This is a genomic window from Bacillus sp. MD-5 (assembly GCF_002201875.1).
Lineage (GTDB): Bacteria > Bacillota > Bacilli > Bacillales > Bacillaceae > Bacillus > Bacillus stercoris.
Genome location: NZ_CP021911.1, coordinates 1 through 57671 on the forward strand (window position 1 = coordinate 1; position 57671 = coordinate 57671).

Annotated in this window: 43 protein-coding genes, 5 tRNA genes, 6 rRNA genes and 2 pseudogenes (1 of these 56 running past the window's edge); 38 read left to right on the plus strand and 18 right to left on the minus strand. The window is 44.3% G+C overall.

The features are described 5' to 3' along the window. The first annotated feature begins 1 nt into the window (after position 1). From CDO84_RS00005 to rrf (CDO84_RS00030), 6 genes are all read left to right on the plus strand, one after another. Positions 2 to 1551, plus strand: a 16S ribosomal RNA gene (locus CDO84_RS00005). A 170-nt stretch (positions 1552 to 1721) separates the two neighbouring features. Next, positions 1722 to 4649 (plus strand): 23S ribosomal RNA (locus CDO84_RS00010). A 54-nt stretch (positions 4650 to 4703) separates the two neighbouring features. Continuing rightward, positions 4704 to 4819, plus strand: a 5S ribosomal RNA gene (rrf, locus tag CDO84_RS00015). 187 nt (positions 4820 to 5006) lie between these two features. Beyond that, positions 5007 to 6556 (plus strand): 16S ribosomal RNA (locus tag CDO84_RS00020). 170 nt (positions 6557 to 6726) lie between these two features. Continuing rightward, positions 6727 to 9654: ribosomal RNA gene (locus tag CDO84_RS00025) — 23S ribosomal RNA — on the plus strand. Positions 9655 to 9708: 54 nt separating this feature from the next. Then, positions 9709 to 9824, plus strand: a 5S ribosomal RNA gene (gene rrf, locus CDO84_RS00030). Together the 16S, 23S and 5S rRNA genes form the textbook arrangement of a ribosomal RNA operon. 37 nt (positions 9825 to 9861) lie before the next feature. Here rrf (CDO84_RS00030) and CDO84_RS00035 read toward each other — a convergent pair. Next, complete coding sequence (locus tag CDO84_RS00035) at positions 9862 to 11085, minus strand: MFS transporter (protein WP_014662549.1); 1224 nt, start codon at positions 11083 to 11085, stop codon at positions 9862 to 9864. A 268-nt stretch (positions 11086 to 11353) separates the two neighbouring features. Between CDO84_RS00035 and CDO84_RS00040 the strand changes: the two genes are divergently transcribed. The 5 genes from CDO84_RS00040 (at position 11354) to CDO84_RS00060 (ending at position 17334) form a co-directional block, all read left to right on the plus strand. Beyond that, the gene (locus CDO84_RS00040) at positions 11354 to 12622 is read left to right on the plus strand and encodes an aspartate aminotransferase family protein (protein ID WP_040084377.1); all 1269 of its coding nucleotides are present in this window, start codon (positions 11354 to 11356) and stop codon (positions 12620 to 12622) included. Then, entirely contained in the window at positions 12619 to 13569 is a 951-nt protein-coding gene (locus CDO84_RS00045) for an inositol monophosphatase family protein (RefSeq protein ID WP_040084376.1), read from the plus strand. The genes CDO84_RS00040 and CDO84_RS00045 overlap by 4 nt, the downstream gene beginning before the upstream one ends. Further along, complete coding sequence (locus CDO84_RS00050; RefSeq protein ID WP_040084375.1) at positions 13544 to 14590, plus strand: zinc-dependent alcohol dehydrogenase; 1047 nt, start codon at positions 13544 to 13546, stop codon at positions 14588 to 14590. Before CDO84_RS00045 ends, CDO84_RS00050 begins: the two co-directional genes overlap by 26 nt. A 241-nt stretch (positions 14591 to 14831) precedes the next feature. Continuing rightward, entirely contained in the window at positions 14832 to 16268 is a 1437-nt protein-coding gene (locus CDO84_RS00055) for a SulP family inorganic anion transporter (protein ID WP_040084374.1), read from the plus strand. Between the two features lie 145 nt (positions 16269 to 16413). Further along, a complete protein-coding gene (locus CDO84_RS00060; protein WP_082033078.1) occupies positions 16414 to 17334 on the plus strand; it encodes a bile acid:sodium symporter family protein in 921 nt (306 codons plus the stop codon). A 9-nt stretch (positions 17335 to 17343) separates the two neighbouring features. On the opposite strand, the gene CDO84_RS00065 is transcribed toward CDO84_RS00060, so the two are convergent. The 13 genes from CDO84_RS00065 to CDO84_RS00125 all read right to left on the minus strand — a co-directional run bounded on the left by CDO84_RS00065 (position 17344) and on the right by CDO84_RS00125 (position 31775). Continuing rightward, positions 17344 to 18096 (minus strand): alpha/beta hydrolase, encoded by a 753-nt coding sequence (locus CDO84_RS00065; protein WP_040084372.1) that lies wholly within the window; start codon positions 18094 to 18096, stop codon positions 17344 to 17346. Continuing rightward, complete coding sequence (gene feuC / locus CDO84_RS00070) at positions 18093 to 19103, minus strand: iron ABC transporter permease FeuC (protein ID WP_014662556.1); 1011 nt, start codon at positions 19101 to 19103, stop codon at positions 18093 to 18095. The genes CDO84_RS00065 and feuC overlap by 4 nt, the downstream gene beginning before the upstream one ends. Then, entirely contained in the window at positions 19096 to 20100 is a 1005-nt protein-coding gene (locus CDO84_RS00075) for a FecCD family ABC transporter permease (RefSeq protein WP_014662557.1), read from the minus strand. The genes feuC and CDO84_RS00075 overlap by 8 nt, the downstream gene beginning before the upstream one ends. Before the next feature lie 18 nt (positions 20101 to 20118). Then, the gene (feuA, locus tag CDO84_RS00080; protein ID WP_040084371.1) at positions 20119 to 21072 is read right to left on the minus strand and encodes an iron ABC transporter substrate-binding protein FeuA; all 954 of its coding nucleotides are present in this window, start codon (positions 21070 to 21072) and stop codon (positions 20119 to 20121) included. A gap of 89 nt (positions 21073 to 21161) precedes the next feature. After that, a complete protein-coding gene (btr, locus tag CDO84_RS00085) occupies positions 21162 to 22751 on the minus strand; it encodes a bacillibactin transport transcriptional regulator Btr (protein WP_040084369.1) in 1590 nt (529 codons plus the stop codon). Positions 22752 to 22941: 190 nt separating this feature from the next. Beyond that, on the minus strand, positions 22942 to 24186 hold the full coding sequence (locus tag CDO84_RS00090) for an exo-beta-N-acetylmuramidase NamZ family protein (RefSeq protein WP_040084368.1): 1245 nt from the start codon (positions 24184 to 24186) through the stop codon (positions 22942 to 22944). Positions 24187 to 24199: 13 nt separating this feature from the next. Beyond that, a complete protein-coding gene (nagZ, locus tag CDO84_RS00095; RefSeq protein WP_040084367.1) occupies positions 24200 to 26128 on the minus strand; it encodes a beta-N-acetylhexosaminidase in 1929 nt (642 codons plus the stop codon). 27 nt (positions 26129 to 26155) lie between these two features. Then, positions 26156 to 27481, minus strand: coding sequence for an N-acetylmuramoyl-L-alanine amidase (amiE, locus tag CDO84_RS00100; protein WP_040084366.1), 1326 nt, complete (start codon positions 27479 to 27481; stop codon positions 26156 to 26158). 56 nt (positions 27482 to 27537) lie between these two features. Continuing rightward, positions 27538 to 28905, minus strand: a complete 1368-nt coding sequence (locus tag CDO84_RS00105; protein WP_040084365.1) for a PTS transporter subunit EIIC — start codon at positions 28903 to 28905, stop codon at positions 27538 to 27540. A 26-nt stretch (positions 28906 to 28931) separates the two neighbouring features. After that, positions 28932 to 29783 carry a MurR/RpiR family transcriptional regulator gene (locus CDO84_RS00110; RefSeq protein ID WP_040084364.1) on the minus strand — a complete coding sequence of 284 codons (852 nt, stop codon included), beginning with the start codon at positions 29781 to 29783 and terminating at the stop codon, positions 28932 to 28934. 16 nt (positions 29784 to 29799) lie between these two features. Beyond that, complete coding sequence (gene murQ, locus CDO84_RS00115; RefSeq protein WP_040084362.1) at positions 29800 to 30714, minus strand: N-acetylmuramic acid 6-phosphate etherase; 915 nt, start codon at positions 30712 to 30714, stop codon at positions 29800 to 29802. Positions 30715 to 30824: 110 nt separating this feature from the next. Next, positions 30825 to 31307 (minus strand): GNAT family N-acetyltransferase, encoded by a 483-nt coding sequence (locus tag CDO84_RS00120; RefSeq protein WP_040084361.1) that lies wholly within the window; start codon positions 31305 to 31307, stop codon positions 30825 to 30827. A 12-nt stretch (positions 31308 to 31319) separates the two neighbouring features. Beyond that, positions 31320 to 31775: a 2-thiouracil desulfurase family protein gene (locus CDO84_RS00125; protein ID WP_040084359.1), complete on the minus strand. Its 456-nt coding sequence runs from the start codon at positions 31773 to 31775 to the stop codon at positions 31320 to 31322. 179 nt (positions 31776 to 31954) lie between these two features. Between CDO84_RS00125 and CDO84_RS00130 the strand changes: the two genes are divergently transcribed. From CDO84_RS00130 to CDO84_RS21290, 12 genes and pseudogenes are all read left to right on the plus strand, one after another. After that, positions 31955 to 32029, plus strand: a tRNA-Glu gene (locus CDO84_RS00130). Positions 32030 to 32032: 3 nt separating this feature from the next. After that, positions 32033 to 32108, plus strand: a tRNA-Val gene (locus CDO84_RS00135). A 4-nt stretch (positions 32109 to 32112) separates the two neighbouring features. After that, positions 32113 to 32185, plus strand: a tRNA-Thr gene (locus CDO84_RS00140). Positions 32186 to 32206: 21 nt separating this feature from the next. Further along, positions 32207 to 32291 (plus strand) — tRNA-Tyr (locus CDO84_RS00145). A 4-nt stretch (positions 32292 to 32295) separates the two neighbouring features. Beyond that, positions 32296 to 32367 (plus strand) — tRNA-Gln (locus CDO84_RS00150). Between the two features lie 229 nt (positions 32368 to 32596). After that, a complete protein-coding gene (gene sigW, locus CDO84_RS00155) occupies positions 32597 to 33160 on the plus strand; it encodes an RNA polymerase sigma factor SigW (RefSeq protein ID WP_003223646.1) in 564 nt (187 codons plus the stop codon). Between the two features lie 13 nt (positions 33161 to 33173). Then, positions 33174 to 33800, plus strand: coding sequence for an anti-sigma-W factor RsiW (gene rsiW, locus CDO84_RS00160; RefSeq protein WP_040084357.1), 627 nt, complete (start codon positions 33174 to 33176; stop codon positions 33798 to 33800). Positions 33801 to 33959: 159 nt separating this feature from the next. Further along, the gene (gene cdaA, locus CDO84_RS00165) at positions 33960 to 34781 is read left to right on the plus strand and encodes a diadenylate cyclase CdaA (protein ID WP_014662568.1); all 822 of its coding nucleotides are present in this window, start codon (positions 33960 to 33962) and stop codon (positions 34779 to 34781) included. Continuing rightward, the gene (gene cdaR, locus CDO84_RS00170) at positions 34774 to 36216 is read left to right on the plus strand and encodes a CdaA regulatory protein CdaR (RefSeq protein WP_040084356.1); all 1443 of its coding nucleotides are present in this window, start codon (positions 34774 to 34776) and stop codon (positions 36214 to 36216) included. The genes cdaA and cdaR overlap by 8 nt, the downstream gene beginning before the upstream one ends. Before the next feature lie 18 nt (positions 36217 to 36234). Then, the gene (gene glmM / locus CDO84_RS00175) at positions 36235 to 37581 is read left to right on the plus strand and encodes a phosphoglucosamine mutase (protein ID WP_014662570.1); all 1347 of its coding nucleotides are present in this window, start codon (positions 36235 to 36237) and stop codon (positions 37579 to 37581) included. A 433-nt stretch (positions 37582 to 38014) separates the two neighbouring features. Next, on the plus strand, positions 38015 to 39817 hold the full coding sequence (gene glmS, locus CDO84_RS00180) for a glutamine--fructose-6-phosphate transaminase (isomerizing) (protein WP_040084354.1): 1803 nt from the start codon (positions 38015 to 38017) through the stop codon (positions 39815 to 39817). Positions 39818 to 39888: 71 nt separating this feature from the next. Beyond that, a pseudogene (locus tag CDO84_RS21290) lies at positions 39889 to 40001 on the plus strand (hypothetical protein). A 140-nt stretch (positions 40002 to 40141) separates the two neighbouring features. On the opposite strand, the gene CDO84_RS00185 reads toward CDO84_RS21290, so the two are convergent. Further along, positions 40142 to 41053: a DNA glycosylase gene (locus CDO84_RS00185; protein ID WP_040084352.1), complete on the minus strand. Its 912-nt coding sequence runs from the start codon at positions 41051 to 41053 to the stop codon at positions 40142 to 40144. Between the two features lie 272 nt (positions 41054 to 41325). Between CDO84_RS00185 and CDO84_RS00190 the strand changes: the two genes are divergently transcribed. The 10 genes from CDO84_RS00190 (at position 41326) to CDO84_RS00235 (ending at position 51315) form a co-directional block, all read left to right on the plus strand. Next, positions 41326 to 41964, plus strand: a complete 639-nt coding sequence (locus CDO84_RS00190; RefSeq protein WP_040084351.1) for a bifunctional transcriptional activator/DNA repair enzyme AdaA — start codon at positions 41326 to 41328, stop codon at positions 41962 to 41964. After that, complete coding sequence (gene adaB, locus CDO84_RS00195) at positions 41948 to 42481, plus strand: methylated-DNA--[protein]-cysteine S-methyltransferase (RefSeq protein WP_040084350.1); 534 nt, start codon at positions 41948 to 41950, stop codon at positions 42479 to 42481. The genes CDO84_RS00190 and adaB overlap by 17 nt, the downstream gene beginning before the upstream one ends. Positions 42482 to 43137: 656 nt before the next feature. Beyond that, positions 43138 to 44655 carry an NADH dehydrogenase subunit 5 gene (locus tag CDO84_RS00200; RefSeq protein WP_040084349.1) on the plus strand — a complete coding sequence of 506 codons (1518 nt, stop codon included), beginning with the start codon at positions 43138 to 43140 and terminating at the stop codon, positions 44653 to 44655. A gap of 14 nt (positions 44656 to 44669) precedes the next feature. Further along, positions 44670 to 47282: a DUF2309 domain-containing protein gene (locus CDO84_RS00205; protein WP_040084348.1), complete on the plus strand. Its 2613-nt coding sequence runs from the start codon at positions 44670 to 44672 to the stop codon at positions 47280 to 47282. A gap of 68 nt (positions 47283 to 47350) precedes the next feature. Beyond that, positions 47351 to 47878, plus strand: coding sequence for a carbonic anhydrase (locus CDO84_RS00210; protein WP_040084347.1), 528 nt, complete (start codon positions 47351 to 47353; stop codon positions 47876 to 47878). Between the two features lie 58 nt (positions 47879 to 47936). After that, entirely contained in the window at positions 47937 to 48227 is a 291-nt protein-coding gene (locus CDO84_RS00215; protein ID WP_014662580.1) for a DUF6407 family protein, read from the plus strand. 57 nt (positions 48228 to 48284) lie between these two features. Further along, a complete protein-coding gene (locus CDO84_RS00220; protein ID WP_040084346.1) occupies positions 48285 to 48647 on the plus strand; it encodes a Na-translocating system protein MpsC family protein in 363 nt (120 codons plus the stop codon). Between the two features lie 519 nt (positions 48648 to 49166). After that, complete coding sequence (locus CDO84_RS00225) at positions 49167 to 49469, plus strand: ArsR/SmtB family transcription factor (protein WP_003234907.1); 303 nt, start codon at positions 49167 to 49169, stop codon at positions 49467 to 49469. A 126-nt stretch (positions 49470 to 49595) separates the two neighbouring features. Next, the gene (locus CDO84_RS00230; protein WP_040084344.1) at positions 49596 to 50768 is read left to right on the plus strand and encodes an MFS transporter; all 1173 of its coding nucleotides are present in this window, start codon (positions 49596 to 49598) and stop codon (positions 50766 to 50768) included. Between the two features lie 205 nt (positions 50769 to 50973). Continuing rightward, complete coding sequence (locus CDO84_RS00235; RefSeq protein WP_040084342.1) at positions 50974 to 51315, plus strand: hypothetical protein; 342 nt, start codon at positions 50974 to 50976, stop codon at positions 51313 to 51315. 149 nt (positions 51316 to 51464) lie between these two features. On the opposite strand, the pseudogene CDO84_RS21535 reads toward CDO84_RS00235, so the two are convergent. Beyond that, positions 51465 to 51581 (minus strand): annotated as a pseudogene (locus tag CDO84_RS21535) (MerR family DNA-binding transcriptional regulator); the annotation flags it as partial. 135 nt (positions 51582 to 51716) lie between these two features. On the opposite strand from CDO84_RS21535, the gene CDO84_RS00245 reads away from it, so the two are divergent. The 4 genes from CDO84_RS00245 to CDO84_RS00260 are packed head-to-tail and all read left to right on the plus strand — an operon-like array spanning position 51717 to position 54672. Next, positions 51717 to 52694: an alpha/beta fold hydrolase gene (locus tag CDO84_RS00245; RefSeq protein ID WP_040084339.1), complete on the plus strand. Its 978-nt coding sequence runs from the start codon at positions 51717 to 51719 to the stop codon at positions 52692 to 52694. 1 nt (position 52695) lies between these two features. Further along, positions 52696 to 53367: a two-component system response regulator YbdJ gene (ybdJ, locus tag CDO84_RS00250; RefSeq protein WP_040084337.1), complete on the plus strand. Its 672-nt coding sequence runs from the start codon at positions 52696 to 52698 to the stop codon at positions 53365 to 53367. Beyond that, positions 53364 to 54350, plus strand: coding sequence for a two-component system sensor histidine kinase YbdK (locus CDO84_RS00255; protein WP_040084336.1), 987 nt, complete (start codon positions 53364 to 53366; stop codon positions 54348 to 54350). The genes ybdJ and CDO84_RS00255 overlap by 4 nt, the downstream gene beginning before the upstream one ends. A 58-nt stretch (positions 54351 to 54408) precedes the next feature. After that, on the plus strand, positions 54409 to 54672 hold the full coding sequence (locus CDO84_RS00260) for a hypothetical protein (protein ID WP_082033072.1): 264 nt from the start codon (positions 54409 to 54411) through the stop codon (positions 54670 to 54672). Here the strand turns inward: CDO84_RS00260 and CDO84_RS00265 are convergent. Together CDO84_RS00265 and CDO84_RS00270 are read right to left on the minus strand one after the other, a co-directional pair. Then, positions 54657 to 55427, minus strand: a complete 771-nt coding sequence (locus tag CDO84_RS00265; RefSeq protein ID WP_040084335.1) for a serine/threonine-protein kinase — start codon at positions 55425 to 55427, stop codon at positions 54657 to 54659. The two genes, CDO84_RS00260 and CDO84_RS00265, sit on opposite strands and share 16 nt — an antisense overlap. Positions 55428 to 55512: 85 nt before the next feature. Then, a complete protein-coding gene (locus CDO84_RS00270; RefSeq protein ID WP_040084332.1) occupies positions 55513 to 56370 on the minus strand; it encodes a hypothetical protein in 858 nt (285 codons plus the stop codon). Positions 56371 to 56501: 131 nt separating this feature from the next. Between CDO84_RS00270 and CDO84_RS00275 the strand changes: the two genes are divergently transcribed. Further along, a protein-coding gene (locus CDO84_RS00275; protein WP_040084329.1) for a DUF4885 domain-containing protein crosses the window boundary here: on the plus strand, positions 56502 to 57671 show its 5' portion. 15 nt of this gene lie beyond the right edge of the window; only the first 1170 of its 1185 coding nucleotides appear in the window; its start codon is at positions 56502 to 56504; the stop codon falls past the right edge of the window.

Genomic DNA, 57671 nt, shown 5'->3' on the forward strand with positions numbered 1-57671 from the left:
TTTATCGGAGAGTTTGATCCTGGCTCAGGACGAACGCTGGCGGCGTGCCTAATACATGCAAGTCGAGCGGACAGATGGGAGCTTGCTCCCTGATGTTAGCGGCGGACGGGTGAGTAACACGTGGGTAACCTGCCTGTAAGACTGGGATAACTCCGGGAAACCGGGGCTAATACCGGATGCTTGTTTGAACCGCATGGTTCAAACATAAAAGGTGGCTTCGGCTACCACTTACAGATGGACCCGCGGCGCATTAGCTAGTTGGTGAGGTAATGGCTCACCAAGGCAACGATGCGTAGCCGACCTGAGAGGGTGATCGGCCACACTGGGACTGAGACACGGCCCAGACTCCTACGGGAGGCAGCAGTAGGGAATCTTCCGCAATGGACGAAAGTCTGACGGAGCAACGCCGCGTGAGTGATGAAGGTTTTCGGATCGTAAAGCTCTGTTGTTAGGGAAGAACAAGTACCGTTCGAATAGGGCGGTACCTTGACGGTACCTAACCAGAAAGCCACGGCTAACTACGTGCCAGCAGCCGCGGTAATACGTAGGTGGCAAGCGTTGTCCGGAATTATTGGGCGTAAAGGGCTCGCAGGCGGTTTCTTAAGTCTGATGTGAAAGCCCCCGGCTCAACCGGGGAGGGTCATTGGAAACTGGGGAACTTGAGTGCAGAAGAGGAGAGTGGAATTCCACGTGTAGCGGTGAAATGCGTAGAGATGTGGAGGAACACCAGTGGCGAAGGCGACTCTCTGGTCTGTAACTGACGCTGAGGAGCGAAAGCGTGGGGAGCGAACAGGATTAGATACCCTGGTAGTCCACGCCGTAAACGATGAGTGCTAAGTGTTAGGGGGTTTCCGCCCCTTAGTGCTGCAGCTAACGCATTAAGCACTCCGCCTGGGGAGTACGGTCGCAAGACTGAAACTCAAAGGAATTGACGGGGGCCCGCACAAGCGGTGGAGCATGTGGTTTAATTCGAAGCAACGCGAAGAACCTTACCAGGTCTTGACATCCTCTGACAATCCTAGAGATAGGACGTCCCCTTCGGGGGCAGAGTGACAGGTGGTGCATGGTTGTCGTCAGCTCGTGTCGTGAGATGTTGGGTTAAGTCCCGCAACGAGCGCAACCCTTGATCTTAGTTGCCAGCATTCAGTTGGGCACTCTAAGGTGACTGCCGGTGACAAACCGGAGGAAGGTGGGGATGACGTCAAATCATCATGCCCCTTATGACCTGGGCTACACACGTGCTACAATGGACAGAACAAAGGGCAGCGAAACCGCGAGGTTAAGCCAATCCCACAAATCTGTTCTCAGTTCGGATCGCAGTCTGCAACTCGACTGCGTGAAGCTGGAATCGCTAGTAATCGCGGATCAGCATGCCGCGGTGAATACGTTCCCGGGCCTTGTACACACCGCCCGTCACACCACGAGAGTTTGTAACACCCGAAGTCGGTGAGGTAACCTTTTAGGAGCCAGCCGCCGAAGGTGGGACAGATGATTGGGGTGAAGTCGTAACAAGGTAGCCGTATCGGAAGGTGCGGCTGGATCACCTCCTTTCTAAGGATATTATACGGAATATAAGACCTTGGGTCTTATAAACAGAACGTTCCCTGTCTTGTTTAGTTTTGAAGGATCATTCCTTCGAAACGTGTTCTTTGAAAACTAGATAACAGTAGACATCACATTCAATTAGTAATACAAGATATCACATAGTGATTCTTTTTAACGGTTAAGTTAGAAAGGGCGCACGGTGGATGCCTTGGCACTAGGAGCCGATGAAGGACGGGACGAACACCGATATGCTTCGGGGAGCTGTAAGCAAGCTTTGATCCGGAGATTTCCGAATGGGGAAACCCACCACTCGTAATGGAGTGGTATCCATATCTGAATTCATAGGATATGAGAAGGCAGACCCGGGGAACTGAAACATCTAAGTACCCGGAGGAAGAGAAAGCAAATGCGATTCCCTGAGTAGCGGCGAGCGAAACGGGATTAGCCCAAACCAAGAGGCTTGCCTCTTGGGGTTGTAGGACACTCTGTACGGAGTTACAAAGGAACGAGGTAGATGAAGAGGTCTGGAAAGGCCCGCCATAGGAGGTAACAGCCCTGTAGTCAAAACTTCGTTCTCTCCTGAGTGGATCCTGAGTACGGCGGAACACGTGAAATTCCGTCGGAATCCGGGAGGACCATCTCCCAAGGCTAAATACTCCCTAGTGACCGATAGTGAACCAGTACCGTGAGGGAAAGGTGAAAAGCACCCCGGAAGGGGAGTGAAAGAGATCCTGAAACCGTGTGCCTACAAGTAGTCAGAGCCCGTTAACGGGTGATGGCGTGCCTTTTGTAGAATGAACCGGCGAGTTACGATCCCGTGCAAGGTTAAGCAGAAGATGCGGAGCCGCAGCGAAAGCGAGTCTGAATAGGGCGCATGAGTACGTGGTCGTAGACCCGAAACCAGGTGATCTACCCATGTCCAGGGTGAAGTTCAGGTAACACTGAATGGAGGCCCGAACCCACGCACGTTGAAAAGTGCGGGGATGAGGTGTGGGTAGGGGTGAAATGCCAATCGAACCTGGAGATAGCTGGTTCTCTCCGAAATAGCTTTAGGGCTAGCCTCAAGGTAAGAGTCTTGGAGGTAGAGCACTGATTGGACTAGGGGCCCCTACCGGGTTACCGAATTCAGTCAAACTCCGAATGCCAATGACTTATCCTTGGGAGTCAGACTGCGAGTGATAAGATCCGTAGTCGAAAGGGAAACAGCCCAGACCGCCAGCTAAGGTCCCAAAGTATACGTTAAGTGGAAAAGGATGTGGAGTTGCTTAGACAACCAGGATGTTGGCTTAGAAGCAGCCACCATTTAAAGAGTGCGTAATAGCTCACTGGTCGAGTGACTCTGCGCCGAAAATGTACCGGGGCTAAACGTATCACCGAAGCTGCGGACTGTTCTTCGAACAGTGGTAGGAGAGCGTTCTAAGGGCTGTGAAGCCAGACCGGAAGGACTGGTGGAGCGCTTAGAAGTGAGAATGCCGGTATGAGTAGCGAAAGAGGGGTGAGAATCCCCTCCACCGAATGCCTAAGGTTTCCTGAGGAAGGCTCGTCCGCTCAGGGTTAGTCGGGACCTAAGCCGAGGCCGAAAGGCGTAGGCGATGGACAACAGGTTGATATTCCTGTACCACCTCCTCACCATTTGAGCAATGGGGGGACGCAGGAGGATAGGGTAAGCGCGGTATTGGATATCCGCGTCCAAGCAGTTAGGCTGGGAAATAGGCAAATCCGTTTCCCATAAGGCTGAGCTGTGATGGCGAGCGAAATATAGTAGCGAAGTTCCTGATTCCACACTGCCAAGAAAAGCCTCTAGCGAGGTGAGAGGTGCCCGTACCGCAAACCGACACAGGTAGGCGAGGAGAGAATCCTAAGGTGATCGAGAGAACTCTCGTTAAGGAACTCGGCAAAATGACCCCGTAACTTCGGGAGAAGGGGTGCTCTGTTAGGGTGCAAGCCCGAGAGAGCCGCAGTGAATAGGCCCAGGCGACTGTTTAGCAAAAACACAGGTCTCTGCGAAGCCGTAAGGCGAAGTATAGGGGCTGACGCCTGCCCGGTGCTGGAAGGTTAAGAGGAGCGCTTAGCGTAAGCGAAGGTGCGAATTGAAGCCCCAGTAAACGGCGGCCGTAACTATAACGGTCCTAAGGTAGCGAAATTCCTTGTCGGGTAAGTTCCGACCCGCACGAAAGGCGCAACGATCTGGGCACTGTCTCAACGAGAGACTCGGTGAAATTATAGTACCTGTGAAGATGCAGGTTACCCGCGACAGGACGGAAAGACCCCGTGGAGCTTTACTGCAGCCTGATATTGAATGTTGGTACAGCTTGTACAGGATAGGTAGGAGCCTTGGAAACCGGAGCGCCAGCTTCGGTGGAGGCATCGGTGGGATACTACCCTGGCTGTATTGACCTTCTAACCCGCCGCCCTTATCGGGCGGGGAGACAGTGTCAGGTGGGCAGTTTGACTGGGGCGGTCGCCTCCTAAAAGGTAACGGAGGCGCCCAAAGGTTCCCTCAGAATGGTTGGAAATCATTCGCAGAGTGTAAAGGCACAAGGGAGCTTGACTGCGAGACCTACAAGTCGAGCAGGGACGAAAGTCGGGCTTAGTGATCCGGTGGTTCCGCATGGAAGGGCCATCGCTCAACGGATAAAAGCTACCCCGGGGATAACAGGCTTATCTCCCCCAAGAGTCCACATCGACGGGGAGGTTTGGCACCTCGATGTCGGCTCATCGCATCCTGGGGCTGTAGTCGGTCCCAAGGGTTGGGCTGTTCGCCCATTAAAGCGGTACGCGAGCTGGGTTCAGAACGTCGTGAGACAGTTCGGTCCCTATCCGTCGCGGGCGCAGGAAATTTGAGAGGAGCTGTCCTTAGTACGAGAGGACCGGGATGGACGCACCGCTGGTGTACCAGTTGTTCTGCCAAGGGCATCGCTGGGTAGCTATGTGCGGACGGGATAAGTGCTGAAAGCATCTAAGCATGAAGCCCCCCTCAAGATGAGATTTCCCATTCCGCAAGGAAGTAAGATCCCTGAAAGATGATCAGGTTGATAGGTCTGAGGTGGAAGTGTGGCGACACATGGAGCTGACAGATACTAATCGATCGAGGACTTAACCACATTTTGAATGATGTCACACCTGTTATCTAGTTTTGAGAGAACACTCTCAATTTGTTTGGTGGCGATAGCGAAGAGGTCACACCCGTTCCCATACCGAACACGGAAGTTAAGCTCTTCAGCGCCGATGGTAGTCGGGGGTTTCCCCCTGTGAGAGTAGGACGCCGCCAAGCAATTGCACGTTAGTGTAATTTCCTCAAAAAAGTTGTTGACTTTGAAGAAGCGACATTGTATACTAATAAAGTTGCTTTAACAAAGCAGACAAACAAAATGATCTTTGAAAACTAAACAAGACAAAACGTACCTGTTAATTCATTTTTTATAAATCGCACAGCGATGTGCGTAGTCAGTCAAACTACTTTATCGGAGAGTTTGATCCTGGCTCAGGACGAACGCTGGCGGCGTGCCTAATACATGCAAGTCGAGCGGACAGATGGGAGCTTGCTCCCTGATGTTAGCGGCGGACGGGTGAGTAACACGTGGGTAACCTGCCTGTAAGACTGGGATAACTCCGGGAAACCGGGGCTAATACCGGATGCTTGTTTGAACCGCATGGTTCAAACATAAAAGGTGGCTTCGGCTACCACTTACAGATGGACCCGCGGCGCATTAGCTAGTTGGTGAGGTAATGGCTCACCAAGGCAACGATGCGTAGCCGACCTGAGAGGGTGATCGGCCACACTGGGACTGAGACACGGCCCAGACTCCTACGGGAGGCAGCAGTAGGGAATCTTCCGCAATGGACGAAAGTCTGACGGAGCAACGCCGCGTGAGTGATGAAGGTTTTCGGATCGTAAAGCTCTGTTGTTAGGGAAGAACAAGTACCGTTCGAATAGGGCGGTACCTTGACGGTACCTAACCAGAAAGCCACGGCTAACTACGTGCCAGCAGCCGCGGTAATACGTAGGTGGCAAGCGTTGTCCGGAATTATTGGGCGTAAAGGGCTCGCAGGCGGTTTCTTAAGTCTGATGTGAAAGCCCCCGGCTCAACCGGGGAGGGTCATTGGAAACTGGGGAACTTGAGTGCAGAAGAGGAGAGTGGAATTCCACGTGTAGCGGTGAAATGCGTAGAGATGTGGAGGAACACCAGTGGCGAAGGCGACTCTCTGGTCTGTAACTGACGCTGAGGAGCGAAAGCGTGGGGAGCGAACAGGATTAGATACCCTGGTAGTCCACGCCGTAAACGATGAGTGCTAAGTGTTAGGGGGTTTCCGCCCCTTAGTGCTGCAGCTAACGCATTAAGCACTCCGCCTGGGGAGTACGGTCGCAAGACTGAAACTCAAAGGAATTGACGGGGGCCCGCACAAGCGGTGGAGCATGTGGTTTAATTCGAAGCAACGCGAAGAACCTTACCAGGTCTTGACATCCTCTGACAATCCTAGAGATAGGACGTCCCCTTCGGGGGCAGAGTGACAGGTGGTGCATGGTTGTCGTCAGCTCGTGTCGTGAGATGTTGGGTTAAGTCCCGCAACGAGCGCAACCCTTGATCTTAGTTGCCAGCATTCAGTTGGGCACTCTAAGGTGACTGCCGGTGACAAACCGGAGGAAGGTGGGGATGACGTCAAATCATCATGCCCCTTATGACCTGGGCTACACACGTGCTACAATGGACAGAACAAAGGGCAGCGAAACCGCGAGGTTAAGCCAATCCCACAAATCTGTTCTCAGTTCGGATCGCAGTCTGCAACTCGACTGCGTGAAGCTGGAATCGCTAGTAATCGCGGATCAGCATGCCGCGGTGAATACGTTCCCGGGCCTTGTACACACCGCCCGTCACACCACGAGAGTTTGTAACACCCGAAGTCGGTGAGGTAACCTTTTAGGAGCCAGCCGCCGAAGGTGGGACAGATGATTGGGGTGAAGTCGTAACAAGGTAGCCGTATCGGAAGGTGCGGCTGGATCACCTCCTTTCTAAGGATATTATACGGAATATAAGACCTTGGGTCTTATAAACAGAACGTTCCCTGTCTTGTTTAGTTTTGAAGGATCATTCCTTCGAAACGTGTTCTTTGAAAACTAGATAACAGTAGACATCACATTCAATTAGTAATACAAGATATCACATAGTGATTCTTTTTAACGGTTAAGTTAGAAAGGGCGCACGGTGGATGCCTTGGCACTAGGAGCCGATGAAGGACGGGACGAACACCGATATGCTTCGGGGAGCTGTAAGCAAGCTTTGATCCGGAGATTTCCGAATGGGGAAACCCACCACTCGTAATGGAGTGGTATCCATATCTGAATTCATAGGATATGAGAAGGCAGACCCGGGGAACTGAAACATCTAAGTACCCGGAGGAAGAGAAAGCAAATGCGATTCCCTGAGTAGCGGCGAGCGAAACGGGATTAGCCCAAACCAAGAGGCTTGCCTCTTGGGGTTGTAGGACACTCTGTACGGAGTTACAAAGGAACGAGGTAGATGAAGAGGTCTGGAAAGGCCCGCCATAGGAGGTAACAGCCCTGTAGTCAAAACTTCGTTCTCTCCTGAGTGGATCCTGAGTACGGCGGAACACGTGAAATTCCGTCGGAATCCGGGAGGACCATCTCCCAAGGCTAAATACTCCCTAGTGACCGATAGTGAACCAGTACCGTGAGGGAAAGGTGAAAAGCACCCCGGAAGGGGAGTGAAAGAGATCCTGAAACCGTGTGCCTACAAGTAGTCAGAGCCCGTTAACGGGTGATGGCGTGCCTTTTGTAGAATGAACCGGCGAGTTACGATCCCGTGCAAGGTTAAGCAGAAGATGCGGAGCCGCAGCGAAAGCGAGTCTGAATAGGGCGCATGAGTACGTGGTCGTAGACCCGAAACCAGGTGATCTACCCATGTCCAGGGTGAAGTTCAGGTAACACTGAATGGAGGCCCGAACCCACGCACGTTGAAAAGTGCGGGGATGAGGTGTGGGTAGGGGTGAAATGCCAATCGAACCTGGAGATAGCTGGTTCTCTCCGAAATAGCTTTAGGGCTAGCCTCAAGGTAAGAGTCTTGGAGGTAGAGCACTGATTGGACTAGGGGCCCCTACCGGGTTACCGAATTCAGTCAAACTCCGAATGCCAATGACTTATCCTTGGGAGTCAGACTGCGAGTGATAAGATCCGTAGTCGAAAGGGAAACAGCCCAGACCGCCAGCTAAGGTCCCAAAGTATACGTTAAGTGGAAAAGGATGTGGAGTTGCTTAGACAACCAGGATGTTGGCTTAGAAGCAGCCACCATTTAAAGAGTGCGTAATAGCTCACTGGTCGAGTGACTCTGCGCCGAAAATGTACCGGGGCTAAACGTATCACCGAAGCTGCGGACTGTTCTTCGAACAGTGGTAGGAGAGCGTTCTAAGGGCTGTGAAGCCAGACCGGAAGGACTGGTGGAGCGCTTAGAAGTGAGAATGCCGGTATGAGTAGCGAAAGAGGGGTGAGAATCCCCTCCACCGAATGCCTAAGGTTTCCTGAGGAAGGCTCGTCCGCTCAGGGTTAGTCGGGACCTAAGCCGAGGCCGAAAGGCGTAGGCGATGGACAACAGGTTGATATTCCTGTACCACCTCCTCACCATTTGAGCAATGGGGGGACGCAGGAGGATAGGGTAAGCGCGGTATTGGATATCCGCGTCCAAGCAGTTAGGCTGGGAAATAGGCAAATCCGTTTCCCATAAGGCTGAGCTGTGATGGCGAGCGAAATATAGTAGCGAAGTTCCTGATTCCACACTGCCAAGAAAAGCCTCTAGCGAGGTGAGAGGTGCCCGTACCGCAAACCGACACAGGTAGGCGAGGAGAGAATCCTAAGGTGATCGAGAGAACTCTCGTTAAGGAACTCGGCAAAATGACCCCGTAACTTCGGGAGAAGGGGTGCTCTGTTAGGGTGCAAGCCCGAGAGAGCCGCAGTGAATAGGCCCAGGCGACTGTTTAGCAAAAACACAGGTCTCTGCGAAGCCGTAAGGCGAAGTATAGGGGCTGACGCCTGCCCGGTGCTGGAAGGTTAAGAGGAGCGCTTAGCGTAAGCGAAGGTGCGAATTGAAGCCCCAGTAAACGGCGGCCGTAACTATAACGGTCCTAAGGTAGCGAAATTCCTTGTCGGGTAAGTTCCGACCCGCACGAAAGGCGCAACGATCTGGGCACTGTCTCAACGAGAGACTCGGTGAAATTATAGTACCTGTGAAGATGCAGGTTACCCGCGACAGGACGGAAAGACCCCGTGGAGCTTTACTGCAGCCTGATATTGAATGTTGGTACAGCTTGTACAGGATAGGTAGGAGCCTTGGAAACCGGAGCGCCAGCTTCGGTGGAGGCATCGGTGGGATACTACCCTGGCTGTATTGACCTTCTAACCCGCCGCCCTTATCGGGCGGGGAGACAGTGTCAGGTGGGCAGTTTGACTGGGGCGGTCGCCTCCTAAAAGGTAACGGAGGCGCCCAAAGGTTCCCTCAGAATGGTTGGAAATCATTCGCAGAGTGTAAAGGCACAAGGGAGCTTGACTGCGAGACCTACAAGTCGAGCAGGGACGAAAGTCGGGCTTAGTGATCCGGTGGTTCCGCATGGAAGGGCCATCGCTCAACGGATAAAAGCTACCCCGGGGATAACAGGCTTATCTCCCCCAAGAGTCCACATCGACGGGGAGGTTTGGCACCTCGATGTCGGCTCATCGCATCCTGGGGCTGTAGTCGGTCCCAAGGGTTGGGCTGTTCGCCCATTAAAGCGGTACGCGAGCTGGGTTCAGAACGTCGTGAGACAGTTCGGTCCCTATCCGTCGCGGGCGCAGGAAATTTGAGAGGAGCTGTCCTTAGTACGAGAGGACCGGGATGGACGCACCGCTGGTGTACCAGTTGTTCTGCCAAGGGCATCGCTGGGTAGCTATGTGCGGACGGGATAAGTGCTGAAAGCATCTAAGCATGAAGCCCCCCTCAAGATGAGATTTCCCATTCCGCAAGGAAGTAAGATCCCTGAAAGATGATCAGGTTGATAGGTCTGAGGTGGAAGTGTGGCGACACATGGAGCTGACAGATACTAATCGATCGAGGACTTAACCACATTTTGAATGATGTCACACCTGTTATCTAGTTTTGAGAGAACACTCTCAATTTGTTTGGTGGCGATAGCGAAGAGGTCACACCCGTTCCCATACCGAACACGGAAGTTAAGCTCTTCAGCGCCGATGGTAGTCGGGGGTTTCCCCCTGTGAGAGTAGGACGCCGCCAAGCAAGTTTAAACCCAACTCATTGAGTTGGGTTTTTTGTTTTATATCTGTACCGGTTTGTTTTCGTCGGTATCCATTTTATTGAGCTTTCTGCTTTTTAAGTTCTCTAACATTTTTAATACCAATACAATCCCAAGCATGATCAACATGAGCGTTGTAAATAACCAAAATGCAGTTTGTACGGGAAACTCATCTAGACTCCATCCGACTGCGATTGGCAGGATAGAGCCGCCTAATCCATTGGCAGCGAGCAGCATGCTTGTCGTTTGTTCGGTTTTTCCTGGGTAAAATTGATTAGTGATAATTAAAGCAATGGCGAACATGCCGGCCATAAATAATCCTAAGAAGAAACAAAGAACAAACCCAGCAAAAGCTGTTTTGCTGATTGCCAAAATACAGAGTGAAATGAGGCCGCCGATATTTATCAGCCTAAGATAACGATGATAGGTTAATTTTTCGGAAACCGGCCCGGTCAGTAAACGGCCGATGATCATACCGATCCAATATATTGTTACCGTAATGGTCGCTAAGGAGTTTGAAATATCCCATTTCTCAGCAAAGATAGAAGGGATAAAGTGAACAATTGATACTTCACTGCCTCCATAAAAAAAGAAGTAAGCAGCTGCTAAACAAATAAACAGTAAGCCATGCTTTCGAAAACTTGTAGGTGCTTGTTGCTTTCCATCGGCCGAGGTGTCTGTTTGACGATTGAGTAAATCGTCTAAACTGCCAAAACTCATCCGGCTCCAAACAACCATTAAAAGAAATGAACTTACCCCCAATACAAGAAAAGCCAATGCCCATACATGATTGCTGATTAAAAAACCAGACAGCAATGGCATGAAAAGTGCCCCTAAACCGTATGCTACTTCCATCTTACTCATAGCGATTGCTTGTTTTTCTTTAATTGCTGTTAGGATGATTGTTCCTACACAGGATTCTACCAGCCCAGCCCCAAGTCCAGCCATACTGACAAGAAGAAAGAGCAGCGGCCATGGAGGGAGGAAATAAATAAACAACTCGCAGCTGATCATGGCTAGCCCAATTACAACGACTTTTCTGCGTCCCATTCTTTTTACAGCATAAGGCATCCCTAATACGCCGATTAAAAACCCCATAAATTGTGAAAAAACTAATACACCGCCATTACTGTAGCTTTGGGCGTAATGGGAAAGTAATTCCGGCAGGACGGCTCCAAGTATAACGAGAGTAAAGGCGATCGATCCATAAGATAAACATCCAATCCACAGTAAACGAGTTTTCATTCATTAATCTCCTTTGATAAAAATAATACTCTCTACAATTTTTATGATAGGACTGGCAGCAAAATAAGCGTTTATGTAGTTTATATTTAGTTTTTTACAATAAATCCATTTATTTCTATCATAACATAAGCTGTTTAAATAGGAACCCCCTATGCAAACGTTAACAAATAATTAACAATTTTTACTATTTATCTAGTTGACATTAATTTCTAGAATTTATACGATGATTAACGAGTTTTACATATTTTATTAAATAGGGGTGTTGATAGTGGGGACTAAAGAAATTACGAATCCAGACAGTTTGTATTACAAAGTGGATGATGTTGTCATGGAAAGAGGAGAAGGCATTTATTTATACGACTCAGAGGGCAATGAGTATATTGATTGTGCTTCTGCTACTTTCAACTTGAATTTGGGTTATACCAATAAAGAAGTTATTGATACAGTCAAAGAACAGGCTGACCAGCTGATACATGTCACTTCATCCTACCAAACCAACGCCGTTAATAAACTAGCTGAAAAACTTGTAGAAATCTCCCCCGACAATCTCACGAAAGTTCACCCCAAAGTCAGCAGCGGTTCTGCCGCGAATGAAGGAGCTATCAAAATGGCTCAAAACTATTCAGGGAAAACAGATGTCATTTCTTTATTTCGAAGCCATCTTGGGCAAACGTATATGATGTCTGCGTTATCCGGAAATTCGTTTCGAAGAGAGCCGTTTCCCCCTCAGTTTTCTTTTGGCTTGCAGGTGCCTGACCCCTATTGCAACCGGTGTTTTTACAATCAGAAACCAGATTCATGCGGAATGCTTTGTGTAGAAAGAATTAATGACTTTATCGAATATGCGAGCAACGGAAAAATTGCCGCGATGATTATTGAACCGATCTCCGGTAATGGAGGAAACATCGTTCCGCCTAAGGAATACTTTAAGCAATTAAGAAAGCTCTGTGATGAGCATGATATCGCGCTTATTTTTGATGAAATTCAAACTGGATTCGGCCGTACAGGCAAGATGTTTGCCGCTGATTACTTTGATGTGAAACCGAATATGATGACGGTCGCGAAAGGTTTGGGTGGCACGGGGTTCCAGGTTGCCGCTACACTTACAGAGGATAAGTACATGGGATTAGCCGGCCATAATCACTCATTTACTTATGGTTCAAATGTGATGGCCTCGGCAGCGGCTTGTAAGACCATCGAAATCATGCAGCGTCCTGGCTTCTTAGAAAATGTAACAATTGTCGGGAATTACATTATGGATTCTTTAGAGCACATGAAGAAAGAATTTACCTTTATTGCTGACGTCAGAGGCGTAGGTTTGATGATCGGCGTTGAAATTGTAAAAGAGAATAATGAGCCTGATGTAGAACTGACCAATTATATTGCAAAACGGGCTATGGATTATGGGTTAATTTTACGTACTTCCCGTTACGGATTCGGAAATGTATTTAAAATCCGTCCGCCTCTCACGATTACGCTTAGTGAGGCTGAGGTACTTTGTTTCAAACTTCGTAAGCTATTGGAGGATATCAAGTGAAAGAATATATTATAGAGCTTGGAAAATTTGTTTATGAGGAAGTAAAGGGACAGAAAGGAACACTGAAAAACCGGTTAGTTAACGGGTATTCCCCAGGCGGAGATGCACAGTTTAACATTGATGCGGCTGCTGAGAACGCAGTGCTGGATTATGTGCAAAGCAAAAAGGAGTCAGTCGCGTTTTATACGGAAGATGGGGGATTGAAGATATTTGGAGAAAATCCTCAATATATTTTGATTGTTGATCCGATTGACGGTACGCGTCCGGCAGCTGCAGGTCTTGAAATGTCTTGTATCTCTATCGCATTAGCAGCGTACAAGCCTGACGCAAAAATTAAGGATATTGAATTTGCTTTTCTGCTAGAGCTGAAAACAGGAGCCTATATGTACGCGGATGTTTATTCTGAGGGGATCTATTATGAAGGCTATCGTGGCACCTTGCCAAACCTGAGCAAGGTGGAAGACATTAAACATATGTTTTGGAGCCTTGAGTTTAATGGGCATCCCTCGAATCTGATGATTGATGCGTACGGTCATTTGATAGATCAGTCAGCGAATAATGGCGGCGTTTTTGTTTTTAATAGCGCTTCATATTCCATCTCCAGAATTATCACAGGGCAGATGGATGCCTATGTGGATATCGGCAATCGTTTATTAAAGGACGATCCTGCACTGCTAAAAGATTTTCAGGCTGTAGGAAATGGGCAGGTTCTGCATCTGTTTCCTTATGATATTGCCGCAAGTGTGTTTTTGGCGAAAAAAGCGGGTGTTGTCATTACTGACGCGTATGGAAAGTCCTTGGATGACACACTTCTGACGGATCTTAGCTACAATAACCAGCAGTCATGCATCGCCGCGTCAACGAAGGAGCTGCATCAGAAGCTGCTGGATCAAATTCGCTGGGACAGAAAGGAAGAGACATATGAAAGCGTTGGTCTGGACTCCTAATGAACGGCTGGAATTGCAAGAAGTAGAAGAACCTCAAATTAAAAAAATGAACGATGTAAAAGTAAAAATATACGGGACAGGCATCTGCGGAACGGATCTAAATGTTCTAAAAGGAAAGATGCGCGCGACTCACGGTATGATCCTTGGTCATGAATCTGTGGGCGTGGTGACTGAAACAGGACCTGAGGTTAAAAACGTTAAGCCTGGTGATCGTGTTGTAATCGATCCGACTCAGTTTTGCGGGAAGTGTTATTATTGCAGAAAAGGTTTAACTTGTTATTGTGAAACATTTGAAGACTGGCAGCTGGGATTAGGGGCACATGGCACATTTGCCGATTATTATGTGGGCGAGGACCGATTTATGTATAAAATCCCGGACGCTATGGAATGGGAACGAGCCACTTTAATTGAGCCGCTTTCTTGTGTGTTAAATGTGATTGAGCGGGCTGCTATCAAACCTGACGATTCTGTACTGGTATTAGGTTCAGGGCCGATTGGACTGCTTGTTCAAATCATGGTAAAAAAACTCGCTAGGCTGACAGTTGCGACGGAGGTTGGTGAGTACCGTTCAGAAGCGGCGCGCCGAATATCTGACTATGTTTATCAGCCTCAGGATTTAACGGTAGATGAGGTCAAACGGATTAACCAAGGGAGAACATTTGACGTGATCTTTGACGCGATCGGTAATCAGCTTGAATGGGCATATCCGTTAATTAACAAGGGTGGAAGACTTGTGCCTATGGGATTTGATGATACGTATGAGATGAAAATCAGGCCTTTCCAGCTGCTTTCTAACGGTGTGACGATTGTTGGAACCGGAGAGGCGCGCCAAATTATGGAGGATGCGGTATCATGTGCTGTGGACATGCCTCAGCTTTCTGAATTAATTACGGAGAAAACTCCGCTTGAGAACTACGAGGCTGCCATCCAGGAATTGATGGGTATAGGTGCGTTGCCAAATGAGAGAAAAGATATTACTGCCATTAAAACGATTCTTGTGTCTCATCCGGATATGATATAATCCAGCGAAATGGCTCAGACTATGTTTGAGCCATTTTTTTCTTCAGCATTCATCTTGCGTAATTGATGAAAATTTATTATGATACTCCTTGGTGACAACTCCTTGCCTCAATACAATATACTCAACGTTTCCCCGTTTTCCCCGGTCGTTTTTCTTTCATTTTCTCCCGTAAAATAAAAAAAGCTCCCAATACAATAGATATGGTGCGGATTTATTTTTTTATAAGAAGGAGTCGTTATATTTGAATAATAGTTTTACATTACAACAGCAATGGTTCGGGAATATCCGAAAAGACATTCTTGCTGGCATTTTAGTTGCGTTAGCATTAATTCCTGAGGCGATCGGCTTTTCTATTATAGCCGGTGTGGATCCGATGGTCGGTCTATATGCGTCATTTTGTATAGCCATTATTATTTCTATTTTTGGCGGAAGACCTGGCATGATTTCAGCTGCGACTGGTTCAATGGCAGTCGTTATGGTGTCGCTGGTTGCTGATCATGGGCTTCAGTATTTATTTGCGGCTACGATTTTGACAGGCATTATTCAGGTGATTTTAGGTATCAGTAAAATAGCGAGATTAATGAAATTCATCCCGCGTTCTGTCATGATCGGGTTTGTGAATGCGCTGGCGATCCTTATCTTCTCTGCGCAGCTTCCTCAGTTTGAAGGTGCTTCTTGGAGTATGTATGCGATGCTTGCCGGGTCGCTGGTTATTATTTATGTGCTCCCGAGGTTTACGACTGCTGTTCCGTCCCCGCTTGTTGCGATTATTGTGATGACAATTATTGCGGTCACTTTCCATGTGGATGTGCGGACGGTTGGCGATATGGGCAATATTTCTAGTTCGTTGCCGCATTTCTTAATTCCTGATGTTCCGTTAACCTTTGAAACACTGCAAATTATTTTTCCTTATTCGATTGCTTTAGCGTTTGTCGGGTTGCTTGAATCTTTGCTGACAGCACAGATTATTGATGAAATGACGGATACGGATAGTGATAAAAATAAAGAGAGCCGAGGACAGGGAATTGCGAATATCGTGACCGGATTCTTTGGCGGCATGGCAGGCTGTGCTATGATCGGACAATCTGTCATTAATACAAAAGCGGGCGGGCGCGGACGTTTGTCAGCATTTGTGGCCGGTGCTTTTCTGATGTTTTTAATTGCGGTGCTAAGTCATGTCGTGGTGAAAATCCCAATGGCTGCGTTAGTGGCTGTAATGGTTATGGTGTCTGTCGGCACATTTGATTGGTCTTCTTTAAAAGGACTTAAAAAAGCGCCGCTCACGGACTCGATTGTCATGGTTGTGACTGTGATAACGGTTGTTGTGACGGATGACTTATCTAAGGGTGTATTTGTCGGCGTTCTTTTAAGTGCCGTGTTCTTTGTGGCAAAAATCTCGAAGCTGAAAATCGTTTCTCATGCAGAGGATCAAAAGCTTAGAACCTATCAAGTGAAGGGGCAAATCTTTTTTGCGTCAGTGATGGATCTTGCAAATGCGTTTATTTATCAAGAGGATGTTGAGCGGGTCGTGATTGACTTAACGGAAGCTCATGTATGGGATGATTCTGGAGCGGCAGCACTTGATAAGATTGTTGCGAAGTTTAAAGAACAAGGCATTGAAGCCGAGTTAAAAGGTTTGAATAAAGCGAGTAAGTCTCTAATGAAACAGATGGCATAAAATAGGGAAGCCCAGATTAACGAGATCTGGGCTTTTTTATATAACATACGGTTAAGCAGCATTGATATAATAGAGAGAAGAGAAATTTAAAATAGGGGACTTGCATATGATGCTTCAGAAGCTGAACCGTGTATTGGGGAGGGTGATGCCGCTTTTAACGCCGACTAGTGTGGTGTTGGGCGTGCTGTTGTCTCAATTTTTAAATGGATATGAAAGCGCAGTGCCTTGGATCTTTGCGTTTATTACGTTTGCAGGCAGTTTAAGCGCGAACTTTCAATCTTTGAGACATGCATTATCTCACCCTCTCCCTATGATTCTTGCACTTTTTGTTCTTCATATTTTTATGCCGCTTTTTGCTTGGGGCAGCGGCCATCTTATCTTTAAAGGCGACCCTTTAACGATCACTGGTTTAACGTTGGCTGTCGTAATTCCTACTGGGATTACAAGCTTGATTTGGGCAGCGATGTACAAAGGGAATGTCGGTTTGACGCTTTCGATTATTTTAGTTGATACTGTGCTGTCACCGCTAATCGTACCGCTTAGCCTTTCATTGCTGGCCGGCACTCAGGTTCATATGGACGTGTGGGGAATGATGAAAGGCCTGATTGTAATGGTCGTGATTCCTTCTTTTCTGGGCATGCTGTTTAATCAGATGTCATCTCCTGAACGAACTGCATCTGTGAGCAGCGCGCTGTCACCTTTTTCAAAGCTTTGCTTGATGGCAGTGATTGCGATTAACAGTTCAGCGATTGCTCCTTATTTCAAAGCCATTGATTTGAGATTTGCAGGAATAGCTGTAACGGTCTTCTTTATCGCGTTAACAGGCTATGCCGCTGCTTGGCTGATCGGAAAAATGATGAAAAGGCGCCAAGAGGAAATAGTCTCTCTTATATTTACGGGAGGCATGAGGAATATTAGTGCCGGCGCAGTTCTTGCCGTTACGTTCTTCCCGTCTCAGGTTGCCGTTCCTGTTGTGATCGGCATGCTGTTTCAGCAGATATTGGCTGCTTTGTTTGGCTATATGCTGAATCGTTTTGAATTAAAACCAGTTTTGCAGAAAGCATGAAAAAACCGCTCATTGGATTGAGCGGTTTTTTCCGTATAGCCATTCGAGAGCGGTGATGAACTGTTTGCAGAAATACTTGCGGTGGTGCACCGCCCCTTTTTCAATTGAAAGACAAAGCTGGTCTTCAGTGAAGCCTTTTTCTTTTAGACTTTGGTGAACTTGCTTTGTTTTTTCCAGCATATGCCGCTGAATGGATTGTTTTCCACGGCCTTCTTCACTGCCGACAGACATGAAAATACGCGCAGTGCCGGGTGTTAAAAAAGAAATATGAATGGTTTCCGCTGCGTTCTCGTACCAGTATGAACCTGAGATAGAACCTATTTTCCCAAAAACTGACGGATACTTTAATAAGGCGAACATTGAGATGAGGCCGCCTAATGAGGCACCGATCATTCCTCTTGTTTGCGGTTTCCTGGCGATGTTCCAGTTTTCTTCGATAAACGGAATGAACCGGTTTGTCATGTCAGACAGATAGTCATATCCCATGCCTCCGAAGTCCGGGAACCGATCACTGAGTGATGCAGCCGGCCATGGCGTGTATTCATCAAGCCGATTTTCAGGTTCGATACCAATTAGTACAAGTTCAGGGAGCCTATGCTGTTGAAATATGCTTTCTAATAATTCAATTTGGCCGTGAAACAAAGAATGGCCATCTTGCACATAAACAGCAGGGAATTCCCCGCTGTCTGCGCTGTAGGAAGGAGGGAGGTACAGCGTGAACCTCCTGTTGCCGGCTTTGTGTTCTGAAAGAGATCCTTTCAAGCATTCTCCCCCTTTTTTTGCTTAAAAAGCAAATATAAGAAATAAGGAACACCGAGGATCGCCAAAATGATGCCTGCGGGCACTTCCGCGGGCTGAAAAAACAGTTTTCCTGCAAAGTCTGCGCTTATCACAAGCAGCATCCCGATTAAACCGCTCAGTGGCAGAATATAGCGATGTTCGACGCCAGACAGCCTCCGTGAAATATGGGGAGCAATTAAGCCGACAAACGCCATGCTGCCCGCTACGGAGACACAGGCACTGATGATTGCTACACAGGCGACGAGCAGGATGGTTTTTTCTTTATTTGATGATATGCCAAGGCTTCTTACTGTGTCTTCATCAAAACGAATGGTGTCGAGCAAGCGGGATTTGGCAATAAGAATCGGTATAAACAGCAGCATCCACGGAAGAACGGCTGTGATATACGTCCAGTTGGCAGACCAGATGCTTCCGTTTTTCCACACCATGGCCATTTGATAGTCTTGCGGGTCCATTTTTAATGATAAAAACAAAGAAAGGGCGCTGAATCCTGAATTGATCGCGATTCCTACCAGAATAATTCTTCCTGAATCTAAATTGCCTCTGTGCCATGCAAATATGTAAATCAGGAGCGCCGCGATGAGCCCGCCTATCAATCCAAAGAGCGGCATCCCCATCGCTGCAGCTATGGATGTCACTTCCTTCTGGCCTTGGAACAAGAGCATAAACGCCACAATACCGGCTCCTGCCCCTGCGTTGATTCCGAGAATTCCCGGGTCAGCAAGCCCGTTTCTTGTGATGGCCTGGATGACAGCGCCTGCAATGCCAAGACCGAGTCCGATAATAGCAGCCATGACAACCCTCGGAAGTCTTAGATCGAACAGCAAAATTTCATACTGCGGATTCGGATCGATTTGAAAAAGAGTGGAGAGCAGCTCAGCCGGACGAACAGAAAATGATCCGCTCGTTAAACTGAAATAGCTGACAACGAGAATCAAAACGATGAACAATGCATATTTTTTAGCCATTTTGCTCCCCTCCTTTTCGTTTAATCAAATAAAGGAAGAAAGGTACGCCGATAATGGATGTTACGACCTCAATCGGTGTTTCAAACGGATAGTTGATAAATCGGCTTGCGAGATCACACAGGGTTAAAAAGATTCCGCCCAAAATACAGGAACACGGAATCAGCCTGCTGTAATCAGAGCCGACGAGAAATCTCGTGATATGAGGAACAACCAAACCAACAAACGCAATTTTTCCGGCCAGCGCTACGGCACTGCCGGTTAAAATAATGACGGAAAGCATCGCCATGATTTTTATGGTTTTTTTCTTTTGACCCAGACTTTTAGAAATGTCATCGCCTAAGGATACGGCAGTCACCTTTTTGCTGAGAGACATGGCCATTATGATGCCAATCAGGAAAAACGGAGCGGCAAGCTTCAGGAAATCCGGACTCATTTGATGAAGTCTGGCACTGTACCAGAAACTGAGATCCTGAGAAATTTGAAAATAAATCGACATGGCCGCTGATAAACTGCTGAGCAGCATGCTTGTGACTGTGCCGATGATGGCGAGCTGCACGGGGGTAAATCCGTTCGGCATCATGGCGGCAAGGCCGAATACTAACACAGCCCCTAACGCTGAGCCGATAAAAGAATAAATGATCATTTCAATCGACGATGATTGCGGGAGCAGAACCATACAGAGCGTGATGATAAACGCGGAACCATCTGAAACGCCCATAATGGAGGGCGAAGCTAAATAATTGCGCGTAATGCCTTGCATAAGCGCTCCAGAAACAGCAAGGGCTGCCCCTATGAGCAGAGCGCCGGCAGCCCTTGGAATCCGAGAATGCCATATAATTTGATGGTCTGTGTTTCCCGGATCGAAATGAATAAGAGATGTAAAAACAATATCTGTGCTAAGATGCTTTGCCCCATAAAGGATTGAAAGCAAAAGCGACAGTGCTATAGCAAATGGAGAAGTAATCAATATGATACGTGTCCACTGTTTTGAATACATACAAAAACCTACTCTGAATTAGTTTTGTGTCAATTTTTCAGCAGCCGCTTTCAGGAAACGGACTTTGCTCCAAGCTGTGCCGCCTTGTGCGAGAGGGTCCACTGAGTTGACATACACATGATCTTCTTTGACTGCTTTCAGGCTTTTCCAGATTGGATTTTTCTCCAGATCTTTTAAGGCATCAGGTTTGTCTGCATTTTCATCATCAGAAAATTGGACGAAGATATGATCTGGGTTCATTTCACTTAATTTTTCTAATGAAATCAGCTCTTGCGCTTTTGCAGCTTTTACTTCGCTCGGCGCCTTAAGGCCTAAATCACCGTATAGCGTGGAGTTGAAATACACCTGTTCAGGGTAAATGTAAATGTTGCCTTGTCTGAGTCTGATGACAAGCGCTTTTGAATCTTTCGCTTTATTATTGATTTTAGTTTTTGTTTCTTTTAGATCCTGTTCATAATCTGCAATGATTTTTTTCGCTTTTTTCTCTTTTCCAGTCAGCTGGGCAAGCAGCATCATGTTTTCTTTCCAGTTTGAAGAGATATGAGAAACTGGGATCGTTGTGCCGGCTGTGCTTATTTTTTGCAGTGTTTTTTCCGGGAATTTTGTTGAAGCAAGGATGACGTCTGGCTTCATTTCTAAAATCTTTTCAATGTTTGGCTCCATTTTTTCTCCGGTTGATTGGGCTTTATCAGTAATATCTTTGAACATATCAGGGAATTTGCCTGAGAATGAAATCGCGCCTTGCGGGTGAACGTCAAGCAGTTTGGCATCTTCCATTGATTCAACGCTTCCCGTAATGGCAATTTTGTCTGTCGGTACAGTTACTTCATATGTTTTATCCAGGTATTCAATTTTCTTCTTTTCCGATGCTGTGCCGCTTGCCTTGCTGGCGGTCGATTCGTTTTTGCTGCCGCAGGCTGCTGCTGTCAGCGCGAGAAGCAAGATTAATAAGGTTAGAGATATTTTTTTCATCTATAGGGCCTCCTGTCAATTGATAACTATTATCAATTAGAATTATAGAGAATGAATAGATATAACACCATGGACAAATTTCTGATTTATCATGGACAATCTCCGGATAGTAAAGAAATAGTTTGCTGAACGATGCGTTCGTGCCCGCAAGCTGAGTATTCATTCCATGGGTCAAGGGATAGAAGATAAACACGGTTATTCTTTACGGCGCTTAGGTTCTGCCATGCTTCTGTCAGCTGTAATTGCTGATAATAGGCTATGGTCTCTGGTTCTTTAAAAAGAAAAAGCATCATGCAGTCAGCTTGGTAATTTGCGATATTTTCTAACGGAATCGCTTGCTCTGAAGGTGTGTCAGCTGTTTTTGCCGAGCTGAATCCTAAATCTCCAAAGAAAACTTCGCGGACGCTTCGGTTATGTGCCAGATAGAAGTTTTGCTTATGCAGCCTCAAAAAGAGAAAACGCAGCCCTTGAACGTGCTGAAGTGTTTTTTTGGCGGCTGTTGTCTGCCGGTCATAAGCCGCGAGCCACTTTTCTGCTTCGGATTCTTCCTTTAAAAATGAGGCCGTTTGCAGAAAGTGGGTTCTCCAGCTTTCTTCTGAAGGAAGGTACATGACTTCTGCGATGCGATTCAGGTGATATTGTTCTTCTGGAGAAATAGAATCCATGCTGACAATCACATCTGGTTCTGCCTGCGATAATGTGTACAGGTTTTCTTCCCACTTTTCATTAAAGCGGTATGCACTGAGCTGGACGGGTATATCTGTCGAATAATGCTGATAGTAGTAAGACGTCCATTTCGGATGCAGAGCAGCGGCAAAGGGTATGTGATGAAGAGGAATGAGATGGCCCATGGTCCCCCTTCCATAAGCGGCGATCTTTTTTCGTCGTTTTTTCATATAGCTTGTAGGTGAACACCCTGTATATTTTTTAAAGATTCTGCTGAAATAAAATTCATCTTGATAACCGGATTGGTGAGCGATTTCTTTCAATTTGCAGTTTGATTTTGCCATGAGCTGTTTCGCTTTGGTGATTCTTGTGTTCGTAATAAATTCTGTTACGCTCTGTCCAGTCCATTTTTTAAAGCTTTCGCTGTAGTGTTTGGCGCTGATTCCTGCGATTTGTGCCAGCTTGGCAAGCGTGATTTTTGAATGGGCATGGGTTTCGATATAGTGTTTTGTTTTTTCGATTGCTGAATGTGTATCCGTTTGCTCAGATAAACTGGCAGTAAAGAGGTCATAAATCAGGCTTTGTACTTCAATTACACATTTAAGCTGAGAAAGCTGAGACGATTCATTCCATAGTGTTGCAAGCTCTTGAAGCCGGACTGCAAGATTTTCGATATGCGAAACATTCACAAGCTTCAGTTTGGCTAATTCTGATTCTGCACATGGTGTGAACATATCTTGGCCGTTTTCCTTGATATAGCTTTGAAGCCTGATCAGACAAGCATCTATATGTCCATCGGCTGCTGGTGTAAAGCCAAAAGTCTCGTTAGGCGGGCAAACATAAAGTGTCTTTTTTTGCAGAGGATTGGTGTTTGTTCCGATCGAAATATGGCCGTTTCCTTTTAAATGAAAGATCAGCACGAATGAATCGGCTAATTGCTGTTCTGAGAAGAGATCACTTGTTTTTTTTAGATATTCAATTTGTATGGGTTGATAAATCACTGCGTTTGGCAAGAGTAGACCACCTTTTCAGAAGCTTTCAATTGATAATCATTTTCAATAAAAATTGTACCAAATAAATGAAAGTTTTCCTATATAAAGCGGGTGGGTTTTTAGCACGAAAAAAACCCTTACTCGTGTATGAAAGTAAGGGTCTTTCGTTCAGTAAGAATATGTTACACGTGTAACATACGATGCTTACGCCTTAATAAATGAGATATTTTTTTCTTGTTTTGCTGAATTGTTGGAGTGTTTTTTCATAGCTGTCTATGATGTCTTCAATAGAAGTTCCATTTTCGATTTTTGTCCTGATCCAGCCGTTGCCTGCCAGTTTATCGAATGAACCTGTTGAGAGGAATTCAAAATCCTCAGGATAGAGATCGTGTATGGTTTTAATGACTGAGAGACCTGTTTTAACGGCTTCAAACTTATCTCTGTCTGTCACATAGAGCTGCACACCGTGGCAAAGCGTTCCTTGATGTTTAGAAAACGTTGGGGTAAAGGATGCTGCCCTAAATGTCACGCCCGGCAAATGGAGGCTGTTTAAAGTTTCTTCAAGCTCTGTGCTTTTGATAAAGGGAGCTCCGATCAATTCGAATGGTTTTGTTGTCCCTCGCCCTTCGGATATATTTGTTCCTTCAATTAGCCCGGTTGCAGGATAAACAAATGTGCTCTCCACTGTCGGCATGTTAGGCGAAGGGAGGACGAAAGGCAATCGGGTATCGTCAAAATCCATTTTTCGTTTCCAGTGTTTCATTTTCACGACTGTAAGCTCGGCATCAATGTCAAACTCTTTGTTGAACAATATAGCCAATTCGCCTATCGTCATCCCATGCTTCAACGGAATGGGATACAATCCGACAAATGAGGCGTATTCAGGTTCTAAGATTGGTCCTTCAATATGATTTCCGCCTTGAGGGTTCGGGCGGTCCAGCACCATAAACGGAATGTCGTTTTCTTTGGCGGCTTCCATTGCGTATGCCATTGTATAAATGTACGTGTAGAAACGGGTCCCGACATCCTGAATATCAAACAGTAGAATATCGACATTTTTCAGCATCTCTGGTGTCGGTTTCTTCGTTTTTCCGTAGAGACTGTATACAGGAACCCCGGTTTTTTCGTCAATGTAAGAGCCTACTTCGTCTCCAGCCTGGGCGTCACCGCGGACGCCGTGTTCAGGGCCGAATAAAGCTGTCAGTTTGATTTCTGGATTCTCGAAAAGTATATCGACACTGCTTTTCAGAGATGCATTTACTCCCGTTGGGTTGGTGATCAGTCCGATTCGTTTTCCCTTGAGCTGTTTTTTGTAATCTGGCAAAAGCGTGTCTATGCCGGTCTGGACTTTAGGTTTTTTAGCCGTTTGATTCTTTGAATCGGGTGAAGCAGAGGCAGCGGTTATCGTTCCGAACATCATGAGCCCTGTGAGAAAAGCGAATATTGTTTTTCTCATATGTTCCTCCTCATTAAAGCGGTTTTCCCGTTTTGATATTTAAACCGTAGCCAAATGGGTAAAGGGTGTTCCCTGGTTTCGTGACTGACGGAATGTCAACTGGAAGTGTGCCTTTAGGTTTTGTCTGGCCGAATATCGCCATCACTCCGGCCGGAATATTAGGTTGAAGATAACGGCCATTTGTGTATCCTTTAAAGCCATAGACAGCAATCAGTGCCTTTGCTTCTTCAAAATTGGCGGCATCATAGGGATTGCGCAGACTCATTAAGACAAAAGGTTTATTGTGCTGCAGTGCGGCTTTCATGACAGCTCTCGGAAACACGGTAGCCCATTTGCTTGAATCAGATATGGTGTCGTCGATGACACCGTCGTTGACGACAGGGTCATTTTTGACGACATAGGAACCGGTAATGATATAATCAGCCTCTTTTACTTGTTTTTCATGCTCGGCCTTAAATACTTGGTTGGCAAAATTCATTTTGTCGACAGATACGGGTTTGATTTTCTTACGATTGACGAGATCGCGAATGGTTTGTTCGATTGAAGCAGTTTGTTCTTCGTAAGGTGCCACAATTAAGATTCGGCTGCCTTTTTTGGGCTTGAACGGCAAAGTGTGCTGTTCATTTTTTAATACAGTTACTGCTTTTTCAGCTATTTTTTTCTCTGCTTTCAGGTGCTGCTTGCTTCCTACGATTTTTTGGGCTTTGGCTATTTTTTCTTTTGTACTGTCGTCGTTCCGTGCTGGATACATGCCGCGTTTTATTTTCAGGGAAATGATTCTTTCAACTGATTTGTTGATTTGATTTTCAGGAATTTCTCCGTTTTTCACGGCTTCTTTCAAAGCTTGAATAACACGTGCGAATTTCTGTTCTTCTTTCAATGAAGTAACTGAGGCTGGCATTAATGCAATATCGACACCAGCTTTTACGGCCATGACCACAGCCTCTTCCTGTCCGAAATGATCTGCGATTGCCTTCATATTGAGCGCATCGGTAACGATGACCCCATTAAAGCCCATTTCCTGACGAAGAAGGCCTGTCATCACTTTTTTCGAAAGTGTAGCTGGAACCAAAATGTCCGATCCATCGAGTTTGCTTTTGTATGTGGTGTCGTCAAAGGCAGGGAATTGAACATGGGCTGTCATCACCATATCAGCACCGGCATCAATTGCTTTTTGAAAAGGATAGAGCTCGATCTCTCGAAGCCGTTCTTGATCATGGGAAACGAGCGGCAGTCCATAATGGCTGTCAACGTCCGTGTCTCCATGTCCCGGGAAATGTTTGAGAGCAGAGGCGATATCCTGCCGCTGCAACCCTTTCATCGTGTATAAACCGAGTCGTGATGTCAGTTCTCGATTGGAGCTGAATGACCGTACGCCGATTACAGGATTATCAGGATTATTGTTAATGTCTACGACAGGGCTGAAATCTGTATTGATGCCTAAGGCCGAGAGCTCTTTTCCAATGATACTGCCGGTCTGATACGCATTGATTCTGCTTCTGGCTGCGCCCAGCGCCATATTCCCTGGGAAATTAGTGCCCTCCCCTAGCCTCGTTACAATGCCGCCTTCCTGATCAATACTAAGCATGAGTGGGATTTTGGGACTTGCCTTTTGGTAAGCGTCTGTCAGCTGGACCGTTTGCTTTGTTGTTTTTACATTTTCTGCAAAAAGAATGACGCCTCCGAATTGATATTTCTTGACGAGGCTGTCGACTTCCTCATTCATTTCCGTAAGGGCTTGCGGTGAGGACTCGCCTTTCTTTTGCCAATTTCTAAAATCAGGCATCAGCATCTGACCGAGTTTTTCATCTAATGACATACGATTGACAATCTGATTGGCATCGATTGAACTTTTAGATGCAGTGGCTTCTTTCTGGTTAGCCACGAGAAAACATGAAAGAAAAAGAACGGCTGAAAGGATAAGCGGAAAGACAGGTTTCATAGAAACTTCCTCCTATCGTCTAATCATTCATTCCATTGCTTCATAAATCGCGGTTATAACGCTTCCATAACTGCCTGTTGGAAATTGATCACCCTCAAAGACGTTGGGATTTTCTTCTGGATCAACAACTGGGGTATGCTTTTTATTTGTTAACAATGCGATGCCTAAATTGTATGCTGGATCAATGATTGTAACTGTCCCCGTCCAGCCTGTATGCCCGTAAGCATTTGCGCTGGCGTAAGGGCCAAACATCCATTCCATGCTTTTGCTTCCGTTCCGCCGCCAGCCAAGAGCGAATGTCGGATCTGTTGCTGAAGGTGCTGTAAACAAGTCAGCTGTTTTCTGATCAAATAAAGAAATGTTTCGGTATGATCCTTTGTTTAACATGACTTGCAGCAGAATGGCCATATCATCTGCATTTGAGAACAACCCGGCATGGCCAGACACGCCATCCATTGAGTAAAACGCTTTTTCATCATGCACTTCTCCTTGCAGCGTGTTTGTGCGTATGTTAGGGAATTGAATAACGCCGTCACGTGTATTGCCCATGCGTTCAGTAGCTGCGAACTGCTTTGGTTTAAAGCCTTTTTGCAGCGGATTGTACAAGGTGTGCTTCAGCTTCAACGGCTTGTAGAGCTCTTGCTCCGCGTAGCCATCAAGCTGTTTTCCGGTGAGTTTTTCGACAATACAGCCGAGGAGCATATACCCAATGTCACTGTATACGTGTTTTGTCCCGGTTTGATAATCGAGCGGAATTTTCGTCAAATATTCAATCGTTTTGTCACGTTCCTGGGAATAGTATTTGCCGGCTTTTTCCGGCGTGTAAAAGTAAAAGCTTGATGGAAGCCCTGATTGGTGCTGAAGAACATCAATGACACGTATCTTGTTTTTTCCTTTTATGGGGTCTCCAGGCTGATCCTTGAAACCAGGCAAATATGCAGAAACTTTTTCATAGACGTCAAGTTTTCCTTGGCTGACTAAGCGCTGCAATGCAAAATTTGTGGCGTACATTTTTGTATTTGAGGCTAAGTCAAACATCGTGCGGGTTTTCATTTTTGCCGGACGGCGCAGCAGCTCTGATCCTTCGTACTTTTTACTGTAGCCGTATGCTTCTTTTTTTATGATGCGTCCATCCTTCACGACGACAAGAACGGCGCCTGGAAATCCTGCTGCAATATCCCGTTCTATCATCTGATCTACCTTCCTTAGCTTCTTCGTCGAGAATTGTGCAGTTGCTGCATTTATGGTTTTCGGCTCAACCAAGCTGTCTGCTGTTTGCGCGAAGGTTTCATTTGGCGCCAATATCGATAGGGTTAAAATGGCACTGAATAACAACAGTGTCTTTGTTTTCACAGGTTATCCCCTTTCTGTGCTTCTATCCCGTTTACTATCCCTAAAACAGAAACAATTTAATCGAACTGAGAAGCCATTTCATCTTTATATCCGAATGCATAGGTCAATAAAAAGCCGGCCGCGTAGGAAATAAAGAGCCCGACGATATACAGGATGATTTGCGAAGGCAGGACTAGAAAGGAAAGCGGCAGTCCGGAGACACCAATCGCAAAGGTGGCTACTTGAAAATAAGCTTGAAAGGCGCCGCCGATTCCAGCACCTAAGCATGCCGTTAAAAACGGACGGCCAAGCGGCAGCGTGACTCCGAAAATGAGCGGTTCCCCAATGCCGAGCAGGCCTGACGGAAGCCCGCCGGCGATTGCTTTTCTCAGTGTTGTTTTTTTCGTTTTCACGAAGACGGCAAAGGCCGCGCCTACCTGTCCTGCACCTCCCATAGCCAAAATAGGGAGCAGAGGATCATTGCCAATTGAATTGATCAGTTCCATGTGCACAGGCGTCAAGCCTTGATGCAATCCGGTTACGACGAGAGGAAGGAAGGTTGCGCCCAGAATAAAGCCCGCAGCGATGCCGCCGATGTCCAGGATGGACAGAAGGCCGGATGTAATGGCGTCAGAAATGAATCCGCCTAAAGGCATGAATACGACATACGTTACGATTCCGGTGATTAACAGTGAAACGGTGGGTGTGACAATGATATCGAGTGATTGAGGAATAAAGCGGCGAATAAATTGTTCGGTGTAAGCAATGAATATAGCAGCGAAAAGGACTCCGATCAGGCCTCCCCTGCCCGGAAGAAGCTCTTCTCCAAATAAACTGATCTTTGCGATCTCCGGATTGATAATCAAGATCCCGGCCAAAGCCCCAAGAGCGGGTGTCCCGCCAAATTCTTTTGAAGCGTTGATACCCACAAGAATGCCGAGATAAGTGAACAGCCCTGATCCGATGATTGTCAGGATAACAGCAATTTGTGATTCTGCAGAGAGCCAGCCGGCTTGAATACTTGCTTTGGTAATCCCGGTAATTAAACCGGAAGCGACAAGAGCCGGAATAAGAGGGATAAAAATGCTGGCGATTTTACGTAAGAAAAGTTTAAAAGGAGTGGCGTTCTTTCGATTGATATCGGCTTTCTTTTTGGCGGCTGCTTCATTCACATCGACACCTTCTTCAGCTGAGACGAGCTTGGAGAAAGCCGTTGTGACATGATTGACGACTCCTGTACCGAGGATGATTTGTAAGGTTTCAGCCTCAACGACCCCCAATACTCCGTCAAGCGCTCTTAAAGCCTGAGCATCTGCTTTGTTTTCATCGTAAGGTGTAATACGCAGCCTTGTCATGCAATGCGTAAATGAGGATATATTGGATTTCCCCCCGCATAACTCGAGGATTTTCTTTGCGAGTTGATGGTAGTTATTTTCTTTGCTCATTAAAAACCCCTCCCCTTCAAGATGCTTTATTTTTTTCTCATAGATTGTATGGCTTCTCTTGTTTTATCGATATAGCTGGTTGTTTCTTCATATTGCTCAGCCGCCATGCCTAAAAACAATACATCTATCATAAAAAGCTGGGCGAGACGGGAGGAAGTGGCTGCACTTCGAATCAAGGCTTCGTTGGAATGGGCTGTATACAATGGGACGTCAGCCAGTGCGGAGACGGATGTCTGACTGAATTGTGTGAGGCTGATCGTTGTGATGCCTTTTTCCTTAGCCATGGCAAGCAGTTCAATGATTTCCTGCGTCTCTCCTGAGAACGAAATGGCGAATACGATGTCGTCTTTATCTGCATTTGCGATTAAAGATGCCACAAGATGAGTGTCTGTAAACGCGGTTGCTTGTTTATGAATGCGAAGCCACTTTTGCTGAGCGTCCTTGGCGACAATGCCGGAAGCCCCGACGCCGATAAAATGCACAGTGTGAGCTTTGAGAAGCAGAGAAACCGCTTGTTCCAGTTCTTTGTAGTCCATCAGGTCTGAAGTATCCTGAATGGCTTGAATGGCATTGCCGGCCGCTTTTTCGGAAATAGAGGGCAGCGGCTCGTGGGGAACAATATCACGGTAGCCCTGAAACGTAGGCTTTGCCAGATCGCCCGCTACTCTCATTTTTAAATCTTGAAATCCCTTTAATCCGAGTGATTTGCAGAGCCTGATGACGGCAGCGTCACTTGAATTGGCTAAGGCGCTGATTTCGCTGACAGTGCTTTCGATTGCTTTGTGGGGATGGGTTAGGATATAATCTGCAAGTTTACGCTCGGATGGAGGGAGCTTATGCTTCATTGATTGGATAATCGCTAAACCGCCTGTTGCCATTCTAGTTCTCTCCTTATCATGGATGGTAATTTTCGATTGCTTTATCAATGAAACCGTTTGCTTCATCGAGTAATGTCTTTGCTTGTTTCTGATCTGTGCTGGTTTTGAGCATAACGATTGCTGTTTTGACGTGATGATCGGCTTGTTCCAGGGTTTTCCTGGCTGTTTCGTATGAAGCGTTTGTAAGGCTTTGGATGATGCTGATGGCGCGTTCTTTTAGTTTTTTGTTGCTGACGTTGACGTCTACCATCAAGTTTTCGTAGACCTTGCCGATTTTGACCATTACAGCGGTAGATATCATGTTTAGAATCATTTTATGAGCGGTTGCAGCTTTCATACGTGTTGATCCTGTAATGGCCTCAGGTCCGACGACAACCTCAATGCTGTGATCCGCATCCTTGCTGATGGCGGAATTTTCATTGCAAGTAAGGGCGATGGTGTGCGCTCCGACTTCGCGGGCGTATCTTAGGGCGCCTGCGGCGTAAGGTGTACGGCCGCTTGCTGCGATGGCAATGACGGTGTCATTTGACGTGAGCTGTATGTTTCTTAAATCCTCAGCTCCTGCTTTTTCACTGTCTTCAATGCCCTCTGCTGCCTGTAAAAAGGCTTCGGAGCCTCCAGCCATGATTCCGATGACCTGATCAGGACTTACGCTGTAAGTGGGAGGACATTCAACAGCATCCATGACGCCGAGTCTGCCGCTTGTGCCTGCGCCTGTATATATGAGCCGGCCTCCACTTTGAAATGAATCATATGCGCAGTCTACAGCTGTTTTGATGTCAGGGAGAACCTCCTGAACGGCTGCAGCGACCTTTATATCTTCGTTGTTGATCATTTTGAGGATGCCGAGAGTGTTTGCTTTGTGGATTTCAACCGTTTGGCTATTGCGTGATTCCGTTGTAAGATGATGAAGGTTTAATGATTCTGACATGAGGATGCCCCCTGTTTTAAAAATGATATATCTCAATATTCAGTATATTCATTTCTGTTATGATATTTCAACTATGTTTTTACATTTTTGAAATTTTATTTCACTCAAGACTATAAGAAATGATGAAGGATCAACTGTTCTCCAAGCGGCCCGATTCTTCGCCGTCCTTTATCAATGAACCCGCATTTCATATAAAGGTGTTTTGCGCGTATGTTCAGATGATTGACGGCCAAGATGATTTCGTCGCACCATGGAAAGTATCCACTCACAAAAGAGGGAAGCAAAAGCATGGCTTTTTTCGCGTACCCTTTTCCGTGATGCACAGCGTTTAAAGACAGGGAGCTGAGTAGTAAAGCAAATGGATTGTTAGAATAGGAAGCTAGCGCTTCTTTTGATGCATGTAAAATGAAAAAACCGACTGGAAGATCGTCTTTTAAGATGACAACCGGGTATCGGTCCTGTATGCCCAGAGCCTGAGACAGCACCTCTTTCGGGAGGGAGGTAAAGCGTTTGTCATCGTTGGTGAGCGTGAATGATTGAAGCTCGGGCAAGTGTTCAGGCTTATAGAAGGATAAAGAAATGTCTTGAGTCATGGGGTGGCCTCCTTACAATATGTCGTCTAGCTGGTTTTCTGAAATGACGCGGTAGCCCGCTTGTTTTAGCAGTGAGGCGGTTACTCCGCTGCCGTGGATTTTTTTGCCAGAGAATGTGCCGTTATAGATAAAGCCGCTTCCGCAAGATGGACTGTTTTCTTTTAATATGACGGCAGTGGCGTTGATTTCTTTTGCGTAAGCCAATGTTTTCGCGGCACCTTCCATATATAGCTCTGTGACATCTTCACCTGAAGCTGTCACGATTTTCGCTGTTCCATTGAGGACATCCTCGCCGGTGCCTCCTATGATTTCTGCGGGTTCACGGGGGGTTGAAAAGCCGCCAAGAAGTTCAGGGCAAGCCATGACTGCTCTATTTTCAGCGACGAGTTTTCTGATTTTCTCAGACGCTGCGTGAGAGCCGTTATATCTGCACTCAATGCCTCCAAGGCAAGAACTGACTAGAATCATATTGGTTTCTCCTCTCTTGCTTTGCTTGTCTCTATCATAAAATAAATGACTTTCGTTGGGAGGCTTTTTCAGTTAAAAAAGGAGTTAAAAAGTTTGAAAATAAAAAATTTAATTTTTCTCTTTACAAACAGGGGGTGACCTGTATATAATAACTTTTGTCAGCTCGACGAGAACACAACGGCCCGTTGGTCAAGCGGTTAAGACACCGCCCTTTCACGGCGGTAACACGGGTTCGAATCCCGTACGGGTCACCATTTGGAGGATTAGCTCAGCTGGGAGAGCATCTGCCTTACAAGCAGAGGGTCGGCGGTTCGAGCCCGTCATCCTCCACCATCTTGCCGGTGTAGCTCAATTGGTAGAGCAACTGACTTGTAATCAGTAGGTTGGGGGTTCAAGTCCTCTTGCCGGCACTGTTTTTCAAAATTTAATGTGGAGGGGTAGCGAAGTGGCTAAACGCGGCGGACTGTAAATCCGCTCCCTCAGGGTTCGGCAGTTCGAATCTGCCCCCCTCCACCATTATTGGGCTATAGCCAAGCGGTAAGGCAACGGACTTTGACTCCGTCATGCGTTGGTTCGAATCCAGCTAGCCCAGTCACAGACACCTTTGACCAAAAGGTGTCTTTTTTCTTTTTTAAAATTCATTCCAACTTCTAACTGTTCAGTCTGTATAATAATTTTAAAAATATGTTAAGGTAGTTTATTCACGAATTACCATCTACACCCTGCCAAAAATTTGATAAACTTATTTTATAAAAAAATTGAAACCTTTTGAAACGAAGCTCGTATACATACAGACCGGTGAAGGCAGAGGTTAGATAAATATGGAAATGATGATTAAAAAAAGAATTAAACAAGTCAAAAAAGGCGACCAGGATGCATTTGCGGACATCGTAGATATTTACAAAGATAAAATTTATCAGCTTTGCTACCGTATGCTTGGCAATGTGCATGAGGCGGAGGATATTGCACAGGAGGCTTTCATCAGAGCGTACGTTAATATCGACAGTTTTGATATTAACCGGAAATTTTCAACTTGGCTTTATCGAATCGCGACCAATTTGACCATTGACCGCATTCGCAAAAAGAAGCCGGATTATTACCTCGATGCAGAGGTGGCTGGTACAGAAGGCTTGACCATGTATTCCCAAATCGCCGCAGATGGTGTTTTGCCTGAAGATGCAGTTGTGTCGCTGGAGCTCTCAAACACGATTCAGCAGAAAATTTTAAAGCTTCCTGACAAATACAGAACAGTCATCGTATTAAAGTATATTGACGAACTCTCATTAATTGAAATCGGGGAGATTCTAAACATTCCTGTGGGGACTGTGAAAACGCGGATTCACAGGGGCAGAGAGGCTCTTAGAAAACAATTAAGGGATCTTTAAGTGGGGTGATGAAATGAGCTGTCCTGAACAAATTGTGCAGCTTATGCATATGCATCTTGATGGAGATATCCTTCCAAAAGATGAACACGTATTAAATGAACATCTGGAGACATGCGAGACATGCAGAAAGCATTTTTACGAGATGGAGAAATCTATAGCGCTCGTACGGAGCACATCGCATGTCGAAGCCCCCGCGGATTTTACCGCTAATGTCATGGCAAAATTGCCTAAGGAGAAGAAAAGAGCTTCTGTGAAAAGATGGTTCAGAAGCCATCCCGTTATCGCAGCTGCTGCGGTATTCATCATTTTGATGGGCGGAGGTTTTTTTAACAGCTGGCATAATGACCACAATTTCAGCGTGTCCAAGCAGCCGAATCTTGTGGTTCATAACCATACTGTGACCGTGCCGGAAGGTGAGACGGTTAAAGGTGATGTCACTGTCAAAAACGGCAAGCTGATTATTAAAGGCAAAATAGACGGGGATGTAACCGTCGTGAACGGCGAAAAGTATATGGCCTCTGCTGGACAAGTCACCGGTCAAATTGAAGAAATCAATCAATTATTCGACTGGACATGGTACAAGATGAAGTCTGCGGGGAAAAGTGTACTCAATGCATTCAATCCGAACGGAGAAGAGTAAAGCGCGTTAGCTGCTTTGCTCTTTTTTTGCGGGCTGAGCGGCTGACACATTTCACTTGCTAAATCGATATGTGGTATAATGGGCTCGCTATGTAAAGTACATATGCGTAACACGTAAAACACAAAATACGAAATGACTGAAATCTTGGAGGACGAGGAAATGGCTTTTGAGGATATCCCTTTTTTGCAGTACCTCGGCAATGCCGTTGATATTCTCCTTGTTTGGTATGTGATATATAAATTGATTATGGTGATACGCGGCACGAAAGCGGTTCAGCTGTTAAAAGGAATTGTAGTCATCGTGCTTGTTCGTATGGCCAGCCAATATTTGGGCCTCAGCACACTTCAGTGGCTGATGGACCAAGCGATAACATGGGGATTTTTAGCAATTATTATTATCTTTCAGCCTGAGCTGAGAAGAGCGCTTGAACAGCTAGGCCGCGGCCGCTTTTTTTCAAGGAGCGGCACGCCTGTAGAAGAAGCGCAGCAGAAAACGATTGAGGCCATCACAAAAGCGATCAATTATATGGCGAAACGCCGTATAGGCGCCCTGCTGACCATTGAGCGGGATACTGGAATGGGGGATTATATTGAGACCGGCATACCACTGAATGCCAAAGTCAGCTCTGAGCTGCTGATTAATATTTTTATCCCAAACACCCCGCTTCATGACGGTGCGGTGATTATGAAGAATAATGAAATTGCCGCGGCCGCCTGTTATTTGCCGCTTTCTGAAAGCCCGTTTATTTCAAAAGAATTGGGCACGCGGCACAGAGCGGCTGTCGGAATCAGTGAAGTAACAGACAGTTTGACGATTATTGTGTCTGAAGAGACCGGCGGCGTCAGTGTGGCAAAGAACGGCGACCTTCACAGAGAGCTGACAGAAGAAGCGCTGAAAGAAATGCTTGAAGCCGAGTTTAAGAAAAACACCAGAGACACTTCTTCTATCCGCTGGTATTGGAGGGGCAAGAAAAATGGATAAATTCTTAAACAACCGCTGGGCTGTGAAAATCATTGCTCTGCTTTTCGCGCTCTTGCTTTATGTGGCGGTTAACAGCAACCAAGCACCGACTCCGAAAAAACCGGGTGAATCTTTCTTTCCGACATCAACAACTGATGAAGCAACTCTGACCGATATTCCGGTTAAAGCGTATTATGATGATGAAAATTACGTCGTGACAGGTGTTCCGCAAACGGTTAATGTCACGATAAAAGGCTCGACAAGTGCCGTGAAAAAGGCTAGGCAGACCAAGAACTTTGAAATATACGCCGATATGGAACATTTGAAAACCGGCACACATAAGGTGGAGCTTAAGGCCAAAAACGTGTCGGATGGGCTGACAATCTCAATTAATCCGTCTGTTACGACAGTGACCATACAGGAACGGACGACCAAAAGCTTTCCTGTAGAAGTGGAGTACTACAATAAAAGCAAGATGAAAAAAGGCTATTCTCCGCAGCAGCCGATTGTCAGTCCGAAAAATGTGCAGATTACCGGATCTAAAAATGTGATCGATAATATTTCTCTTGTCAAAGCTTCAGTGAATTTAGAAAACGCGGATGAAACGATTGAAAAGGAAGCGAAAGTGACTGTCTATGATAAAGACGGAAACGCGCTTCCTGTCGACGTTGAGCCCTCGGTCATCAAGATTACCGTTCCGGTGACAAGCCCAAGTAAAAAAGTGCCCTTTAAAATTGAACGGACAGGAAGCCTTCCTGACGGTGTCAGCATAGCGAATATTGAATCCAGCCCCAGTGAGGTAACGGTTTACGGCTCACAGGATGTGTTGGATTCTCTTGAATTTATTGATGGCGTCAGCTTAGATTTAAGCAAAATTAACAAGGATTCCGATATCGAGGCAGATATTCCGCTTCCTGATGGCGTCAAAAAAATCTCGCCGTCAAAGGTGACTTTGCATATAGAAGTCGATAGTGAAGCGGATCAGAAGTTTGAGAATGTCTCTATCAAGACTGTAGGGCTGAGCAGTTCACAAAACATTGAATTTCTTGATCCTGAATCACAAGCGATAGACGTAACGGCTAAAGGCTCTCCCGCGAATATAAAAAAACTGAAAAAATCAGATATCGAATTGTATGTGAATGTTTCAGATTTAGAGGACGGGGAGCATAGCGTGAAGCTTGAAGTAAACGGACCTCAGAATGTAACCTGGTCCTTGGGGCAGAAAAACGCCAAAATCAAGCTGACATCCAAAAAAAGCAATACATCAACGAATGATAACAGCAGCAATACATCAGGAAATCAGGATGACACAGACAAACAAACAAATGATCAAAAGAACAATCAGAAAGAAGATACAAAGAACACTGATAAAAACAGCAACGATCAAAACCAAGACGAAAACCAAGATCAGGATGAGGATGAATCCACTGCGGATTCACAATCCTCATCGGAATAAAAAAGGAGCGATTACAAAATGGGCAAGTATTTTGGAACAGACGGTGTAAGAGGTGTCGCCAATAGTGAGCTTACACCTGAGCTGGCCTTTAAAGTCGGACGTTTCGGCGGTTATGTGCTGACAAAAGACAAACAACGTCCAAAAGTGCTGATAGGCCGCGATACACGCATCTCCGGCCATATGCTGGAGGGAGCCCTTGTCGCCGGACTTTTATCCATTGGCGCAGAAGTCATGCGTCTGGGTGTCATTTCTACACCGGGTGTATCCTATTTGACAAAAGCGATGGATGCAGAGGCGGGCGTCATGATTTCCGCTTCTCATAACCCAGTGCAGGATAACGGCATCAAGTTCTTTGGGGGAGACGGATTCAAGCTTTCTGATGAACAGGAGGCTGAAATTGAGCGCCTGATGGACGAACCTGAGGATAAGCTGCCAAGACCGGTCGGAGCCGATCTTGGGCTTGTTAACGATTATTTTGAAGGCGGACAAAAATATCTGCAATTCTTAAAACAGACAGCCGATGAAGATTTCACAGGCATTCATGTGGCACTTGACTGTGCTCATGGCGCAACGTCATCCTTGGCGACACACCTGTTTGCTGATTTAGATGCCGATGTTTCAACAATGGGTACTTCCCCGAACGGATTAAACATTAATGACGGCGTCGGATCGACTCACCCTGAAGCGCTCAGCGCGTTTGTCAAAGAGAAAAACGCTGATCTCGGCCTTGCGTTCGATGGTGATGGCGACCGCCTGATTGCTGTTGATGAAAAAGGAAATATCGTTGATGGCGACCAAATCATGTACATATGCTCAAAACACCTGAAATCAGAGGGTCGCTTAAAGGATGATACAGTGGTTTCAACCGTGATGAGCAACCTCGGCTTCTATAAGGCGCTCGAGAAAGAAGGCATCAAAAGCGTGCAGACAGCTGTCGGTGACCGCTATGTAGTAGAAGCAATGAAAAAAGATGGCTATAATGTCGGCGGAGAGCAGTCAGGACATCTTATTTTCCTTGATTACAACACGACAGGGGACGGATTATTGTCTGCTATCATGCTGATGAACACTTTGAAAGCAACAGGCAAGCCGCTGTCAGAGCTTGCAGCTGAAATGCAAAAGTTTCCGCAGCTGTTAGTCAATGTGAGAGTGACTGATAAATATAAAGTTGAAGAAAATGCAAAAGTAAAAGCAGTTATTTCTGAAGTTGAAAAAGAAATGAACGGCGACGGACGGATTTTGGTGCGCCCTTCAGGAACTGAACCGCTCGTCCGTGTCATGGCTGAAGCGAAGACGAAAGAGCTGTGCGATGAGTATGTCAATCGCATTGTTGAAGTCGTCCGGTCAGAAATGGGATTAGAGTAACGAAGTCTCTAATCAGAGAGCGAACAAGACAAGCGACGTTTACATATGATAATTGTGAGACATACGGCAAAGTTGTTTAAAAAACAATTGACCGTTTATGCCACATGCTGTAAAATCAAGCTTGTCTTGTTCTTACTTTCTTAATAGGAAAAGTAGACGGGATTATGGATTTACCTATAATTATAGCGCCCGAACTAAGCGCCCGGAAAAAGGCTTAGTTGACGAGGATGGAGGTTATCGAATTTTCGGCGGATGCCTCCCGGCTGAGTATACAGATCACAGCCGTAAGGATTTCTTCAAACCAAGGGGGTGACTCCTTGAACAAAGAGAAATCACATGATCTTCCAAAAAACATGTAGGAGGGGACGATTGAAAGTCCCCTTGAAATTTGACTTTCTTCGTCTCCTTTTACCATCTTAGGAGGAAGAAAAATATGTGTGGAATCGTAGGTTATATCGGTCAGCTTGATGCGAAGGAAATTTTATTAAAAGGGTTAGAAAAGCTTGAGTATCGCGGATATGACTCTGCTGGTATTGCTGTTGCCAATGAACAGGGAATCCATGTGTTCAAAGAAAAAGGACGCATTGCAGATCTTCGTGAAGTTGTGGATGCCAATATAGAAGCGAAAGCCGGAATTGGGCATACTCGCTGGGCAACACACGGCGAACCAAGCTATCTGAACGCTCACCCGCATCAAAGCGCACTGGGCCGCTTTACACTTGTTCATAACGGCGTGATCGAGAACTATGTTCAGCTGAAGCAAGAGTATTTGCAAGATGTAGAGCTTAAAAGTGACACCGATACAGAAGTGGTCGTTCAAGTAATCGAGCAATTCGTCAATGGAGGACTTGAGACAGAAGAAGCGTTCCGCAAAACACTTACACTGTTAAAAGGCTCTTATGCAATTGCTTTATTCGATAACGACAACAGAGAAACGATTTTTGTAGCGAAAAACAAAAGCCCTCTATTAGTAGGCCTTGGAGACACATTCAACGTCGTAGCATCTGATGCAATGGCGATGCTTCAAGTAACCAACGAATATGTTGAGCTGATGGATAAAGAAATGGTTATCGTCACTGATGACCAAGTTGTCATCAAAAACCTTGATGGTGACGTGATCACACGTGCGTCTTATATTGCTGAGCTTGATGCCAGTGATATCGAAAAAGGCACGTACCCTCACTACATGTTGAAAGAAACGGATGAGCAGCCAGTTGTTATGCGCAAAATCATCCAAACGTATCAAGATGAAAACGGCAAGCTGTCTGTGCCTGGCGATATCGCTTCCGCTGTAGCGGAAGCGGACCGCATCTATATCATTGGCTGCGGAACAAGCTACCATGCAGGACTAGTCGGTAAACAATATATTGAAATGTGGGCAAACGTGCCGGTTGAAGTGCATGTAGCGAGTGAATTCTCCTACAACATGCCGCTTCTGTCTAAGAAACCGCTCTTCATTTTCCTTTCTCAAAGCGGAGAAACAGCAGACAGCCGCGCGGTTCTCGTTCAAGTCAAAGCGCTCGGACACAAAGCCCTGACAATCACAAACGTACCTGGATCAACGCTTTCTCGTGAAGCTGACTATACATTGCTGCTTCATGCAGGCCCTGAAATCGCTGTTGCGTCAACGAAGGCATACACTGCACAAATCGCAGTTCTTGCGGTTCTTGCTTCTGTGGCTGCTGACAAAAACGGCATCGATATCGGATTTGACCTCGTCAAAGAACTCGGTATCGCGGCAAACGCAATGGAAGCTTTATGCGACCAGAAAGACGAAATGGAAATGATCGCCCGTGAATATCTGACTGTATCCAGAAACGCTTTCTTCATCGGACGCGGTCTTGACTACTTCGTATGTGTCGAAGGCGCACTGAAGCTGAAAGAGATTTCTTACATCCAGGCAGAAGGCTTTGCCGGCGGAGAGCTGAAGCACGGAACGATTGCCCTGATCGAACAAGGCACACCGGTATTCGCACTGGCAACACAAGAGCACGTAAACCTAAGCATCCGCGGAAACGTCAAAGAAGTTGCTGCTCGCGGAGCCAACACATGCATCATCTCACTGAAAGGCCTAGACGATGCGGATGACAGATTCGTACTGCCGGAAGTAAACCCAGCGCTTGCTCCGTTGGTATCTGTTGTTCCATTGCAGCTGATCGCTTACTATGCTGCGCTTCATCGCGGCTGTGATGTTGATAAACCGCGTAACCTTGCGAAAAGTGTTACTGTAGAATAAAGTGTTTTACCCCTTTGGATATGATTGTCTAAAGGGGTGTTTTTATGTCCAAATGAAAAAGAACATCTACAGTGGAAAAATGGATTAAAAAAAGTGTGGTACAGGACCCGACTATCGATCGGCCGTTGCTATAGATTTAAGATGTTTTCACATAAGGCCAGTTAACGAGCTTAAAAGGCTTTAAAACTAGTAGGCTGCATGAATTTTTCAGTGGAGAGAAACGGCTTTTTTCTAATGTAATTGCAGGTGAACTTGGAATAACCGGAGAGCCTATTGTAATAACAACCTTATTATTGAGTCATTCGTGGTTTAAGTCGTAATGATTCAGTAAAGGACACGCCACAAATAAAAGGTAGCGTATGATTCCCATTCTTTCCATGGAAACGATATTTCTATAATTTCATCTTTCGTAGGCTTTCGGTTCATATGACGTAATATTTTTATCGAATGAATAAGACCCACATCATCGATTGGAAAAGCTGTCGGGAACCTAAGGCAGCGCATTAGAACATAATTGGCTGTCCAAGGACCGATTCCCCGTATTTTAATTAAGTATTTTTCAGCATCTTTAAAGTTCATTTTCATTAATTTTTCCCTCGATAATTCTCCGCTGGCCATTAATTTGGCAATTCCAATGATATATTCACTTTTTCTTACCGTCATTTTAATATCTGCTAGGTCGGTAGGTGTTAACCGTGCTATTCGTTCGTACGGTGGGAATACCCAATACTTGTTCCCATTCCATTCGATAGAATCGCCAAATCCTTCTACAAATTGCTTCTTTAAGGAGTACGCGAAGGCTAAGTTAATTTGTTGCCCTAAAACTCCCCAACATAATGCTTCAAATAAATCGGGAATGCCGACAAGCCGCAATCCATAAAATTGTCGGGCAGGCATTTTAAGTAATGGGTCTGCTTTTGCCATTTCATAAAATGGTGTTAAATCGTAATCAAGATCAAACCATTCATGAATATATTTTACAATTTCCTCCCGTTTCCACTTTTCAATAGGTCTAGAATCGTTTAGGAATTTGACAACCATTTGTTTATTATTGATTACGCTTACCTGCACTAAGGACCGAATTTCCCCTATGGCAATAACTTTTGTAATGATATCGTTCTCTATTTCATACATGCATTCATTTTTTTCCCTAGTTAGATAGCCTAGGTTCGCATTCATGTCGAAAATTTCAGGTAATGTAATGACAATAACGTCATTGATTTCATGCCATGTCACTTATTCATTCTCCTTATCTTAAATAATGATAGAAAACTCACACTGATTGAATTTTACTTTATCACATAATAAGCTTTACTCATTTTGTTATCTTGCTATTACATTCTAACCACCTTAATTTTTTCTATTTATGAGGTTATAGTGTTAGTTATCAAGAATGCTAAACGGGAGTGGATTAAAATCGCCCAAGTTATAAAAACGCGTGTCGAAAACGTAAATTGGGATTCAATTCAAAATGAATTAGATGAGCATTGTAAGGAGGGGTGAGATAAATGTCGGATAGTATCAATAACGGACATAAAGAGAGCCATGGTCAGAGAACTTTAAATGATGTAGAAATGCTAACAGATGAAAAGTGGCGAGCAATTATAAATAATGACGCAACGTACAATAACCAATTTTTCTACGCTGTGAAGTCGACAGGGATATTTTGTAAACCATCCTGTAAATCTCGCGTTCCGAAAAAAGAAAATGTATGCATTTTTCCAAACGCAGAACAAGCTCTCCGCGCAAATTTTCGCCCTTGCAAACGCTGTAAGCCTAATAATGAAAAAATGCCTGATAGCGAGTGGGTTGATCTCATTACTGAATACATTGATAAAAATTTCACAGAAAAACTAACTCTAGAATCGTTAGCAGATATTTGCCATGGGAGTCCGTATCATATGCATCGAACATTTAAAAAGATGAAAGGTATTACGCTGGTTGAGTATATACAACAGGTTAGAGTTCAGGCGGCTAAAAAGTATTTGATTCAGACAAATAAAGCGATTGGAGATATCGCTATATGTGTGGGTATCGCTAACGCACCTTATTTTATTACTTTATTTAAAAAGAAAACTGGACAGACACCAGCACAATTTCGCCAAATGAGAAAAATGGGGGAAACGTTCAATGGAAACAAAGAATAAGCCAACCCTTTATTGGTCTTTACTGATGTTTAAGGATTGGAGCTTTTATATTGCTTCCACTTCAAAGGGGCTTGTGTTTGTAGGTTCACAGAACAAACCATTTGAGGAATTGTTCGAATGGGCTCAGAAACACTTTCCAGGAAGTCCTCTTGTTGAAGATAATGGTAAGCTTGAACCCTACATTACTGAAATCACTCAGTATCTAGAAGGAAAGCGGAAAAACTTTACTGTGCCATTTGAGTACGTAGGTACACCATTTCAGCTAGCAGTCTGGAATGCACTTTGTGAAATTCCTTATGGACAGACGAAATCCTATTCCGAGATTGCACATGATATAAATAAACCAGCAGCTGTTCGTGCTGTAGGCGCGGCTATTGGGGCTAATCCGGTATTAATTACTGTACCGTGCCATCGTGTAATAGGAAAGAATGGCTCGTTAACTGGCTATCGGGGCGGATTTGAAATGAAGGCACTGCTCCTTGATCTGGAAAAACGAGCTTCATCTAGCAATGAGTAATTTTGCCGGACCACTTTTGGTTATGGATCTCATTTGACAATGATGAGGACAGCTGCCCTATAAGGTGCAAAAATGAAATATTTTGACCAGAACAAAAGGCACCAGAGTTACTCAAATGAATGCAGTTTGTGAAGCTGATATTAAACCGCGATGCAGGGGGTTTGGTCTTTCTCTGTAATCCAACATCTTGACAATGTTTAAGATTTAGCATATCTTATACTTAACTTAAAAATCGCCACCAGATGTTTATTTTCGTTTGTGGATAGGACTTTAGCATTCTTTCAACTAATCTTGACAGGATGAAAAAGTATCCTAATTTAAATGAAAGAGAAACATAAGTCGATTTATTTATAATCAAGCACTATCATTAAAGTGTAGCGGTGATTTCATTCCTTTAGAATGAACTTAAAATATTGTATAAAGTAAAATGATAAATAATAAGGTAGCTCTTCAAAAAACTTCGCTGAAGTTAGTTGAAGTGAAGCCGACAATTTTCAAGATTCAATGATCTGCAATCATCATTGAAATTTTGAGGTTGTCGGTTTTTTTGTTGGAAAAAAATAGAGATACATAAAATTTGTATCCATTATAGAAAAATATGATCTGATTTAAAGGTCGTATGAGCAATAACGACATTTAAAAAGGGAGAATTTGAAATGTTAGTTTCGCTGAGTTTGTCATCATTATTAACATTATTTTTTATTATGCTTATTGCTTCTGGGATAAGTGGACTTTTGTTTTTACATCCGCGAGTGCCCTTGAGTTTTGTTCGCATTCATATTGGGATTTTGGCTTTACCACTTTTGGTTGCCTTACTGATCCTTGCCAATAGCAGCGTGAGTGGAAACGTTGGCCCTTGGCATTTAGATACCTTAGCTTGTTTAATGACCTTCTTTGTTCTTGCAATTGGATTCGTTATTCAGCGTTTTTCTGTACGTTACTTAATGGGGGATCGATCTTATCGCAAATATTTTGCGCTTTTTACTTTTACAACAGGTGCTGCTTCAATGACGTGGTTAAGTGGCGATCTCCGTTTGATGGTTCTATTTTGGGGAGCAACTCTTGTTGGTTTAACTTTACTGATAAGGTTAAACAGTGCTTGGCAAGTGGCTAGTGAAGCAGCCAAGATTTCTGGCCGGTTATTTTTGTTAAGTTGGTTTTCTTTGTTTTTTGCGATGATGTGGCTTTTTCATGCCACAGGTCAATGGCAGTTATCATTGGTTGTAACAAATGAAAGTTTAGCTGGGCTGGGAGAATGGGAGAGAACAGGGATTCAGCTATTGATTGTACTAGCGGTAATTATTCCTGCAGGTCAATGGCCATTCCAAAGATGGTTAGTTGAGTCTATTGTTGCTCCAACCCCTGTTTCTGCAATTATGCATGCAGGTTTAGTAAATGCAGGAGGAATAATACTAACTCGATTTTCACCTCTATTTCATGGTGGTATCGCTTCGATTATCTTACTTCTGCTTGCTGGCATTTCTGTATTGATTGGAACTGGTATTAGTTTAGTCCAGGTTGATTATAAACGCCAATTAGTAGGCTCCACGATTGGACAAATGGGATTTATGCTCATTCAGTGTGCACTAGGGGCCTATATAGCAGCCATTATTCATCTTATTTTACATGGTTTATTTAAAGCTACGTTGTTTTTACAGGCTGGTTCAGCCGTACAGCGTCATGAAGTATCGACTCGTGTTAAAGAGAGATCATCCTATTTATGGCTCGTGGCTGGTCGTACGTTAGCCTTAGTTATAGGCGTTGCTTTTTGGCTCACTGCTCCTGGAGACGGATATCAATTAATGAGTGCGCTGATCTTAGGGTGGTCATTGTCCGTTTCCTGGACTCAGCTTGTAGCTTTTGGAGAGGGGCGAATTGGCCGAATTGCCGGCTTAATCGTTTTAGGAGGAGCAGCCTTTATATATTTTATCATTCATAACCTTTTCTATGATTGGCTGCATGCAGCCGTTTCTCAAACTGTTCAGCCTCCAATGCCAGCTGTCATCATTGTCGTATGCCTCTTCCTATTTGGCAGTGCTTTAGGTTCGTGGATTGCTCGTCATCGTTCTTCCGTTTTCTTCACGATACTCTATCTTTGGCTAGTTCGGTTAGGTGAAGCAAAACCAAAGTCAGTGGAGAGTCACCCAGACTACCTTAAACAATATTTATCATAAGGAGCTAATCTGAGATGGGCATTACATCCGTATTAACGAAAGAAAATGTAAAAAAGATAGATACAGATATTGATGTTCAAGAAAGGAATCTTAACGTTTTGATTACATCTGCCAGCCGAGTGATTGCGCCACTTTGGCCTATTTCTACATTTGCTGCACGCAATCCGTGGATGGGACTTGAAAACCAGACTTTTGATCAGGTTGCAAGCTGGTTGAAAAATACGCGTGATGTTGATATATACCCAAGTGCGTCTATGATCCGTTCAGCAAAGAATAAAGGTGAGATTGATGAAGTTTTTGTGGAAATGGGGCTGCAGCGTTGGCTTGATTCACTTTCCTTTCACATCCCACGGGACGTGGCAGAACGGTTTTGTCATGCGGGATTACAATTAGATCCATTACCTTCCGACCTTTTATCATCACACGAGCTGGAGAAATTAGTAAGTGGATGTAGAGGATTGGATCCTATCGATAATGTTTTTATGGAACCACTAAGTTCGTATATAGAGAATCAAGATGGTGAAAGGTTAGTCACTATACTAGATCATCATGTCATTAAGTGGAGTAAATTATATCTTGATGACTCTCAAGCCGGTTGGACAATGCCCAATCGTGAGGAAGGCTTCTATCGTGCCTGGCAGCAGCTCATACAATATGATCCAGCACTTAGCAAAAAGCAGCGTGAAAGGTTAAAAGGTTTGCCGCAAGAGGCGCATTTGGCTTTACAAGAAGCCTTATTCGCACTAGGAATCCCTGAATCAGAAATCCAGGCTTATCTTGAAGCTCACTTACTTTCCTTACCTGGATGGGCAGGGATGATGCTTTGGCGCTCGCAACAATCGAGCCATGAACATGCACTCTTAACAGAATATTTAGCGGTTCGATTATCCATGGAGTGGGCTCTGATAAAGCCATATTTGCCCTTGACTAATGAACGAGCTGAGAAAAAAATTTCGATTGCTCCCCTTATAGCAGCTTGGATTCATTGGGGTGGGCTTACATTAGAGGAATGGTCACAGATGTCGGCCAGTGAACAAAATGAATATTTATCATTTGCCTACAGCTTTGATGAGAAACTTCGCAGGAAACTTTGGTTAGAAGCTTGGGAACAAACTTACACTGATCGATTGAGCCAGAAGATCATCTCGAAACAACGTGAAACCGGTAAAAAATCTGCATTAGCTCAATTAGCATTCTGCATTGATGTACGATCAGAACCTTTTCGCCGTCATCTAGAAAAACAAGGTCCGTTTGAAACGATTGGCATCGCAGGTTTCTTCGGGGTGCCGATTGCAACTTGTGAACTTGGCAGTAAACACAGTCATGCCTCCTTGCCGATCATACAAAAACCGCAAAATAAAATAAAAGAGCTCGCGGATGAGGATGTATTAAACAAATACAATCAACGGAAGCAAGCAGTTCATTCGTTAAGCTATACATTTAAAACGATGAAACAGAATGTGCTTTCAAGCTTACTTCTGCCTGAGCTAAGCGGACCTTGGCTTACTCTCCAAATGGCAGCACGTAGCTTTGTGCCAAGAAAAGCGGGTCGTTTCATACGTAATCTCCGTGAGGCTTGGCTGCGCAAACCTGATACAAAACTCTCGCTTCATCATGATGCTACAGAGGCGGAAATACCTGTGGGTTTTACTGATGAAGAAAAAGTGAACTATGCTCGTCAAGCATTAAAAATGATGGGGTTAACAGAGAATATCGCACCATTGGTTGTGATATGCGGGCACGGCAGTCAAAGTACCAATAATCCTTATTCCGCAGCACTTGACTGTGGCGCCTGCGGTGGAGCGGCCGGTGGATTCAATGCAAGAGTTTTAGCTGCTTTATGTAATCTTTCAGAGGTGAGAGAAGCACTTTTAGATGAAGGAATTAAAATCCCGGAGGATACAGTGTTTGCAGCAGCTGAACATAATACAACGGTGGATGAATTACATTGGCTTTATGTACCGGAGCTTTCTGAAGCTGCACAAGAAGCATTTGAGCAAATTGAAGCTGTTATGCCGAAAGTGAGACATCATGTAAATGCAGAACGTCTAGCCCAATTACCGAATTTCCAATCGGAATTTAAAAATCCGAAGACTGAGGCACACCGATTTGCGGAGGATTGGAGTGAGATACGTCCGGAATGGGGGCTGGCTCGTAATGCTGCTTTTATTATCGGCCAACGTGAATTAACCCAGGATTGTGATTTGGAAGGAAGAGCCTTTCTCCATAATTATGATTGGAAACAGGATGAAAGCGGCGAAATCCTAGCAAATATTATTGCAGGACCTGGAACCGTGGCCCAATGGATTAATTTACAATATTACGCATCAACGGTAGCACCTCATTATTATGGCAGCGGAAATAAAGCAACTCAAACCGTTACAGCAGGTCTCGGCGTTATGCAGGGGAATGCAAGTGACTTGTTAGCCGGACTGCCTTGGCAATCCGTCATGAAATCAGATCACGAAGCCTATCATTCTCCGCTTCGTTTGTTGATACTCATTCAAGCACCTAAAGAATATGTAGAACGGTTATTAAATAATGACTCAGCATTTATGCAAAAAGTTCAAAATGGATGGGTCCGACTGGCTAGTATTGATCCAGAAGGATGTTGGGAAAGCTGGTAATTATGAATCTAAACATTTATTAAATGGATTTGTTACTCAATACTAAACATAAGGAAGAGGTGTGCTATATGAATGGAAATCAAAATAAAAAAGTATTATTTTTGACGGACATTGAAAACGGCTTGGAGCCTATTTTACAAGAAGTGACTAACACTCCTGCAGAAAGTATGTTGACTATACAAAGCTATGGTGCCAGTATTTCACATCCTTATGGAGAAATCATGAGGTCTGTTATTTTTGCGATTTTCCAGGAAGATGTTGAGGAGATTTTTGTAGTAGGAACAAAAGATAAGAAAACTTCCACAGGTCATAGACTTACTCAACTTGAAGCAATGAAAGATAAAATACAAACATTGGATTATCTCTTTCAGAATTGCAAACCTGAATTTTTAGGTGGTACGGTCGATGAATGGCTACATGAAAATAGCAGTGACACCATTGAAAAAAGTGTTGATATCATTCGTCATCATCCATTAGTGCCGTCATATGTTAAAGTTCGAGGTTTAATCATTAATCAAGAGGATGGAACATCATCAATGGTGGAGGTTCCTGCTATGAAAACAGGTCAAACCTCACCTGATCATTGCTTGTCATGATGAAATGGAAGAACTTCTATACACCTATATATGAAAAAAACAGCTCTAAGGAGAAGGTATGGACTCTAATTTAACTGATTTTGTCACGAAAACAATAGAGGACATGAACTCGTTTGATCGTGAAAATATGGAATGTATGAAAAAAGTAATAAGAAAAGCAATTGATTTTTATCATCTACAATCTTATGAAGAAGTTGAGGAAACCCATTTAGGAAGCATTCGATTTTTGCATATACACTCTATGATGGAGGAAAATATGTTATCCAAAATGATAGTGGTCACAAGAAACGGTAATACTGATTTGGATATTGAAGGTGTATATGAAGGACATGTTGTAAGAGAATATTAATGAGACGAAATCACAAATAGAATATGCCAATTTTTTTGCTCAGGAGATGTATGATATATGAAAAAATCGAAAGGTTCTATTGAATCAGAGATCAGTAAATCCATTACTCAATGGGAGAAAGATTATCTTGGGCGCGGGTCTGTATCTGTTAAAACTGATATACTCCGGGATATGGTCATCGTCAATTTAAAAGGGATTTTAACACCAGCTGAATATGTAGTGTGTGGATCAAAAGAGGGTATGTTATCTATTAAACAAACTCGCTCGGAGTTAGTCGAATCAGGTATAGAAGGTCTTAAGGATATTATCCTAAAAATCACCGGAGAAAAAGTGATAAGTTTTCATACTGATTTAAGCTCCCGGACAGGTGAACGAGTAATGGTATTTAAATTATGTAATGATCTAGAGAAAAATCTTTAATATAAATGTTTGATGATCCCTGCTATTCAAGCCAGGGAGAAGGCATTCAAAATATTACCTGCCGCTTCTTTTGCTTTACAGTTATGTCATCATTACTATTTTTTATTCATAACCCACGAGCGGACTTGTTATTCCTGCTGAAAGATCTAACATCCGCTTTTGTTACGAGCGGATGTTTTTTCACATCTAATTAAAATGCATGAATTTGGTGCTGGTGCTTAGTCAATGCCAAATTCATTAAAAACATCCAAAATACCCGAACCCAAACATCTGTGAAACGTAAGCCTCTAGCGAATAGTGTTGTTTACTCCCTTAGCCAAAATCAAAATGTTTTATTGATTTAAATTAGAAGCTTTGCTTCGGTTAACAAAGTCACCGCCGAGTTCCCCCAAGAATAACATGATAATGAGACCCATTCGAAAGTGTAGGGTTTTTGATATGCTGTCTTCAGTTTCATTCCTCGAAATGAGTACCAAAAAACGAATTGACATATCGAAATATAACGATATAATAATTGGTATGGAGCCAATTGAAGTATTCAAAGCTTTATCAAATGAATCAAGGCTGCAAATTTTACAATGGCTGAAGGAGCCCGATCGTCATTTTGCACCCCATGAAGGGATTGATATGAACACAATCGGGGTATGTGTCAGTCAAATAACAGACAAATTGAAAATGACGCAATCGACAGCTTCTCAATATCTTACCATCCTTTTAAGAGCCGGCTTGATTAAGGCGGAGCGTATTGGAAAGTACACATATTACAAAAGAGATGAAGAAGCCATTGGGAAACTTGCTGACTTTCTTAAAACAGAGATATAAAAATAAACATCAAAAGATGTTTATTTTTACACTATACATATCGACATATTACGATGTGTTTATTTTTTATAATAACATATCGATATATCGTGATATGTTTATTAACAATTAAGGAGTGAATGCTTTATGTCTAATACTTGGAAAATTTATATTTTAGCCATTGTCAGCTTTTTAGTTGGAACCTCAGAATACATCATTTCGGGAATTTTGGATCAAATTGCTCATACTCTCGGGATCACTATAGCTGCCGCGGGCCAGCTTATTACCATTTTCTCACTTGTATATGCTCTTTCTACACCCGTACTTATGGCGTTGACAGCAAGTATGGATAGACGCAAATTGATGATGTATGCCCTCGGTTTGTTTGTGTTCGGTAATGTCCTGGCTTTTGTACTGCCTGGTTATGGATGGTTTATTGCAGCGCGGATCATTATGGCGATGGGAGCAGGTGTGGTTGTTGTTACCGCTTTAACCATTGCCGCTAAGATTGCATCGGAAGGAAAGCAGGGCAGTGCCATCGCTACTGTCGTGATGGGATTTACCGCTTCTTTAATCATAGGTGTTCCGCTTGGAAGAATGATAGCAGTAGCATTAGGCTGGAAGTCCGTATTTGGTGCCATTGCTTTGTTGGGATTGATCGCAATGGCCGTTATTTTCTTTACTCTTCCGCATACTAAAGGTGATAAGCCTGTGCCTTTGCTTCAACAGCTTGCTCTTTTCAAAAAACGGAAAGTGGCTATGGGGTTATCAATCACTTTCTTCTGGCTCGGGGGATATTCTGTTGCTTACACTTATTTGTCACCGTATCTCTTGAACATCTCAGGTATAAACGGCAAGCTGCTTAGCGGTGTTTTGCTTATATTTGGAATTGCCAGTTTGGTTGGATCGAAGTTTGGGGGATATAGCACCGATAAATGGGGAGTGCCCTTTACACTCGTTGGCGGGATGACGTTGCATATCGTCACACTGATTCTGCTGTCACTTGTTACTCATTCCTATATCGGCGTGTTGGTGATTCTCATATTATGGTCGTTTGCCGCATGGTCCACCGGTCCGACACAGCAATTTCACCTGGCTACAATAGAACCGGAAATGTCAGGTGTTTTGCTTAGCATGAATCAGTCAATGATGCAATTCGCCATGGCAGTCGGCGCAGGAATAGGAGGGGTTTTTGTAGAAAACGTATCATTGGCCTCGATTACCTGGGTTGGTGCGTTAGGGGTTATGATTGCCATTATTGCATCATTGATGATTTTCAATTCGCAACCGAAACAAGCGCTAAAAGATATTAATCAATAATTTCGAAAGATCTAACATCCGCTCGTTTTACAAGCGGGTGTTTTTTTATAAGCCCAAGTAGAAGGCACACTGAAGCTGAAAGAGATTTTTGCCGACGGAGATCTGAGGTACAGCAATTTATAATATACTAGGAATGGAAATAACGATATGGCGGAAGGATTCTAATGCTTCTCGCCTGTAATCACTACTTTGAGGATGTGTCATCGTGAATCAAAAGACGTACATTGAAATGAGCAGGACATCGCAGTACATCAACAAATTGAGAGAGTATTCAGTGCTAATTGATGGGGCTGAGATGGGTAATATCAAAGATGGAGGGAGGCTGCGAATTGATTTGCCGCCTGGTGAGCATGTTATTCAAGTGAAGATTGCTTGGTGTACAAGCCCAACTTTGAGGTTTACTTTAACGGAAGGGGAAGTGTTGAAGTTTAGATGCGGAAGTCCGCTTCGAGGATGGAAGTTGCTTTTGGCGCTTTTTTCTGTTTTGGGCCGTCCTGAAAATCATCTGTTTATCGAGCAGGAAGAAGAGAAAAAGGCTTTGTGGTGACTTTGTTGTGTGAATAAATATGAATAAATAGATTAAATACCCCTGAATTATGTTTTGTGAAAGATTGATATAAGCGGTAGCCTTTTCAATGTCGTTCTCCTTGGAGAAGGCTGCGTATAAGAAATTCTCGGACTTTGCGGATAGACCCTCCGATATCCATTTTCAGGATTAATATCTTCGGGGTGGATGAGTCCAATTTCATCATAGTACCGCAGTGTTTTTGTTGATACTTTGCATATCTTTGAAAATTCTCCGATCGATAGCAAGCGATCACCTCCTTGCTCCAAATGTACACCTTTCCGTAAGGACAAAGTCAAATGTGGAAATAAAATCTCTCCAAAGTTAATCAGAAATTTATTTTCATATCGTATCCTTTCAGTATCACGTGAAAGGAGCATCATATGAAAACATTATCGAAAGTCGTAAAAATCTTTTTTGGCAGCTTAGCTGCTTTGGTTTTGCTTGTATCCGTCTCGGTATTTATTTATCACCATTACCAACTAAATAAGGAAGCAGCACTTCTTAAAGAAAAAGGCACATTGGTCGATGTTGACGGTAAAAAGATGAATGTGTATCAAGAGGGAAGCGGGAAGGATACGTTTGTGTTTATGTCCGGCTCGGGGATTGCTGCGCCTGCTTATGAGATGAAAGGTTTGTACAGTAAGTTTTCAAAGGAAAACAAGATTGCTGTTGTTGATCGGGCAGGTTATGGATACAGTGATGTGTCTCACGATGACAGAGATATTGATACGATACTGGAACAGACAAGGAAAGCGCTTATGAAAAGTGGAAATAAGCCTCCTTATATTTTAATGCCTCATTCGATATCCGGGATTGAAGCGATGTATTGGGCGCAGAAATATCCTAAGGAAATTAAGGCGATTATTGCGATGGATATTGGATTGCCTCAGCAGTACGTCACGTATAAATTGAGCAGGATCGACAGACTGAAAGTGAGAGGATTCCATCTGTTAACGTCGATGGGTTTTCATCGGTTTATGCCTTCTGCTGTATATAACCCTGAGGTGATTCGTCAGTCGTTTTTAACCGATAAAGAAAAAGAAATCTATAAAGCCATTAACTTTAAGCAATTTTTTAATGCTGATATGGAGCATGAGCTGTTACAGTCTTACCAAAACGGCAGGAAATCTGTGAATTTGCCGGCGCCAAAAGAAACTCCTGTCTTATTTTTAGATGCGGTTTCTGACCAAAATAGACATTCAAAGTATGCCATACGAAACCGAAAAGACTATGAAGCGTTTGCGGCTCAATTCAATACTGCCGATATAAAGGAACTGAGGGGAACACACAGTATTTATTTATATCAGCCTGATCAAATATATAAACTTTCCATGGAGTTTATGAGAAAGGTTCGCTAGGATGAAGGGTTATCATATTTTAATCGTTGAAGACGATGTGATGATTGGTGATTTGCTGCAAAAGATTTTGCAGCGTGAGGGATATCGTGTGATATGGAAAACAGATGGAGCGGATGTGCTTTCGGTCATACAGAAGGTGGATTTGGTCATTATGGATGTGATGCTGCCGGGTGAGGACGGGTATCAAATGTCTGCAAAAATCAAAAAGCTGGGGCTGCGCATTCCGGTCATTTTTCTTTCGGCCCGCAATGACATGGACAGTAAGCTCCAAGGGTTGAAAATAGGCGAGGATTATATGGTGAAGCCCTTTGATCCGAGAGAGCTGCTGTTAAGAATGCAGAATATGCTTGAGCATCATTATGGGACCTTTACGCAAATCAAGCACTTGTATATTGATGCTAAAACCAAAAAAGTGTTCAATGAAAGCCTGCATGATGAGGTGTTGTTTACTGCGATTGAGCGGAAAATTTTCTTTTATTTATATGAAAATAGGGACAGCACCCTGACAAAGGATCATTTCTTTGAATATCTGTGGCAGCTCGAAGACAGAAACCCGAATATCGTCAATGTGCACATTAAAAAAATAAGAGCCAAAATCAACGATCAAGCGGGTGAGATTATTGAAAATATATATGGAGAAGGGTATCGGCTGAATACCGTTGTGAAGAAATGAAGTTAAAGACAAAATATATGTTGTTATTATGTACGGCTGTCATTAGTGTCCCGGTGCTATTGCTGGCGGTTAGTATTTTGATGTCTGTCATTTATGAAAACATGTTTAAATCAATGAATCACGGTACGCCTTTTCACAGGTCTTTTGCGTATCCGGCAATGCTCATTGTATTTTTGTTATCACTCTTATTGTTAGCTTTTTTATTTTCGAAGTCGATTCATTCTCTGCTGCATAAAATCAATCTATTACATCATACCATTCGGCATCTGGCGAGTGATCAAAAGGTGCCGGATAAAATAGAAGTGAAACGCGCTGATGAAATCGGGGAGCTGATCAAGTCGGTCAATTTGTTAATTGAACGGACGACATATCGTGAACTGGAATTGAAACAGCAGGAGGAAATCAAAAAGGAGCTTTTGCAAAAACTGCGTCATGACATTAACACACCTTTAACAGCTCTCAGGCTGCAGTTGTTTTATTTGGAAGGCCAATGTCATGATCAGGCCGTATTCGAATCGTTGTATCAGCAAATCGATTATATCTCGGAATTAACCAATGAATTCAATCTATATTCCGCCGAAACGCTAGAAAGCTCTTATATCGTAAATGAAGAAGTGCGTCTAAATGAGCTGTTAGAAACAGCGGTGAAAAAGTGGGATTATTTATATAGTATGAATGGGATTGAATTGCACTTTAAGCCGGCAGATCAAGATGTGATATGGATGAGCAACGTGTTATGGATGCAAAGGCTGTTTGATAATATTTTTCAAAATACGTTAAAGCATTCAAAAGCTGAAAAGATGGAAGTCAGGATCGAAAATGGCACTGTTTCTATCCGCGATGATGGTATTGGATTTGATCGGAATGAGAACAGTGAGGGGCTTGGGTTGAAGATTATTGAGGATATATGCAGACTGCTTGCGATGACTTATGAGTTGGAGACAAATGAGTATGGAACGCGGTTCTTGTTTTCAAAAGAGTGACCCCGCTGATGTTTTTCTTTCTCCCATAAACTATATATAATAGGTAGAAAGAAATGAGGTGATCAGTATATGTTTAAAAAATTCATCAAAACGATCAAAAACCTCTCAAGCAGTTCTAGTGACCGATATCGCAGGCATCGGCATTACAGCAGCAGCCGGAGCAGACATTATCGCAGCTACAGCAGCAGTTCGGGCAAAAGAAGACACTACGACCGTTATGGCGGGAGTCATCGTTATAAACGCCGGAGCTACAGCAGCAGTTAATCCGAAAAAAGTTCTTGTTCCGCTTTTGGGGCAAGGGTTTTTTTATGTGACCGATTGAATGGCCCGGTTTAGATCCTCGCGAATGGAAGCGGTGTGCTGATACTCTCTATCAATGCCCAATAATTTTTTCAGCAGCAGGGTTACTTCTTTTGTCAGCGTTAATTCCTCCAGCCAAGTGCCGTTTTTCTTCTTTTTTCCTTTATATTGAGAGTACAGCAGAAATAACAGCGTTTCTCCGAGATCGAAGAAGTCATCCTGTTTTCGCACCTTTATTTCCTCCGTTTCTTCAGAAGTCAATTGTTTGGCAAGGCCGAAATCAATGAGACAGAGCCTGCCGTTATTGACGATGATATTAGGCGTTCTGATATCGCTGTGGAAGATAAGGCGATCATGCAGGTATTCTATAATCTCAAGCAGCTGCGAAATCAATCGTAATGCCATAAGCTCTGTGAACGGCTGCTTTCGAAAAAATAATAATTCTTCTATATTCTCTCCCTCAACGAGCTGCATGACATAATAAGCCTGTCCGTCTATGATGAACTCATCTATGAAGCCCGGAATTTGCGGGTGATGAATGCTTTTGAGCAGTTTTATTTCCTGTTGGAACCGGACTTTCTCTTTTTCCTTTTTGACTTTTGTCGGCCGCAGCTGTTTTAAGACATAAGGTGTTTGAGTTAGGATATCGGTGCACAAATAAACCAAACCGTAGCCGCCCATGCCGAGGCATTCTTCGATTTTGTATTGATGATTTAATATAACGCCGTTCTTTAGAGGGCGGTCAAAAAGCAGTTTTTTTAGAAGTTTTAATGCCATGTCTGCACTTCCCTTGGTTGTACTGACTATAGTTTACCTTCTCGGCTAAGAATAAAAAAGAGCCGGATAACCGGCTCGGTATAAGTTAAAACTGCTTTGTCACGTCGTATTCATAATCTATTTTTGCTTTTACGTTGCTCATCGTCGATCTGGCAGTCGCTAATGTATTATATTTAAAACTCCATACCTTTGCCACACTGAGTTGATCCGGCAAAGAGATATCATAAGACCCTGAAGTCGAGCTGTTTACAAGGGCACGGCGCCATTCGTTATTTTCGCTTGTCATGATCAGATGGCGTGTATTTCCTTGGCTTGGTGTTTGAGTGGCGGTTGTTTGCACTCTGGTTACAATGGCATCACGCGGTATCCCGGATTGGTTTGTTAAATCAACCTTGATCACGCTGGAATCAGAACCTGAGGGGCTAAGGCTTGTATTTCCTTTATTTTCAGCAATGCCGCTGAATTGGAAGGTTCCGCTGCCTGATTTGATTCGGTCTTCAATTGAAAGCGTAAAGTACATGTTTCCAGTATAGGTGCCTCGTGACACCTTCACATAGAAGGTATCCGTCGTGTTTTGGGCGTCTGCATTTGCATAAATAAAAGAGGAGAACGTATTGGGGTTAATGACTTCTGTGCCTTGAGAAACAGGTATTCTGTTCTTATCGTAAATTTCAATTTTCATCCCTGTATACGCGCTCTGGTATGTACTCCTCACGTATACTTTTTCTCCCTTATTAGCCGTAAAAGTGAAATAGGCTTCATCTTGACCAGCTTCCAGTATCGTTGTATCGATATTTTTATATTTCCAATAACCGATCGGCATTGCGGTATCAAATGAATTGTTACCTGTGATCGCAGTGACTCCGGCAGCTGATGCCGAATACGTAAAGGTGAATAAGACAGACAGCATGATAGCAAATGGAATAAGCCATTTTTTCGCCATGTAAACAACCTCCTTTTATTTCCATCATACATAATAACTGTATGGGTGTAAATAAATGTTTTTAGAGGTTAATATATACATAACCATTGCCGATAAAAAAGAATAAGAGAGAATACTCGGGAGGGAATTCAATGCGTCTGAATCGGCAATTTATCCGCACTCAGCTGATGGCACAGAATATATTAAGCAAGAATGCGCCTGCCAAACGAGAGAATTTGACTGAAAGTACAGCGGCAGTTCTGGAAAAGGCATACAGCAGGCTTGAGCCGCGATCTTCAAGTGTGGGAATCGATCAGTTCAACTATTCTAAAACCAGCGTGTCGGGAAACAGTGGGACGTTCAGCAAAGTGTATCAATCAGCGAATGACCGAACAGTGACAGATACAGGGAAAGAAACAGTGATCGAATCCAATAACCCCTATGACTCTGAGAGTGATATCAGAATCAAAATACTAGATGAAAAATACAGCAGGATGAATGCCATAAACAAAGCAAAGTCTGATCCCTTAGGCTATATTAAGGATAAGTATCAAAATTCAAAGTCTCCTTATTTCAGAAGTGATCTGTCTGCCGCAGAAAGACAGGCTGCTTACGATAATGAAACAGAATGGCTATTCAAAGGCAAAGCCCAAAACTATAACCTCCAGGATGCTGCGTTTCGCAATGTTACATTTAATGGGGAAGTGGAAGCTGAGAATGAAAAGGTGTATCAGCGGAGCCAGGTGAACCAGCAGCTGCAAGTGCTTTTGAATCGGAACCATATTCACATTCCAGAGGGGACGGAGCTGACGTTTACGATTACGCCGATTGACTATCAGGTGCGTGTGAGCGGGACAGACGATCAGGATCTGATCAAGCAAATTGAGCAAGTACTGCAATCTGGAGACAACAGCAAAGAACTATTTTTACACATCATGAAAAGCCAAAGCAGTGATTCAACACAATTTTCCGAAGAGGCCTATAAAAAGTATCAGGCAGCTCGTGAGATGTACGAAGTCACAGGCTACCATTTGAAGGATTTAGAAGTGATTGACGGGCGGTATGTAACGCCTGATGGACGTGACTTGTTAGACGTCTATCAAGAAGAACTTGAAAAAGATCCTGTGCAAAAAGAGACGGCCTCTTATGCTATATCTCACTATCGTTCAGAGCTTAGTGAAATTGCGGAAGCTGGGTATGATGCCATTCCGGATTTCATCCTATCAATTGATTACAGCAATGGATCTCTGAGAGATGTGGGACAAAGCAAGAGCTATGGAACCGGAGATACCGGGTGGCTTGAAGCATTAAAGCGTCAAACG

What these genes read in the sequence shown, in the direction of transcription:
- CDO84_RS00270 (WP_040084332.1), bottom strand. Translation starts at nt 56,370, where the DNA reads ATGGCGAAAAAATGGCTTATTCCATTTGCTATCATGCTGTCTGTCTTA.
- nagZ (WP_040084367.1), bottom strand. Translation starts at nt 26,128, where the DNA reads ATGAAACCTGTCTTTCCGCTTATCCTTTCAGCCGTTCTTTTTCTTTCA.
- sigW (WP_003223646.1), top strand. Translation starts at nt 32,597, where the DNA reads ATGGAAATGATGATTAAAAAAAGAATTAAACAAGTCAAAAAAGGCGAC.
- murQ (WP_040084362.1), bottom strand. Translation starts at nt 30,714, where the DNA reads ATGTCAGAATCATTAAACCTTCATCATCTTACAACGGAATCACGCAAT.
- CDO84_RS00125 (WP_040084359.1), bottom strand. Translation starts at nt 31,775, where the DNA reads ATGATTCTAGTCAGTTCTTGCCTTGGAGGCATTGAGTGCAGATATAAC.
- CDO84_RS00230 (WP_040084344.1), top strand. Translation starts at nt 49,596, where the DNA reads ATGTCTAATACTTGGAAAATTTATATTTTAGCCATTGTCAGCTTTTTA.
- CDO84_RS00035 (WP_014662549.1), bottom strand. Translation starts at nt 11,085, where the DNA reads ATGAAAACTCGTTTACTGTGGATTGGATGTTTATCTTATGGATCGATC.
- CDO84_RS00225 (WP_003234907.1), top strand. Translation starts at nt 49,167, where the DNA reads ATGGAGCCAATTGAAGTATTCAAAGCTTTATCAAATGAATCAAGGCTG.
- adaB (WP_040084350.1), top strand. Translation starts at nt 41,948, where the DNA reads ATGGAAACAAAGAATAAGCCAACCCTTTATTGGTCTTTACTGATGTTT.
- rsiW (WP_040084357.1), top strand. Translation starts at nt 33,174, where the DNA reads ATGAGCTGTCCTGAACAAATTGTGCAGCTTATGCATATGCATCTTGAT.
- ybdJ (WP_040084337.1), top strand. Translation starts at nt 52,696, where the DNA reads ATGAAGGGTTATCATATTTTAATCGTTGAAGACGATGTGATGATTGGT.
- CDO84_RS00200 (WP_040084349.1), top strand. Translation starts at nt 43,138, where the DNA reads ATGTTAGTTTCGCTGAGTTTGTCATCATTATTAACATTATTTTTTATT.
- CDO84_RS00060 (WP_082033078.1), top strand. Translation starts at nt 16,414, where the DNA reads ATGCCGCTTTTAACGCCGACTAGTGTGGTGTTGGGCGTGCTGTTGTCT.
- cdaA (WP_014662568.1), top strand. Translation starts at nt 33,960, where the DNA reads ATGGCTTTTGAGGATATCCCTTTTTTGCAGTACCTCGGCAATGCCGTT.
- CDO84_RS00245 (WP_040084339.1), top strand. Translation starts at nt 51,717, where the DNA reads ATGAAAACATTATCGAAAGTCGTAAAAATCTTTTTTGGCAGCTTAGCT.
- CDO84_RS00205 (WP_040084348.1), top strand. Translation starts at nt 44,670, where the DNA reads ATGGGCATTACATCCGTATTAACGAAAGAAAATGTAAAAAAGATAGAT.
- CDO84_RS00210 (WP_040084347.1), top strand. Translation starts at nt 47,351, where the DNA reads ATGAATGGAAATCAAAATAAAAAAGTATTATTTTTGACGGACATTGAA.
- CDO84_RS00215 (WP_014662580.1), top strand. Translation starts at nt 47,937, where the DNA reads ATGGACTCTAATTTAACTGATTTTGTCACGAAAACAATAGAGGACATG.
- CDO84_RS00190 (WP_040084351.1), top strand. Translation starts at nt 41,326, where the DNA reads ATGTCGGATAGTATCAATAACGGACATAAAGAGAGCCATGGTCAGAGA.
- glmS (WP_040084354.1), top strand. Translation starts at nt 38,015, where the DNA reads ATGTGTGGAATCGTAGGTTATATCGGTCAGCTTGATGCGAAGGAAATT.
- CDO84_RS00120 (WP_040084361.1), bottom strand. Translation starts at nt 31,307, where the DNA reads ATGACTCAAGACATTTCTTTATCCTTCTATAAGCCTGAACACTTGCCC.
- CDO84_RS00265 (WP_040084335.1), bottom strand. Translation starts at nt 55,427, where the DNA reads ATGGCATTAAAACTTCTAAAAAAACTGCTTTTTGACCGCCCTCTAAAG.
- CDO84_RS00220 (WP_040084346.1), top strand. Translation starts at nt 48,285, where the DNA reads ATGAAAAAATCGAAAGGTTCTATTGAATCAGAGATCAGTAAATCCATT.
- feuA (WP_040084371.1), bottom strand. Translation starts at nt 21,072, where the DNA reads ATGAAAAAAATATCTCTAACCTTATTAATCTTGCTTCTCGCGCTGACA.
- CDO84_RS00050 (WP_040084375.1), top strand. Translation starts at nt 13,544, where the DNA reads ATGAAAGCGTTGGTCTGGACTCCTAATGAACGGCTGGAATTGCAAGAA.
- cdaR (WP_040084356.1), top strand. Translation starts at nt 34,774, where the DNA reads ATGGATAAATTCTTAAACAACCGCTGGGCTGTGAAAATCATTGCTCTG.
- CDO84_RS00075 (WP_014662557.1), bottom strand. Translation starts at nt 20,100, where the DNA reads ATGTATTCAAAACAGTGGACACGTATCATATTGATTACTTCTCCATTT.
- CDO84_RS00105 (WP_040084365.1), bottom strand. Translation starts at nt 28,905, where the DNA reads ATGAGCAAAGAAAATAACTACCATCAACTCGCAAAGAAAATCCTCGAG.
- CDO84_RS00255 (WP_040084336.1), top strand. Translation starts at nt 53,364, where the DNA reads ATGAAGTTAAAGACAAAATATATGTTGTTATTATGTACGGCTGTCATT.
- CDO84_RS00090 (WP_040084368.1), bottom strand. Translation starts at nt 24,186, where the DNA reads ATGAGAAAAACAATATTCGCTTTTCTCACAGGGCTCATGATGTTCGGA.
- CDO84_RS00110 (WP_040084364.1), bottom strand. Translation starts at nt 29,783, where the DNA reads ATGGCAACAGGCGGTTTAGCGATTATCCAATCAATGAAGCATAAGCTC.
- glmM (WP_014662570.1), top strand. Translation starts at nt 36,235, where the DNA reads ATGGGCAAGTATTTTGGAACAGACGGTGTAAGAGGTGTCGCCAATAGT.
- feuC (WP_014662556.1), bottom strand. Translation starts at nt 19,103, where the DNA reads ATGGCTAAAAAATATGCATTGTTCATCGTTTTGATTCTCGTTGTCAGC.